This is a genomic window from Amycolatopsis sp. VC5-11, assembly GCF_037034185.1.
Classification (GTDB): domain Bacteria; phylum Actinomycetota; class Actinomycetes; order Mycobacteriales; family Pseudonocardiaceae; genus Amycolatopsis; species Amycolatopsis nivea.
The window spans coordinates 56,323-113,487 of record NZ_JBAGKF010000009.1 but is presented as its reverse complement, the minus strand read 5'-3'; the positions used below and the strand labels follow the sequence as shown (position 1 = coordinate 113,487).

Annotated in this window: 50 protein-coding genes (1 of these 50 only partly in view); 27 read left to right on the top strand and 23 right to left on the bottom strand. The window is 70.0% G+C overall.

All coding sequences use genetic code 11. The annotated features are described in order from the left end of the window. The first annotated feature begins 34 nt into the window (after positions 1-34). From WA670_RS25980 to WA670_RS25970, 3 genes are all read left to right on the top strand, one after another. Entirely contained in the window at positions 35-1,951 is a 1,917-nt protein-coding gene (locus tag WA670_RS25980; RefSeq protein WP_336159129.1) for a fumarate reductase/succinate dehydrogenase flavoprotein subunit, read from the top strand. Continuing rightward, complete coding sequence (locus WA670_RS25975) at positions 1,948-2,700, top strand: succinate dehydrogenase/fumarate reductase iron-sulfur subunit (RefSeq protein WP_037809745.1); 753 nt, start codon at positions 1,948-1,950, stop codon at positions 2,698-2,700. Before WA670_RS25980 ends, WA670_RS25975 begins: the two co-directional genes overlap by 4 nt. A gap of 1,155 nt (positions 2,701-3,855) precedes the next feature. Beyond that, positions 3,856-4,203 (top strand): VOC family protein, encoded by a 348-nt coding sequence (locus WA670_RS25970; RefSeq protein ID WP_336159128.1) that lies wholly within the window; start codon positions 3,856-3,858, stop codon positions 4,201-4,203. 66 nt (positions 4,204-4,269) lie between these two features. Here the strand turns inward: WA670_RS25970 and WA670_RS25965 are convergent, their stop codons facing one another. The 4 genes from WA670_RS25965 to WA670_RS25950 form a co-directional block, all read right to left on the bottom strand. After that, complete coding sequence (locus WA670_RS25965; protein WP_134730264.1) at positions 4,270-5,163, bottom strand: amino acid ABC transporter permease; 894 nt, start codon at positions 5,161-5,163, stop codon at positions 4,270-4,272. Continuing rightward, a complete protein-coding gene (locus WA670_RS25960; protein WP_037809751.1) occupies positions 5,160-5,807 on the bottom strand; it encodes an amino acid ABC transporter permease in 648 nt (215 codons plus the stop codon). The genes WA670_RS25965 and WA670_RS25960 overlap by 4 nt, the downstream gene beginning before the upstream one ends. Before the next feature lie 84 nt (positions 5,808-5,891). Continuing rightward, a complete protein-coding gene (locus tag WA670_RS25955; protein ID WP_037809752.1) occupies positions 5,892-6,797 on the bottom strand; it encodes a glutamate ABC transporter substrate-binding protein in 906 nt (301 codons plus the stop codon). Between the two features lie 117 nt (positions 6,798-6,914). Continuing rightward, positions 6,915-7,643: an amino acid ABC transporter ATP-binding protein gene (locus WA670_RS25950; protein ID WP_199817444.1), complete on the bottom strand. Its 729-nt coding sequence runs from the start codon at positions 7,641-7,643 to the stop codon at positions 6,915-6,917. A gap of 280 nt (positions 7,644-7,923) precedes the next feature. Here WA670_RS25950 and WA670_RS25945 point away from each other — a divergent pair, with 280 nt between their 5' ends. Both WA670_RS25945 and WA670_RS25940 read left to right on the top strand, forming a co-directional pair. Further along, positions 7,924-8,592, top strand: a complete 669-nt coding sequence (locus WA670_RS25945; RefSeq protein ID WP_037809755.1) for a response regulator transcription factor — start codon at positions 7,924-7,926, stop codon at positions 8,590-8,592. Between the two features lie 3 nt (positions 8,593-8,595). Next, a complete protein-coding gene (locus WA670_RS25940) occupies positions 8,596-9,981 on the top strand; it encodes a HAMP domain-containing sensor histidine kinase (protein WP_037809757.1) in 1,386 nt (461 codons plus the stop codon). Here WA670_RS25940 and WA670_RS25935 read toward each other — a convergent pair. Together WA670_RS25935 and WA670_RS25930 are read right to left on the bottom strand one after the other, a co-directional pair. After that, complete coding sequence (locus tag WA670_RS25935) at positions 9,978-10,895, bottom strand: TAXI family TRAP transporter solute-binding subunit (protein WP_238607612.1); 918 nt, start codon at positions 10,893-10,895, stop codon at positions 9,978-9,980. The two genes, WA670_RS25940 and WA670_RS25935, sit on opposite strands and share 4 nt — an antisense overlap. Positions 10,896-10,914: 19 nt before the next feature. Then, positions 10,915-11,628: a heparin lyase I family protein gene (locus WA670_RS25930; protein ID WP_336159125.1), complete on the bottom strand. Its 714-nt coding sequence runs from the start codon at positions 11,626-11,628 to the stop codon at positions 10,915-10,917. Positions 11,629-11,861: 233 nt separating this feature from the next. On the opposite strand from WA670_RS25930, the gene miaB reads away from it, so the two are divergent. Both miaB and WA670_RS25920 read left to right on the top strand, forming a co-directional pair. Next, on the top strand, positions 11,862-13,343 hold the full coding sequence (miaB, locus tag WA670_RS25925) for a tRNA (N6-isopentenyl adenosine(37)-C2)-methylthiotransferase MiaB (RefSeq protein ID WP_037809763.1): 1,482 nt from the start codon (positions 11,862-11,864) through the stop codon (positions 13,341-13,343). Then, positions 13,340-13,816 carry an Rv2732c family membrane protein gene (locus WA670_RS25920; protein WP_037809765.1) on the top strand — a complete coding sequence of 159 codons (477 nt, stop codon included), beginning with the start codon at positions 13,340-13,342 and terminating at the stop codon, positions 13,814-13,816. Before miaB ends, WA670_RS25920 begins: the two co-directional genes overlap by 4 nt. Before the next feature lie 60 nt (positions 13,817-13,876). Here the strand turns inward: WA670_RS25920 and WA670_RS25915 are convergent, their stop codons facing one another. Beyond that, positions 13,877-15,190, bottom strand: a complete 1,314-nt coding sequence (locus WA670_RS25915; protein WP_037809767.1) for a DUF349 domain-containing protein — start codon at positions 15,188-15,190, stop codon at positions 13,877-13,879. Between the two features lie 225 nt (positions 15,191-15,415). Between WA670_RS25915 and miaA the strand changes: the two genes are divergently transcribed. Continuing rightward, complete coding sequence (gene miaA / locus WA670_RS25910; protein WP_336159123.1) at positions 15,416-16,336, top strand: tRNA (adenosine(37)-N6)-dimethylallyltransferase MiaA; 921 nt, start codon at positions 15,416-15,418, stop codon at positions 16,334-16,336. Positions 16,337-16,345: 9 nt separating this feature from the next. After that, entirely contained in the window at positions 16,346-17,179 is an 834-nt protein-coding gene (gene dapF, locus WA670_RS25905; protein ID WP_336159122.1) for a diaminopimelate epimerase, read from the top strand. Positions 17,180-17,233: 54 nt separating this feature from the next. Here dapF and WA670_RS25900 read toward each other — a convergent pair whose 3' ends face one another. From WA670_RS25900 to WA670_RS25890, 3 genes are read right to left on the bottom strand one after another with little or no spacing between them, the layout of a single operon-like run. Further along, complete coding sequence (locus tag WA670_RS25900) at positions 17,234-17,548, bottom strand: putative quinol monooxygenase (RefSeq protein WP_043829343.1); 315 nt, start codon at positions 17,546-17,548, stop codon at positions 17,234-17,236. A 10-nt stretch (positions 17,549-17,558) separates the two neighbouring features. Further along, entirely contained in the window at positions 17,559-20,066 is a 2,508-nt protein-coding gene (gene valS, locus WA670_RS25895) for a valine--tRNA ligase (RefSeq protein WP_336159121.1), read from the bottom strand. A 9-nt stretch (positions 20,067-20,075) separates the two neighbouring features. Continuing rightward, positions 20,076-21,329 (bottom strand): MFS transporter, encoded by a 1,254-nt coding sequence (locus tag WA670_RS25890; RefSeq protein ID WP_134668637.1) that lies wholly within the window; start codon positions 21,327-21,329, stop codon positions 20,076-20,078. A gap of 58 nt (positions 21,330-21,387) precedes the next feature. Here WA670_RS25890 and WA670_RS25885 point away from each other — a divergent pair, with 58 nt between their 5' ends. Genes WA670_RS25885 through WA670_RS25875 form a run of 3 tightly spaced genes read left to right on the top strand, consistent with a single transcriptional unit; the run spans position 21,388 to position 24,438 of the window. Continuing rightward, the gene (locus WA670_RS25885) at positions 21,388-21,894 is read left to right on the top strand and encodes an ArsR/SmtB family transcription factor (protein ID WP_238607608.1); all 507 of its coding nucleotides are present in this window, start codon (positions 21,388-21,390) and stop codon (positions 21,892-21,894) included. A gap of 43 nt (positions 21,895-21,937) precedes the next feature. Then, positions 21,938-23,383 (top strand): GTPase HflX, encoded by a 1,446-nt coding sequence (hflX, locus tag WA670_RS25880; protein WP_275291441.1) that lies wholly within the window; start codon positions 21,938-21,940, stop codon positions 23,381-23,383. 53 nt (positions 23,384-23,436) lie between these two features. After that, entirely contained in the window at positions 23,437-24,438 is a 1,002-nt protein-coding gene (locus WA670_RS25875) for a hypothetical protein (RefSeq protein ID WP_275291440.1), read from the top strand. Positions 24,439-25,005: 567 nt separating this feature from the next. Here WA670_RS25875 and lexA read toward each other — a convergent pair. Further along, positions 25,006-25,665, bottom strand: coding sequence for a transcriptional repressor LexA (gene lexA, locus WA670_RS25870; RefSeq protein WP_037810096.1), 660 nt, complete (start codon positions 25,663-25,665; stop codon positions 25,006-25,008). Positions 25,666-26,800: 1,135 nt separating this feature from the next. Between lexA and WA670_RS25865 the strand changes: the two genes are divergently transcribed. The 3 genes from WA670_RS25865 (at position 26,801) to WA670_RS25855 (ending at position 31,009) form a co-directional block, all read left to right on the top strand. Continuing rightward, positions 26,801-27,355, top strand: a complete 555-nt coding sequence (locus WA670_RS25865; protein WP_336159120.1) for a LysM peptidoglycan-binding domain-containing protein — start codon at positions 26,801-26,803, stop codon at positions 27,353-27,355. A 307-nt stretch (positions 27,356-27,662) separates the two neighbouring features. Then, a complete protein-coding gene (gene nrdR / locus WA670_RS25860; RefSeq protein WP_037809784.1) occupies positions 27,663-28,154 on the top strand; it encodes a transcriptional regulator NrdR in 492 nt (163 codons plus the stop codon). 38 nt (positions 28,155-28,192) lie between these two features. Beyond that, entirely contained in the window at positions 28,193-31,009 is a 2,817-nt protein-coding gene (locus tag WA670_RS25855; RefSeq protein ID WP_037809785.1) for a vitamin B12-dependent ribonucleotide reductase, read from the top strand. Between the two features lie 129 nt (positions 31,010-31,138). Here the strand turns inward: WA670_RS25855 and WA670_RS25850 are convergent, their stop codons facing one another. Beyond that, a complete protein-coding gene (locus tag WA670_RS25850) occupies positions 31,139-31,762 on the bottom strand; it encodes a TetR/AcrR family transcriptional regulator (protein WP_442893130.1) in 624 nt (207 codons plus the stop codon). Between the two features lie 130 nt (positions 31,763-31,892). Here WA670_RS25850 and WA670_RS25845 point away from each other — a divergent pair, with 130 nt between their 5' ends. Next, positions 31,893-32,852 carry a quinone oxidoreductase family protein gene (locus tag WA670_RS25845; RefSeq protein ID WP_336159118.1) on the top strand — a complete coding sequence of 320 codons (960 nt, stop codon included), beginning with the start codon at positions 31,893-31,895 and terminating at the stop codon, positions 32,850-32,852. Positions 32,853-32,868: 16 nt separating this feature from the next. Here the strand turns inward: WA670_RS25845 and WA670_RS25840 are convergent, their stop codons facing one another. The 3 genes from WA670_RS25840 to WA670_RS25830 are packed head-to-tail and all read right to left on the bottom strand — an operon-like array spanning position 32,869 to position 34,346. Beyond that, positions 32,869-33,252: a tautomerase family protein gene (locus tag WA670_RS25840; RefSeq protein WP_336159117.1), complete on the bottom strand. Its 384-nt coding sequence runs from the start codon at positions 33,250-33,252 to the stop codon at positions 32,869-32,871. Between the two features lie 9 nt (positions 33,253-33,261). Then, on the bottom strand, positions 33,262-33,783 hold the full coding sequence (locus WA670_RS25835) for a DUF4865 family protein (protein WP_238607604.1): 522 nt from the start codon (positions 33,781-33,783) through the stop codon (positions 33,262-33,264). A 5-nt stretch (positions 33,784-33,788) separates the two neighbouring features. Then, the gene (locus WA670_RS25830) at positions 33,789-34,346 is read right to left on the bottom strand and encodes a TetR/AcrR family transcriptional regulator (RefSeq protein WP_037809788.1); all 558 of its coding nucleotides are present in this window, start codon (positions 34,344-34,346) and stop codon (positions 33,789-33,791) included. A 107-nt stretch (positions 34,347-34,453) separates the two neighbouring features. On the opposite strand from WA670_RS25830, the gene WA670_RS25825 reads away from it, so the two are divergent. After that, positions 34,454-35,014: a hypothetical protein gene (locus WA670_RS25825; RefSeq protein WP_238607603.1), complete on the top strand. Its 561-nt coding sequence runs from the start codon at positions 34,454-34,456 to the stop codon at positions 35,012-35,014. On the opposite strand, the gene WA670_RS25820 is transcribed toward WA670_RS25825, so the two are convergent. Further along, entirely contained in the window at positions 35,011-37,020 is a 2,010-nt protein-coding gene (locus WA670_RS25820) for a prolyl oligopeptidase family serine peptidase (RefSeq protein WP_336159116.1), read from the bottom strand. The genes WA670_RS25825 and WA670_RS25820 overlap by 4 nt on opposite strands. A gap of 107 nt (positions 37,021-37,127) precedes the next feature. On the opposite strand from WA670_RS25820, the gene WA670_RS25815 reads away from it, so the two are divergent. Beyond that, on the top strand, positions 37,128-38,030 hold the full coding sequence (locus tag WA670_RS25815) for a neutral zinc metallopeptidase (protein ID WP_134668620.1): 903 nt from the start codon (positions 37,128-37,130) through the stop codon (positions 38,028-38,030). Here WA670_RS25815 and WA670_RS25810 read toward each other — a convergent pair. Further along, positions 38,023-38,601, bottom strand: coding sequence for a TIGR03086 family metal-binding protein (locus tag WA670_RS25810; protein ID WP_336159114.1), 579 nt, complete (start codon positions 38,599-38,601; stop codon positions 38,023-38,025). The two genes, WA670_RS25815 and WA670_RS25810, sit on opposite strands and share 8 nt — an antisense overlap. A gap of 81 nt (positions 38,602-38,682) precedes the next feature. Between WA670_RS25810 and pdxR the strand changes: the two genes are divergently transcribed. Together pdxR and WA670_RS25800 are read left to right on the top strand one after the other, a co-directional pair. Further along, on the top strand, positions 38,683-40,092 hold the full coding sequence (pdxR, locus tag WA670_RS25805) for a MocR-like pyridoxine biosynthesis transcription factor PdxR (RefSeq protein WP_336159113.1): 1,410 nt from the start codon (positions 38,683-38,685) through the stop codon (positions 40,090-40,092). Between the two features lie 98 nt (positions 40,093-40,190). After that, complete coding sequence (locus tag WA670_RS25800) at positions 40,191-40,622, top strand: CBS domain-containing protein (protein WP_037809798.1); 432 nt, start codon at positions 40,191-40,193, stop codon at positions 40,620-40,622. A 4-nt stretch (positions 40,623-40,626) separates the two neighbouring features. On the opposite strand, the gene WA670_RS25795 is transcribed toward WA670_RS25800, so the two are convergent. Beyond that, complete coding sequence (locus WA670_RS25795) at positions 40,627-42,150, bottom strand: DUF4139 domain-containing protein (protein WP_336159112.1); 1,524 nt, start codon at positions 42,148-42,150, stop codon at positions 40,627-40,629. A gap of 124 nt (positions 42,151-42,274) precedes the next feature. Between WA670_RS25795 and WA670_RS25790 the strand changes: the two genes are divergently transcribed. Next, positions 42,275-44,005: a Xaa-Pro dipeptidyl-peptidase gene (locus WA670_RS25790; protein WP_442893132.1), complete on the top strand. Its 1,731-nt coding sequence runs from the start codon at positions 42,275-42,277 to the stop codon at positions 44,003-44,005. On the opposite strand, the gene WA670_RS25785 is transcribed toward WA670_RS25790, so the two are convergent. Both WA670_RS25785 and WA670_RS25780 read right to left on the bottom strand, forming a co-directional pair. Further along, a complete protein-coding gene (locus WA670_RS25785) occupies positions 43,981-44,622 on the bottom strand; it encodes a response regulator (protein ID WP_037810105.1) in 642 nt (213 codons plus the stop codon). The two genes, WA670_RS25790 and WA670_RS25785, sit on opposite strands and share 25 nt — an antisense overlap. Then, positions 44,619-45,755, bottom strand: coding sequence for a sensor histidine kinase (locus WA670_RS25780; RefSeq protein ID WP_336159110.1), 1,137 nt, complete (start codon positions 45,753-45,755; stop codon positions 44,619-44,621). Before WA670_RS25780 ends, WA670_RS25785 begins: the two co-directional genes overlap by 4 nt. 91 nt (positions 45,756-45,846) lie before the next feature. On the opposite strand from WA670_RS25780, the gene WA670_RS25775 reads away from it, so the two are divergent. Both WA670_RS25775 and WA670_RS25770 read left to right on the top strand, forming a co-directional pair. Further along, positions 45,847-46,698: a M23 family metallopeptidase gene (locus tag WA670_RS25775; protein ID WP_275291424.1), complete on the top strand. Its 852-nt coding sequence runs from the start codon at positions 45,847-45,849 to the stop codon at positions 46,696-46,698. A gap of 204 nt (positions 46,699-46,902) precedes the next feature. Next, positions 46,903-48,015 carry a DUF4192 domain-containing protein gene (locus WA670_RS25770; RefSeq protein ID WP_336159107.1) on the top strand — a complete coding sequence of 371 codons (1,113 nt, stop codon included), beginning with the start codon at positions 46,903-46,905 and terminating at the stop codon, positions 48,013-48,015. A 521-nt stretch (positions 48,016-48,536) separates the two neighbouring features. On the opposite strand, the gene galE is transcribed toward WA670_RS25770, so the two are convergent. The 3 genes from galE to WA670_RS25755 all read right to left on the bottom strand — a co-directional run bounded on the left by galE (position 48,537) and on the right by WA670_RS25755 (position 51,511). Continuing rightward, positions 48,537-49,517 (bottom strand): UDP-glucose 4-epimerase GalE, encoded by a 981-nt coding sequence (galE, locus tag WA670_RS25765; protein ID WP_238607595.1) that lies wholly within the window; start codon positions 49,515-49,517, stop codon positions 48,537-48,539. A gap of 90 nt (positions 49,518-49,607) precedes the next feature. Then, on the bottom strand, positions 49,608-50,792 hold the full coding sequence (gene galK, locus WA670_RS25760) for a galactokinase (RefSeq protein ID WP_134730214.1): 1,185 nt from the start codon (positions 50,790-50,792) through the stop codon (positions 49,608-49,610). Beyond that, entirely contained in the window at positions 50,789-51,511 is a 723-nt protein-coding gene (locus tag WA670_RS25755; RefSeq protein WP_078870312.1) for a metal-dependent transcriptional regulator, read from the bottom strand. The genes galK and WA670_RS25755 overlap by 4 nt, the downstream gene beginning before the upstream one ends. A 109-nt stretch (positions 51,512-51,620) precedes the next feature. Between WA670_RS25755 and WA670_RS25750 the strand changes: the two genes are divergently transcribed. The 4 genes from WA670_RS25750 to WA670_RS25735 all read left to right on the top strand — a co-directional run. After that, positions 51,621-52,460 (top strand): sulfurtransferase, encoded by an 840-nt coding sequence (locus tag WA670_RS25750; protein WP_134730212.1) that lies wholly within the window; start codon positions 51,621-51,623, stop codon positions 52,458-52,460. A 72-nt stretch (positions 52,461-52,532) separates the two neighbouring features. Beyond that, the gene (locus WA670_RS25745) at positions 52,533-53,246 is read left to right on the top strand and encodes a DJ-1/PfpI family protein (RefSeq protein ID WP_134730210.1); all 714 of its coding nucleotides are present in this window, start codon (positions 52,533-52,535) and stop codon (positions 53,244-53,246) included. Between the two features lie 156 nt (positions 53,247-53,402). Next, entirely contained in the window at positions 53,403-54,575 is a 1,173-nt protein-coding gene (locus WA670_RS25740) for an acetoin utilization protein AcuC (RefSeq protein WP_037809812.1), read from the top strand. A 308-nt stretch (positions 54,576-54,883) separates the two neighbouring features. Next, positions 54,884-57,165, top strand: partial view of a bifunctional acetate--CoA ligase family protein/GNAT family N-acetyltransferase gene (locus tag WA670_RS25735; RefSeq protein ID WP_442893129.1) — the 5' portion only. 751 nt of this gene lie beyond the right edge of the window; only the first 2,282 of its 3,033 coding nucleotides appear in the window; it begins with the start codon at positions 54,884-54,886; its stop codon lies off the right edge, out of view.

Sequence of the window (57,165 nt, the reverse complement as noted above, 5' to 3'; positions counted from 1 at the left end):
GCAGTTCTCCCCAGCTCGTGAGGTGGCTTATTCCATGACCGAGGTCGAACGGCACAGCTACGACGTGGTGGTGATCGGTGCCGGCGGCGCCGGTCTGCGCGCGGTGATCGAAGCGCGCGAACGCGGTTTCAGCGTCGCGGTGGTGTGCAAATCCCTTTTCGGCAAGGCGCACACGGTGATGGCCGAGGGCGGCTGCGCGGCGTCGATGGGCAACGCGAACTCGAACGACAACTGGCAGGTGCACTTCCGCGACACCATGCGCGGCGGGAAATTCCTCAACAACTGGCGGATGGCCGAACTGCACGCCCGGGAAGCGCCGGACCGCGTCTGGGAACTCGAGACGTACGGCGCGCTGTTCGACCGCACCGCGGACGGGCGGATCAGCCAGCGCAACTTCGGCGGGCACACGTATCCGCGGCTCGCGCACGTCGGCGACCGGACCGGGCTTGAGCTGATTCGCACTATGCAGCAGAAGATCGTTTCGCTGCAACAGGAAGACTTCAAGAAGTACGGCGACTACGAGGCGCGGATCAAGGTCTTCGCCGAATGCACGGTCACCGAACTGCTGCTGGACAACGGCGCGATCGCCGGTGCGTTCGGCTACTGGCGCGAGAGCGGCCGGTTCGTGCTGTTCGAGGCGCCCGCGGTGGTGCTCGCGACGGGCGGCATCGGCAAATCGTTCAAGGTGACGTCGAATTCGTGGGAGTACACCGGCGACGGGCACGCGCTGGCGCTGCGCGCCGGCGCGAAGCTGATCAACATGGAGTTCGTGCAGTTTCACCCGACCGGGATGGTCTGGCCGCCGAGCGTCAAGGGCATCCTCGTCACCGAGGGCGTGCGCGGCGACGGCGGGGTGCTCAAGAACTCCGAGGACAAGCGGTTCATGTTCGAGTACGTGCCCGAGGTGTTCAAGGGCCAGTACGCGGACAGCGAGGACGAGGCCGACCGCTGGTACACCGACCAGGAGAGCAACCGCCGCACGCCGGACCTGCTGCCGCGCGACGAGGTGGCGCGGGCGATCAACTCCGAGGTCAAGGAGGGGCGCGGATCCCCGCACGGCGGCGTGTTCCTCGACATCGCGAGCCGGTTGCCCGCCGAGGAGATCCAGCGGCGGCTGCCCTCGATGTACCACCAGTTCAAGGAACTCGCCGACGTCGACATCACCAAGGAGGCCATGGAGGTCGGCCCCACCTGCCACTACGTGATGGGCGGTGTGGAGGTCGACCCGGACACCGGTGCGGCGAGCGTCCCCGGCCTGTTCGCGGCGGGGGAGTGCTCCGGCGGCATGCACGGGTCGAACCGACTCGGCGGCAACTCGCTGTCCGACCTGCTCGTGTTCGGCCGGCGGGCCGGACTGGGCGCGGCGTCCTATGTGGACGGACTCAAGGATCGGCCCGCGGTCTCGCAGTCCGATGTGGACGCCGCGGCCGCGATGGCGCTCGAACCGTTCAACCCGCCCGCGGACGGCGCGCCGGAGAATCCGTACACGCTGCACACTGAGCTGCAGCAGTCGATGAACGATCTCGTCGGCATCATCCGCAAGGCTGGGGAAATCCGGCAGGCGCTGGACAAGCTCGCCGACATCCGCAGCCGGGTCGGTCAGGTGACGGTGGAGGGCCACCGGCAGTTCAACCCCGGCTGGCACCTCGCGCTCGACCTGCGGAACATGCTGCTGGTGAGCGAATGCGTCGCCCGCGCGGCGCTGACCCGCACCGAAAGCCGCGGCGGCCACACCCGCGACGACTATCCGTCCATGGACGCGGAATGGCGGCACCGGCTGCTCGTCTGCTCCGCGCGCCCGGGCGACAACCCGCTCGTGCCGGACGTCGACGTGTCCGTGGAGGAACAGGTGCCGATGCGGCCGGACTTGCTCGAACTGTTCGAACTCGACGAGCTGGGCAAGTACTTCACCGACGGCGAGCTGGAGACCCACCCCGGGAGGACCGCGTGAGCTACCAGGCGAAGTTCCGCGTGTGGCGAGGCGACGCGACCGGCGGCGACCTGCAGGACTTCACCGTGGAGGTGAACGAGGGCGAGGTCGTGCTCGACATCATCCACCGTCTGCAGGCGACCCAGGCCGCCGACCTCGCGGTGCGCTGGAACTGCAAGGCGGGCAAATGCGGCTCCTGCTCGGCGGAGATCAACGGCAGGCCGCGGCTGATGTGCATGACGCGCATGTCGACGTTCACCGAGGCCGAGATCGTGACGGTCACGCCGATGCGCACCTTCCCGGTGATCCGCGACCTCGTGACCGACGTGTCGTTCAACTACACGAAGGCGCGCGAGATCCCGTCCTTCACCCCGCCGGAGGGGCTCAAGCCCGGCGAGTACCGGATGCAGCAGGTGGACGTCGAGCGCTCGCAGGAATTCCGCAAGTGCATCGAGTGCTACCTGTGCCAGAACACCTGCCACGTCGTGCGCGACCACGAGGAGAACAAGGAGAGCTTCGCCGGGCCGCGCTACCTCATGCGGATCGCCGAACTGGAGATGCATCCGCTGGACGTCGCCGACCGCCGCGACGCCGCACAGGACGAGCACGGGCTCGGGTTCTGCAACATCACCAAATGCTGCACCGAGGTGTGCCCGGAAGGCATCCACATCACCGACAACGCGCTGATCCCGATGAAGGAACGCGTCGCCGACCGCAAGTACGACCCGATTGTCTGGCTGGGGGACAAGCTGTTCCGCCGCAATCGGTGACGTCCGCTGCCGCGGTGGCCGGGTTCGCGGGCGCGGGCCTGGTGGCGTGACGGCTGCAGGCTTGTCCTGTTCGCGGGAGGCAGGGCTGCTCTCGCGGGCGGCGGGTTTGTCGTCCGCGCGGGTCTGCTTGTCCGCGGGAGGCGGCTTGCTTGGGCACGGCAGCGGCCTTGCCTTATTGCGGACGGCGGCTCCGTGCCCTCGTCGACCGTGGGCGTATGCAGTTGCCGACGGCAGGCTTGCTCGTTCGCAGGCGTCGAGCGGGCGCGTGCGGCGAGCGGGCACACGCGGCGACAGCGGCGTGCTCTCTCGCGGGTGGTGAGCGGGCGCTGTTGGCGACAGCGGCGTGCTCTCTCGCGAGAGGCGGGCTTGCAACGTTGCCGACAGGGGGCGTGCTTCTCGCAGCGGCGAGCGGGCGCTGTTGGCGACAGCGAGCATGCTCTCTCGCGAGCGGTGGGCCTGCAACGTTGCCGACAGCAGCCTTGCTCTCCCGCGAACGGCGGGCATACGCAGTGCCGACAGTGGCCTTGCTCTCCCTCGGGCGGCGGGCTTGCCATGTTGGCGACGGCGCGTTTGCGTCTCACAAGCGGTGAACGGGCGCTGTTGGCGACACTGGGCGTGCTCGTTCGCAGGCGGCGGCCCTGCAACGTCGCCGACAGCAGCCTTGCTCTCCCGCAGGCGGCGGCCATACACAGTGCCGACAGTGGCCTTGCCCGTTCGGAGACCGCAGGCCGATGCCCTCGCAGGCGCGGTCCAATACGCGCATGCGCTACGGGCGTATTCAGTTGTGGGTCGGCAATAGGCAGTCCTCCTGGCGGCTGATGAGTCTGGTCGTGATGGCGGATCACCGGGGCGGTCCCAGCGGCCTGTCCCCGGCGGCTGGCTCCCGAGCGGAACGTCGCGATCCCCAGACAGCGTGAACTCACCGCGCGCAGGCAAGATCGCACCGACCAATGCGCTGGCCAACGCATTGGGAGAGAAAGGGAATCGCGACGGCCGCCACGAGAACGCTCGCGGGCTCACATCACATGCGATGTACTTACTTCAACAAAATCAACGTTAGCACCACCCGCGACCGGACGGCATCACTCGATCGGCTCGACCACGGCGGGGCCGATTTCCGTTGCGGTCAAAGGACTTCCCGGAAGGACAAGAACCATGATCACCGGCGCTCACGTCATCCTCTACAGCAAAGACGCAGCAGCAGACCGAGAGTTCCTCAGGGACGTACTGGACCTAGGAAACGTAGACGCAGGCGAAGGCTGGCTCATCTTCCGTTTGCCCCCAACAGAACTAGCCGTGCATCCAACCGAAGGAGCGCCGCAGCAAGAGTTCTACCTGATGTGCGACGACCTAGCCGAAACAGTCCGGCAGCTAACCGCGAAGGGAGCCGAAGTGGAGAGCGAGGCGACCACAGCATCCTGGGGCACGCGAGCATCGATCCGCCTCCCCAGCGGCAGCGTGCTGCCCCTGTATCAGCCGCGGCACCCGACAGCGCACGGCTGAAACAAGAAACCCCCGGCGCCGCGGGGAAAGCAGCGCCAGGGGTTTCAAGAGAGACGGAACGAACCGTCAGCCAGGTCCAGCGCCACCGATCACGTTGCTGCCCGCGGCAGCGGTGAGCCCCGCCTGCTCGATGCCGGCGTCCGTGTCGATGTGCTTCTTGCTGCGCCGGTTGCGCCGCTCCAGGTACGTCGCGAGCGCGGTCAGCAGCAGGCACATCGCGATGTAGATCGCGGCGGCCACGAGGGTCGACGGGACGATCGGGCGGCCGAAGGCGCCCTGGCTGCCGATGTAGCGGGCGTAGTACAGCAGCTCCGGGTACGTCACGAGGAAGCCGAGCGCGGTGTCCTTGAGCAGCACGACCAGCTGGCTGATGATCGTCGGCAGCATCGCGCGCAGCGCCTGCGGCAGCAGGACCGTGAACATCACCTGGGTCTTGCGCATGCCGAGCGCGTACGCGGCTTCGCTCTGGCCCTTCGGCAGGGACAGGATGCCCGCGCGGAAGACCTCCGCCAGCACCGAGCCGTTGTACAGCGTCAGGCCGAGCACCACCGCGAACAGCGGCGACGTGTCCACGCCGAGGGTCGGGAGGCCGTAGTAGAACAGGAACATCAGGATCAGCAGCGGGATCGCGCGGAAGAACTCCACGACGAACGTGCAGATCCCGCGCACCCACGCGTGATCGGACAGCCGTCCGGCGGCGAAGACCGCGCCGAACACGATGGCCAGCACCGCGCCCAGTGCGAAGGCCTTCACGGTCGCCAGCACGGCGTTCGCGAGGTCGCTCTGCACCTGGGAGTACTGCAGCCACTCCCATTTGCGTCCGGCGAACTGGCCGCTGTCGACGAAGCGGTAGACGATGAACGCGATCAGCGCCGCCACCACGACGATGCCCAGCACCGCGTAGATCCGGTGCCGCACCCGCGCTTTCGGGCCCGGGGTGTCGAAAAGAACCGTGCTCATCGGGCCACGCTCCAGCGCTTCTCCAGGCTGCGCTGCACCAGCGACAGCACCGACACGAGGATGATGAAGCCGAGTGCCACCCACAGCAGCGCGATCATCTGGTTGTCGCCGCGCTCGGACACGTACTGCCGGATCGCGCCGGCCTCGGCGACCGAGAACCCGCTGGCGATCGTCGTGTTCTTCAGCAGCGCGATGAGCATGCTGACGAGCGGCGGGACGACCGACCGCAGCGCCTGCGGGAGGACGATGCCGCCCAGGATCTGCCCGGACGACAGGCCCAGCGCCCGGCCCGCCTCGGCCTGGCCGATCGGCACCGTGTTGATGCCCGAGCGCACGACCTCGCAGATGAACGCCGACGTGTAGATCGTCAGCGCCACCGCGGCGGTCGGGAAGTAGTCGATCTTGACGATGTCGAGCAGCGGGTAGGCGAACACGAGGAACGCGAACACCAGCGTCAGCGGCGTGTTGCGCAGGACGGTGACGTAGGTCGTGCCGATCGCGCGCAGCACCGGGACCGGGCTCACCCGCAGCATCGCGAGGATCGTGCCCAGCACCAGGCTGCACGCCCCCGCGATCAGGAACAGTTCGATCGTGGTGAGAAAGAACGGACCGAAGAGGTCCAGATTGTCGAGCAGGACGTCCATGGAGCCTTCCCCGCGTCCGTGTGCCGATAGTGGGTGTACCGCGGCCGGTGGGCGAAAGCTTCGCCCACCGGCCGCCGGGTCAGATCAGTACCGCTCGATGGCAGGCGGCGTCGCGGGCGCGCCGGACTTGCCGAGGGTCGCGTCGTAGATCTTCTTCCAGGTGCCGTTGGTCTCGGCGGCCTGCAGCAGGTCGTCGATCTTGTCGCGCAGCACCTTGTCGTCCTTGTTCAGGCCGATGCCGTAGGGCTCCTTCGAGAACGGCTTGCCGACGACCTTGAAGGTGTCCGGGTCCTGTGCCGCGTAGCCCTTGAGGATCGCGTCGTCGGTGGTGACCGCGTCGACGTCCTTCGTCTGCAGCTTCTCGACGCACTGCGAGTACTTCTGGAACTCGACGATCTGGTCGGTCAGCTTCTGCTCGCGCACGCGCTGGATCGGGGTCGACCCGGTGACCGAGCAGACCTTCTTGCCCTTCAGCGTCTCCGGGCCGGTGATCGAGTTGTCGTCCTTGCGCACCAGCAGGTCCTGCCCGGCCTGGAAGTACGGGCCGGCGAACGACACGAGCTTCTTGCGCTTGTCGCTGATGGTGTAGGTGCCGACGTAGAGGTCGACCTGGCCGTTGGAGATGGCCTGCTCGCGGGCGCCCGAGTCGACCGTCGTGTACTTGATCTTGTCCTCGCTGAAGCCGAGGCCCGCCGCGACCATCCGGGCGATCTCGATGTCGAAGCCCTGGAACTTGCCGGTCTTCGGGTCCTTCTGGCCCAGCTCGGGCTGGTCGTCCTTGACGCCGATCGTGATCGTGCCCGCGTTCTTGATCTTCGTGAAGGTCGGCGAGCCGTCGAGCTTGACGTCCTTGGCCACCTCGTAGGTGGGCAGCGGCGCGGCGCTCGCGTTGTTGTCCCCGCCGGGGCCGGCCGGGGTGCCTTCCTTGCCGCAGGCCGTGAGCAGCAGCCCGCCGGCGAGCAGAGCGGCCGCGAGGGTGCGGATCCTCATGTCAGTCTCTCCAATATCTGTCCGGGAAACATCTGTCCGGGAACGTCGGGACCGGTCCGGGTACGGCCGATTACAGCCATCCCGGACGCGGGGCGCCGGGGGATTCCCCCGAACGGGTCAGTGGGTCAGGATCTTGCCGAGGAAGTCCTTCGCGCGGTCGGACTTCGGCTTGGTGAAGAACTCCTCCGGCGTCGTGTCCTCGACGATCTCGCCGTCGGCCATGAAGATGACCCGGTCGGCGGCGCGGCGGGCGAAGCCCATCTCGTGGGTGACCACGAGCATGGTCATGCCGTCCTTCGCCAGGCCGGTCATCACGTCCAGCACCTCCTGGACCATTTCCGGGTCCAGCGCCGAGGTCGGCTCGTCGAACAGCATCACCTTGGGCTTCATCGCGAGCGCGCGGGCGATCGCGACGCGCTGCTGCTGGCCGCCGGACAGCTGGGCGGGGTACTTGTCGGCCTGGTTCGCGATGCCGACGCGCTCGAGCAGTTCCATCGCGGTCTTGCGGGCCTCGGCCTGCGCGGTCTTGCGCACCTTCACCGGCGCGAGCATGACGTTCTCGAGGATCGTCTTGTGCGCGAACAGGTTGAACTGCTGGAAGACCATCCCGACGTCGGCGCGCAGCGAGGCGAGCGCCTTGCCCTCCTCGGGCAGCGGCACGCCGTCGACGGCGATCTCGCCGGAGTTGATCGGCTCGAGCCGGTTGATCGCGCGGCACAGCGTCGACTTGCCCGACCCGGACGGCCCGAGCACGACGACGACCTGGCCGCGCGGCACCTCGAGCGTGATCTCGCGCAGCACGTGCAGCTCGCCGAAGTACTTGTTCACGGCGGCCGCCTTGATCATCGGCGTCGCCACCTCGGTGGTCATCGTGGCCTCCAGAGCTCCGTTGGTCGTCGGCGTCCGCGGAACCGGGGTTCCGCAACGCTTGCGGAAACCTACTACCGGGACATCTCTTGTAAAGACGGCTTGAGCAATACTTAGGGTTTCAACTACGTATCGGATGCGGCCGTCGTGGCGGCGTTCAGCCTAGTCCGGACTGTGGCGGCCGCCACGCACCGTGTCCGCGGGGCGTGGCGCCCTAGAGTCCGGCTACCGTGGTCTGGATCACCGGGGAGGAGCAAGCGTGCGCGTGCTGCTGGTGGAAGACGACGACCGGGTCGCCGGGGCGCTCGTGCCCGCGCTGGTCCGCCGCGGGCTCACCATGCAGCGGCTGCCGTCCGGGGCCGGGGTGCTCGACCGGGTCCACGACGTCGACGTGATCCTGCTCGACCTGGGGCTTCCCGACGTCGACGGCGTGGTGCTGTGCCGGCAGATCCGCGCGGTCAGCGACGTCGCGGTGATCGTCGTGTCCGCGCGCGGCGAGGTGAACGACCGCGTGCACGGCCTGCGCGCCGGAGCCGACGACTACCTGGTCAAGCCGTACGACGTGGAGGAACTGCTCGCGCGTGTCGAAGCGGTGCGCCGGCGGCGGGTCGAACGGCCCGCGCCGTCCGTGCCGGTGGTGGAGGTCGGCGACGTCCGGATCGACCTCGCCCGGTACGAGGTGCTGGTGGCGGGCGAGCCGATCGCGTTGTCCCGCAAGGAGTTCCAGGTGCTCGCGCTGGTCGCGGCGGCGGGCGGCGCGGTGTGCTCGCGCGAACAGGTGCTGAACGAGGTGTGGGGGCACCGCGGCGCGGCCGAGAGCCGTTCGCTGGACGTCCATGTCGCCACCCTGCGCACCAAACTCGGCCGTCCGGCGCTGATCGAGACGGTGCGCGGCGTCGGCTACCGGCTGGGCAACGGACGGGACTGACCGGTGCGCGTCCGGCTGCAGGGCATCGTCGTCACGCTCGTCGCCCTGCTCGTGTTCGGGCTCGGCATCCCGCTCGCGCTCAGCATCGCGAGCAGCCTCCAGCAGAAGCTTTTCCTCGACCGGCTCACCGACACCTCGCGGTTCGCCTCGCTCGCCCAGCGTCCGCTGCTCGACAACGAGCTCGGGCTGCTGGAACCCAAACTGCGCCGGTACACCGAGGTGTACGGCGTGAAAGTGGTCGTGGTGAACCAGGACGGCGAGCCGGTGCTGAGCTCGGTGGGCGGAGCCGTCGACCGGACCGCGATCCGGGTGCCGGTGAACGAGGCGCTCGCCGCCCGTCCGCCTGAGGCCGGTCCGTTGCTGATGCCGTGGGCGAGCAAACCGCTGGTGCTGGCCGAGCCGATCCTCATCGACGGCGAGGTGCGCGGCGCGGTGGTGACGGAGTCCGCGACCGATCACGTCCGCACCCAGTTGCTGTGGCAGTGGCTGCTGCTGGCCGCGTGCGCGCTGGTCGCGTTCGGGCTCGCGCTGCTCGTCGCGCTGCCGGTGGTGCGCTGGACGCTGCGCCCGGTGCGGCGGCTGGACGAGGCGACCGGCGCGCTGGTCGCGTCCGTGGTCAGCGGCCGGGAAGCGGAGCCGGTGGGGGAGAGCGGCGGCCCGCCGGAGCTGCGGCAGCTGGGACGGTCGTTCGACCGGATGGCGGCGAGTGTGTCGGAAGCGCTGGCCGCGCAGCGCGCGTTCGTCGCCGACGCCTCGCATCAGCTGCGCAATCCGTTGACCGCGTTGAAGATCCGGCTGGGCAATCTCGATGGCCAGGTCACGGACGAAGCCGCGGCGGCCGATCTCGAAGCGGCGCAGGTGGACGCCAAGCGGCTGAACCAGATCCTCGACGAGCTGCTGTCCATGGCCCGCGCGGAATCCGCCGGCGGCGAGCTGGTTTCCGAAGACCTCGCCGAGGTGATCGCCGATCGCGTCGCCGACTGGTCGGTGGTCGGGGCGGCCCGCGAGGTCTCGCTGGAGAGCGCGGTGGACGTCGGCGGCGCGCGCGTGCTCGTGCCGCCGAGGGGGCTGGAGGTCGTGCTCGACGCGTTGCTGGACAACGCGCTCAAGTTCAGCCCTTCCGGTACTTCCGTCGAGGTGGCCGCGAGCGTTGCCGAGGACCGGGTGACGGTTTCGGTGCGCGACCACGGGCCCGGACTGCGCGAGGACGAGCTGGAGCGGGCGGTCGACCGGTTCTGGCGGAGCACAGCGCATCAGAACGTGCCCGGATCGGGGCTGGGGCTGGCGATCGTGACCGAGATCGTGCGGCATTCCGGCGGGGAGATCCAGCTGTCCTTGCCGGAAGGCGGCGGGTTGCGGATCGCGATGGACTTCCCGGTCGCGCGCTAGACCTTCTCCGCGCGGTAATACGCCAGCGCGCCGGGATGCAACGGCAGCGGTCCGGTCTCGATGCCCGGATGCACGTCGATCGACAGGGCCGCCCGGTTGACCGCCGCGAGCTGCGGGCGGGCGTCGTACAGGCCCTTCGTGAGCGCTTCGGCGACGTCGGCGGACATCGAGGTGGGCACGACCAGGAAGTTCGGCACCACGAGCGTCGTGACCGGGCCGGGCTGGTCGTAGGTGCTGCCGGGGATGGTCGCGGTGCCGTACACCGGGCTGAACCGCTGCATGCCCGGCATCAGGTTGGACATGTCGAGCAGCCGCAGCCCGACCTTGCGGTTGTACTCGGTGATCAGCGGCGTCGGCAGCCCGCCGGACCAGAACATCGCGTCGACCTTGCGGTTCTCCAGCGCGGTGAGCGAGTCCTCCAGGCTCAGCTGGTTGACCGTGACCGCGCCTTTCAGCCCGGCGACCTGCAGCACCCGGTCGGCGATGTACTCGACGCCCGACTCCGGGGAGCCGACCGCGATGTGGCGGCCGCGCAGCATGGAGACCGACGTGTAGGGCGAGTCCTTCCGGACGACGATGTGCAGGTAGTCGTCGTGGATGCGGGCCAGCGCGGCGAGCTTGCCGGGGTGCGCGGCCGCCGCGTCCGCGGCCAGGTCCGCGGCGACGAACGCGACGTCCGCGCCCCCGGAAAGCACTCGGTTGAGGTTGTCGCGCGACCCCTGGGTGGCGAGCACCTCGGGCGTCTCGATGCCGAGTTCGCCCGCCCACGCCGACGCCAGCGGCCCGGCCAGATCGTGGTAGACGCCGCCCACCGACCCGGCCGCGACGCGCAGGTGCAGGTTCGCGAAGCTCGGCCCGCACCCGCTCAGCAGCACCGTGAGCACTGCCAGCGCCGCCGTCAGCCTCCATCGCATGCAGCGATGGTGCCAGAGGTCAGCCGGTGACGTCGGCCAGGCTGTCGCCCATCCGGATCTTGCTGAACCACTGCGTCGCCGTCTCGTCGGCCTGGTGGTAGACGCCCCACTTCAGGTAGTTCCGCGTTCCGTCGATCGTGGTTCCGGTGTAGGTGGTGGACCCGTCGGCGAACGTCTGGCGTTTGCCGTCGAACCAGAACTGGATGGTGCCCTGGGTGCGGTCGGTCGAGATCCGGAACGCGATGTCGTGCCACTCGTCGTTCGAGACCGGCGCGTTCCACAGCTTGACGCTGGTGTGGTCGGTCGTCCACTCCTCGAGCTGGAGTTTGCCGCCGGAAATCTTGAGGACGATCGGATGGTTCGCGGTGCCGGTGCTCGGGCTGCATTTCAGCTGGAACACGTAGCGGCTGGTGGAGTCGGTGATCCGGTACTTCGACGACCAGCCGAGGTAGAACGTCTTGCCCGCGGCGAGATCCGGGCCGACCGCCTCGCAGCGCTCCTCCTGGGCGAGCTGCTCGGCGACCCACACCTTGCCCTTCGCGGCGTCGGTCGCGGTCTTGAAGTGGCCGTCGGCGCACTGGACCGAGTTGAACGCGCCAGGGCCGTCGGCGGGGTCGGCCGACCAGGTGACCGACTGCGGAACCGGTTCCGCGGCGACCGGGGCGGCCGCCAGCGCGGCGACGACGAGCGTGCTCGCGACAGCGGCCGCGGAGCAGGCGAAAACCTTGCGCACATTTCCTCCAGAGCGGCGGCGGTCCGATTCGGAACAATGGCGGTGATCTTATCTTCGGGCGGGCGCGGAAAACAATAGCGAAAATTGTTTGCCGACGACCGTTCCGGTGCATTTCCGTTCCCGGTCAACGGCACATTTCCCGATTAGCGGAATACGTGGCGGACCGCGTCGCATAACGTCCGCCGACCGGGTGCCGGGTCCGGCGCGGGACCCGGGGTTTAGGCTGGAGCGCGATGAACGCGAAAACGTACCAGATCCGCACGTTCGGCTGCCAGATGAACGTGCACGACTCCGAACGGCTCGCCGGGCAGCTCGAGGAAGCCGGCTACGTCCCCGCTCCCGGGCAGGCGAAGCCGGATCTGGTCGTGTTCAACACCTGCGCCGTGCGGGAGAACGCGGACAACAAGCTCTACGGCACCCTCGGGCACCTCCGCCCGGACAAGGTCGCCAATCCGGACATGCAGATCGCCGTCGGCGGGTGTCTCGCGCAGAAGGACCGCGGCGACATCGTCAAGCGCGCGCCGTGGGTCGACGTCGTCTTCGGGACGCACAACATCGGTTCGCTGCCGGCGCTGCTGGAGCGCGCGCGGCACAACGCCGAGGCCGAGGTCGAGATCCTCGAATCGCTCGAGACGTTCCCGTCCACGCTGCCCGCGCGCCGCGAATCGTCCTATGCGAGCTGGGTGTCGGTTTCGGTCGGCTGCAACAACACCTGCACTTTCTGCATCGTGCCGTCGCTGCGCGGCAAGGAGCGCGACCGCCGTCCCGGCGAGATCCTCGCCGAGGTCGAGGCGCTGGTCGCCGAGGGCGTGCTCGAGGTGACCCTGCTGGGCCAGAACGTGAACTCCTACGGCGTCGAGTTCGGCGACCGGCTCGCGTTCGGCAAGCTGCTGCGCGCGACCGGCGGGATCGACGGGCTGGAGCGCGTGCGGTTCACCTCGCCGCATCCGGCCGCGTTCACCTCGGACGTGATCGACGCGATGGCCGAGACCCCGAACGTCTGCCACCAGCTGCACATGCCGCTGCAGTCCGGTTCGGACCGGGTGCTGCGCGAGATGCGCCGGTCGTACCGGTCGACGCGGTTCCTGAACATCCTCGACGAGGTGCGCGCCAAGATGCCGGACGCCGCCATCACCACCGACATCATCGTCGGGTTCCCCGGCGAGACCGAGGAAGACTTCCAGGCGACGCTCGACGTCGTCCGCGCCGCGCGGTTCTCCAGCGCGTTCACCTTCCAGTACTCGAAGCGCCCCGGCACGCCCGCCGCGGAGATGGCGGACCAGCTGCCGAAGGAGGTCGTGCAGGAGCGCTACGACCGGCTGGTCGAGCTGCAGAACGAGATCTCCTGGGAAGAGAACCGCAAGCTGGTCGGCCGCCGGGTCGAGCTGCTGGTCGCCGCGGGCGAGGGGCGCAAGGACGCGGAGACGCACCGGATGAGCGGGCGCGCCCGCGACGGACGGCTGGTGCACTTCACGCCGTCCGGCCCGGCCGTCGACCGTTCGGTCCGCCCGGGCGACGTCGTGGAGACGGTGATCAGCTACGGCGCGCCGCACCACCTGGTCGCGGACGGCGACCTCCTGACCCATCGCCGCACGCGAGCGGGCGACAACGCCGAAGCCGGTCTTCGGCCCAAGACGAGCGGGGTCACCCTGGGACTGCCGGGCTTCGGAGCCCCGGCGGCGCAGCCGGCCCCGGTGAGTGGGTGTGCAGGATGAGCGAACCGGGAACGCCGGCCGAGGTCGACCGCAGGCTGAGCGACGAGATCGACGACGCGGGCCGCCGAGCCGCGCGCACGGTGGAGCTGGGCAGGCGCGGCTTCACCATCTCGGTGCTGATGTTCGTGCTGCTCGTGGCGCAGATCCTGCCGTGGGCGCAGGGCCGTGCCGGCTGGGAGACGCTGGCCGGCGAGGCGGGCGGGGTTCCGCAGCTGTTCGCCGTGACGTCCACCGGCGTCGGCGTGTTCATCGGCGCGGTCGCGCTTGTGTCGCGCCGCTGGTGGGTCGCGTGGTGCTGCGCCGCGGGCGGCTGGTTCGCCTCGGTCGACGGCCTGCTGGCGATCTGGTCGCAGCAGTCCGCGCACGCCAGCGGAGCGGCCGGCGACGGCCCGGGAATCGGCATGATCGTGGCCTGGATCGCGACGATCGTCCTGGCGACGCTCTGGATGCGCACCGCGTTCTCGCGCACTTGAGCCCAACTGCATAAAAAAGGGCCGGTACCCGCGGGTACCGGCCCTTTTCGTGTCGTCGGATCAGCGATCGGCGACCGCGGCTTCCGCGGCCTCCATCCATTCCCGCCACTGGGAGGCCTGCTCCTCGGCCTTCTTCGCCCGCCGTTCGTCCCCGGCGGCCCTGGCCTTGGCGGCTTGCGATTCGAACTGCTCGACGCGCTCGCGGAACTGCGCGGCCCGCGCCTGCGCCTCCGGGTCGGTGCGGCGCCAGCGGCTGTCCTCGGCGGACTTCACCGCGTCCTGCACCGCCTTGAGCCGCCCGTCCAGTTCGCGGATGCGCTCGCGCGGGACCTTGCCGATCTCGTCCCACTGCTCCTGGATCCGCCGCAGCGCCGACTTGGCCGCCTCGAGGTTGGCCGCCACGTCGATCTTCTCGGCCTCGACCAGCAGTTCTTCCTTGCGCTGAGCGTTGCCGGCGAACTCCGCGTCGCGCTCGGAGAACACGGCCGAGCGGCGGGCGAAGAACGCGTCCTGCGCCGCGCGGAACCGCTGCCACAGCGCCTCGTCGCTGTCCTTCGGCGCGCGTCCGGCGGCCTTCCACTCGGCCATCAGGTCCTTGTACCGGCCCGCGGTGGCGCCCCAGTCGTCCGAGTCGGACAGCGCCTCGGCCTCGGCGATCAGCTCTTCCTTGCGCTGCTTCGCGCTCGCCCGCTGCTTGTCCAGCTCGGCGAAGTGCGAGCCGCGGCGGCGGTTGAACGCCTCGCGCGCCTTCGAGAAGCGCTTCCACAGCTCGTCGTCGGTCTTGCGGTCGACGCCCTTGACCGTCTTCCACTCGTCGAGGATCGCGCGCAGCCGGTCGCCCGCGGCCTTCCACTGGGTGGACTCGGCGGCGATCTTCTCCGCCTCGTCGGCCAGCGCCTGCTTGCGCGCCACGGCCGCCGCCCGGGCTTCCTCTCGCTCGTGCTTGACGTTGACCAGCGCCTTCTCCGCCAGCCCGATCACGAACTCGAGCCGCGCGGCGAGCGCCTTCAGGTCGCCGACCACGGCCGCCTCGCCGAGCCCGTCGCGGATCTGGGTGGCGCTGGAGAGGGCGTGCTTCGGGTCGCCCGCTCCGGAGTTCAGCCGCGTTTCGAGCAGTTCGACCTCGGTGCGCACGTCGTCGAAGCGGCGCGCGTAGTGCAGCAGGCCTTCCTCGGGCGTGCCTGCCTGCCAGACCCCGACCTCGCGTTCGCCGTCGGCGGTGAAGACGTAAACGGTGCCTTCCCCGTCGACCCGGCCCCAGGTGGCGGGGGCGGGCTCGGCGGGCGGCACCGGAGGCGCGGCATGGCCGGCGCCCTGCGCGTGCGGCACCGGGTGCGGTGCCGGGGTGCCGGGGGACGTGTTCTCCTGGGCCATCGCAGGCTCCTTATCGCCTGTACGCCCGCGGCTGCGGGCGCCCCGCCGCGTGAGCGGGGCCGGGTTACGCTGTTGTCGTGCTCTGCCGGGGGCATGGGGCCCCAGCGGCATTCAAGCAGCTCAGCGCGCGCCGTGGTACTGGATGAGCCGCCTGAAAGCGTTGATCCTACTTCTCCTTGACGCTCCGTGCCCGCGTCCCGCCCCGGCCGGGTACCGTTCTGCGGCGTGATCAGCCCAGCTCAACGGCCCCGTCCGGTGGCCGTCGTCGGCCCCACCGCCACCGGGAAGACGGCACTGGCCGTCGAACTCGCGCTGGCGCTGGACGGCGAGGTGGTGAACGCCGACGCGCTCCAGCTCTACCGGGGCATGGACATCGGCACCGCCAAAGCGACCGCGGAGGAACGGCGAGGGGTCCCGCACCACCTGCTGGACGTACTCGACGTGACCGAGACCGCGTCGGTCGCCGCCTATCAGCGTGACGCCCGCAGCACGATCGAGCGGATTCTCGACGCGGGCCGGGTCCCGGTGCTGACGGGCGGCTCGGGGCTGTACGTGCAAGCGGTGCTGGACGATCTCCGTTTCCCCGGCACCGACCCCGCGGTGCGCGCGCGGCTCGACGAAGAGGCCGCCGAACTCGGCACCGCCGCGCTCTACACCCGGCTGGAGGAGCGCGACCCGGTCGCGGCGGCGGCGATCCTGCCCACGAACACCCGCCGCATCGTGCGGGCGCTGGAGGTCATCGAGATCACCGGCGAGCCGTTCTCCGCGAACCTGCCGAAACCGGGTCCGGCGCGCTGGGACACCGTGCTGATCGGGATCGACCGCGAGATCGCCGAGCTGGACGAGCGCGTCGACCTGCGGGTGGAGCGGATGTTCGAGGCCGGTCTCGTGGACGAGGTGCGCGCGTTGCTCGGCCGCGGGCTGCGGGAGGGGAAAACCGCTTCGCGGGCGCTCGGCTACCAGCAGGTGCTGGCCGAACTGGACGGCGAAGGCGACTTCGCGGCAGCCGCGGCGGCGACCGCGCAGGCCACCCGCCGGTTCGTGCGGCGGCAGCGTTCGTGGTTCCGCCGGGACAAGCGGATCCGGTGGTTCGACGGCGGATCGGCGGACCTGGCCGCGCGGGTCCGCGCCGCGCTCGACCAGTAACCTGGATGCATGGGCGGCATCGAATTCCTCAAGGGCCACGGCACGCAGAACGACTTCGTGCTGCTGCCTGACGCGGCCGGCCGCCTCGACCTCACGGCGGAGCGCGTCGCGGCGCTGTGCGACCGGCAGCGGGGACTCGGCGCGGACGGCGTGCTGCGCGTCGTGCGCGCGAAGGCGATCGGCGAAGAATCGGCCGGCGAGTGGTTCATGGACTACCGCAACGCCGACGGTTCGATCGCCGAGATGTGCGGCAACGGCACCCGCGTTTTCGCGCGCTACCTGGTGGACGCCGGTCTGGAATCGGACGGCGAGTTCGTCATCGGCACCCGGGCGGGCGACCGGCCGGTCGTCGTGCACCCGGACCGTTCGGTCACCGTGCAGATGGGCCCGGCGGCGATCACCGGCACGTCGGTCACCATGGTCGCCGGGCAGGCGTTCTCCGGCGTCGCGGTGAACGTCGGCAACCCGCACCTCGTGTCGGTCACCGACACCGACATCGCCGGGCTCGACCTGCGCGACCAGCCCGATTTCGACCACGACGTCTTCCCGACCGGCGTCAACCTGGAGTTCGTCAACGTGCTCGGCGAGGGCGCGCTGCGGATGCGCGTCCACGAGCGCGGCGTGGGGGAGACGCGCGCCTGCGGCACCGGCACGGTCGCGGCGGTGGCCGCCTCGCTGCACCTCGCGGGCAAGGACACCGGCGAGTCCACAGTGGACATCCCGGGCGGCCGCGTGTCGGTGACGATCTCGCGCGGGGACTCGACGCTGTCCGGCCCCGCGGAGATCGTGGCCCGCGGCGAGATCGACGAGGCTTGGTGGGCTGCCGCCGGTTCGCCGCCGTGAGCGGCAAGCCGGGGTCGTAACCCGGCTCGCCGCCCACGGCCAGCCGCGGCAGAGTCAGTTCGCCGGCGGGATTTCCCGCGGCCGGTCGTACATCCGCACATCGCGGTCGACGGTCAGCGGCAGCACACGGCCCAGGCCGATCTCCCGGAAGTGGTCCGACTCGCGATGCGCCTTGAACGCCGCGTCGTCGGCGTACTTCTCGATGCTCACGTACCGCCCCGGCGTTTCGTCGGAGCGGAACACTTCGTACGACAGGCAGCCCGGTTCTTCGCGGCACGCGGCCGCGAACTCGTGCAGCGCCCGGCCGAACTCCTCGGAGTTCTCGGGGCTGCTGGACACATCGGCGACGACGAGCACGTAGGAATCCACGAAAACCACCCTACGGGGTTACGATCTTGGCATCGAGCGAAAAGTCGCCGTCGCGCGTGGTGATCTCGCCGATCGCCCCGGCGAGCCGGACGTCCGCGGCCACCGCGGCGAACCGGGCCAGCGTCTCCGCCGGGCCGCCCACGGTCAGCGTCTCGACCGGCGAGCGCATCGACACCTTCGCGTCCGACTTCGCCCGACGCACCGCCGCGATCACCTCGCCCGCCAGCGTCAGCAGCGACGGGTCACCGTCGACCACCGGCACCGACGGCCACGCCGCCTGGTGCACGGAACCTTCCCGCCACCACGACCAGATCTCCTCGGTCGCGAACGGCAGCACCGGGGCGAACATGCGCACCAGCGCCGACAGCACCGTCCGCAGCGCCACCTGGGCCGATTCGGCCGCCTCGGCGCCGAGATCGCCGTACGCGCGGCCCTTCACCAGCTCCACGTAGTCGTCGCAGAACGTCCAGAAGAACGTCTCGGTCACCTGTAGCGCACGCGCCTGGTCGAGCGCCTCGAACGCGGCCGTCGCTTCCTCGACCACCTTCGTCAGCGTGGCGAGCACAGACCGGTCCAGCGGCTGCGTGACGACCGATTCCGGCTTGGGGATCCCGAGCCCGAGCACGAACCGGCTCACGTTCAACAGCTTCGTCGCCAGTCGTCGCCCGACCTTCATCTGGCCTTCGTCGACCGCCGTGTCGACGCCCGGCCGCGCGCTCGCCGCCCAGTAGCGCACCGCGTCGGAACCGTGCCGGTCCAGCAGATCCGCCGGCGTGACGACGTTGCCGACGGACTTCGACATCTTCTTCCGGTCCGGATCGAGCACCCAGCCGGAGATCACCGCGTCCCGCCACGGCAGCACGCCTTCCTCCAGTTCGGCGCGGACCGCGGTGGAGAACAGCCAGGTGCGGATGATCTCGTGCGCCTGCGGCCGCAACGAGAACGGGAACACGCGGCGGAACAGGTCGTCGTCGAGGCTCCAGCGGCCGGCGATCTGCGGCGTCAGCGACGACGTCGCCCAGGTGTCCATCACGTCCGCCTCGGCGACGAAGCCGCCCGGGACGCCGCGCTGGTCCTCGGTGTAGCCCGGCGGGACATCGGTGCTCGGGTCCACCGGCAGGTTCGCGTCGTCGGGGGTCAGCACCGCGTCGTGGTCCGGCTCGCCGTCGGCGTCCAGCGGGTACCAGACCGGGATCGGCACTCCGAAGAACCGCTGGCGGCTCACCAGCCAGTCGCTGGTCAGGCCCTCGACCCAGCTGCGGTAGCGGACCTGCATGTGCGGCGGGACCCAGTTCAGCTCCTCGCCGCGCTCGAGCAGTTTCGCGCGCAGCGCGTCGTCGCGGCCGCCGTTGCGCAGGTACCACTGGCGGCTCGTGACGATTTCCAGTGGCTTGTCGCCCTTTTCGTAGAACTTCACCGGATGCGTGATCGGCCTCGGCTCGCCGCGCAGCGCGCCCGCCTCGCGCAGGAGGTCCACCAGAATTTGGCGTCCAGTGTGGACAGTCTTGCCCGCCAGCGGTTCGTATTCGTCGGCCGGGACGCCGTGCGGCGGTTCTGCGCGGAATCGGCCGTCGCGGCCCAGCACCGGACGCGTTTCGAGCTGCAGCGCACGCCACCAGGTGACGTCGGTGGTGTCGCCGAAGGTGCAGACCATCGCGATACCGGTGCCCTTTTCCGGATCCGCGAGGTGATGCGCGTGCACCGGCACCTCGACGCCGAACACCGGCGTGTGCACGGTCTTCCCGAAAAGGCCTTGGTAGCGCTCGTCATCCGGATGCGCGACGAGCGCGACGCACGCGGGCAGCAATTCGGGCCGCGTGGTGGAGATGAGCACTTCCGCGCCGTCTTCCGCGGTGAACACGAGGTCGTGATACGCGCCGGGCCGTTCGCGGTCTTCCAGCTCAGCCTGCGCGACAGCGGTGCGGAAGGTGACGTCCCACAGCGTCGGGGCTTCGGATTGGTACGCCTCGCCGCGCGCGAGGTTGCGCAGGAACGCGCGCTGCGAGATTTCCGTGGTCGCCGGGTCGATCGTCTGGTACGCCAGCGTCCAGTCCACCGAAAGCCCGATGCTCCGCCAGACCTCCTCGAACACCTTCTCGTCGGTTTCGGTCAGCTGGCGGCACAGTTCCACGAAATTGCGCCGGGACACCGGAATCGCGTTCTTGCCGGGCTTTTCCGGCGGGGTGAAAGCCGGGTCGTAGGGCAGCGACGGCTCGCAGCGCACGCCGAAATGGTTCTGCACGCGGCGTTCGGTGGGCAGGCCGTTGTCGTCCCAGCCGACCGGGTAGAAGACCGAACGGCCGCGCATCCGTTGGTAGCGCGCGAGAACGTCGGTGTGCGTGTAGGAGAAGACATGCCCGATGTGCAGCGAGCCGCTCGCGGTCAGCGGCGGCGTGTCGATCGAGTAGACGTCCGGGCGCGTCCGGTCGAACCGGTATACGCCTTCGCGTTCCCACACCGGCACCCATTTGGCGGTCAGGCCGTCGACGCCGGCTTTGTGCGGGATCTTCTCGTCCATGCCCGCACTTTACGGGGCGGGTACAGCGATTTCCCCGCCCGTCGGCAGGTCCCGCATGCGCCGCAGCGGCGAGCAGATCACCCACAGCGCGCCCGCGATCGGCCCGGCGGTGCCGATCCACAGCGCGCCGGCGAGCCCGAGCCATTCGCCGAGCCCGCCGCCCAGCAGCCCGCCGAGCGGCAGGGCTCCCCAGACGACGAACCGGACGCTCGCGTTCATCCGGCCCAGCAGCCGGTCCGGCGTGATCGCCTGGCGGTAGGAGACCTGCGCGATGTTGTAGAGGATCACGCCGAACCCGAACGCGGCCATCCCGAGCCCGGCGAGCGCGATCCGCCAGTCCGGCGCGGCCGCCAGGACCAGGATCTCGCCCGGCCAGAACAGCACCGGGACCAGCCAGATCGACCGGGCCTGCCCGATCTTCCGGATGATCGGCCCGGCGCAGAGCGCGGCCGCGATGCCGCCGATGCCGCTCACCGCGAGCAGGCCGCCGACCTCGGCCGGTTTCAGCCCGGCCGTGCGCGTCAGGAACAGCACCTGGACGGCTTGGACCACTCCGCCGAAGAAGTTCGACGTGGCGGTGCAGGCGACGATCGCGCGCAGCGGCCGGTCGGCGACGACGAACCGCAGGCCTTCGAGCATTTGCGGCACCAGGCGGTCGTGCTCGGTGCGTTCCGGGAGGGTTTCGACGGTGCGGATGCGCCACAGGCACAGCGCGGAAGTGAGGTAGCCGAGCCCGGTGACCAGGACCGTGCTGGCCGCGCCGATGAACTGCACGAGCACGCCGGCGAGGCTCGGCCCGGCGATCTGCGCCGACGACTGCACGCCCTGCAGCTTCGCGTTGCCCTCCAGCAGCTTCTCGCGGCCGACCAGCGCGGGCAGATACGCCTGGTAGGAGACGTCGAAGAAGACCGTCGCGAACCCGACGAAGAGCACGACCACCAGGACCTGCGCCATCGTGAGCACGCCGGCCCACCAGGCGAACGGGACGCTGAGCAGCAGCACCCCGCGGACCAGGTCGGCGGCGAGCATGAGCGGCCGTTTGCGCATCCGGTCCACCCACACGCCCGCGGGAAGGCCGAGGACCAGGAAGCCGAGCGTCTCGGCCATGGTCAGCAGGCCCATCTCGAACGGCGTGGCGGCCAGCGTGACGGCGGCGAGCAGCGGAATGGCCGTGACGCCGACGAACATCCCCAGCTGGCTCGCCGTGTCCCCGGCCCACAGCCTGCGGAAATCGGCGTGGAAGAAGAGTGAGTCGCGACGCACCCGATCGAGTGTTGCCGAGTGATTGGAAAGTGTCAATCACTTTGTCTAGGCTGCGGGGATGCCGTTCCACCGACGTCCCTCCACCGAAGCCGAGGCGGCCGCGCTCGCGTCCGGAATACGGCTGCGCATCATCCGGTTGACCTCTTTCGAAGCGATGACGAACAAGGAGTTGGCAGCCCGGCTCGGCCGCGACCCGGCGACGACGCTGCACCACGTGCGGCGCCTGGTCGACACCGGTTTTCTCGTGGCACAGGAACCTCGGCGCGGTGCGCGCGGGGCGAAGGAGATCCCGTACCTGTCCACCGGGCTTTCGTGGCAGCTGGACAACGCCGAAGCCGAAGCGGTCGCGGTCAACCAGGCCATGCTCGAGGCCTATCTGGCCGAAATGGCGGAGGCCGACCTGGCGGAGACGGAGACGACCCGGCTCGTGGTCCAGGTGGGCGCCGAGGACGTCGCGGAGTTCAAGCGGCGGCTCGAGGGGCTGCTCGAAGAATTCAAGGCCAGGCCCCGCGATCCGGCCTCGGAACGCACGGCCGTGTACGTCTCGGTTTATCCCAGCAGGTAATCCGTTCGGTTCCCGCGCCGAAACGTGGGACCATGGAGGCACGATGACAGAACAGACACACGAAGACTTTTACGACGACAACGACCCCTACGACCCCTCGGTCGGGGAGATGGAGCTCGAGGACCGCGCGTCGCTGCGCCGGGTCGCGGGCCTGTCCACCGAGCTCGAGGACATCACCGAGGTCGAGTACCGGCAGCTTCGGCTGGAGCGCGTTGTGCTGGTCGGCGTGTGGACTGAAGGCACCGCCCAGCAGTCCGAGGCGTCGCTGGCCGAACTGGCGCGACTGGCCGAGACGGCGGGCTCGGAGGTGCTCGAAGGCCTCGTCCAGCGGCGGCAGAAGCCCGATCCGGCGACGTACGTCGGGTCCGGCAAGGTCCGCGAGCTGCGCGACGTGGTCGTGGCGACCGGCGCCGACACGGTGATCTGCGACGGCGAGCTCTCGCCCGGCCAGCTGCGCCAGCTGGAGGAGAAGGTCAAGGTCAAGGTGATCGACCGGACCGCCTTGATCCTCGACATCTTCGCCCAGCACGCCCGGTCCAAGGAGGGCAAGGCACAGGTCGAGCTGGCCCAGCTGCAGTACCTCGTCCCGCGGCTGCGCGGGTGGGGTTCGGCGCTGTCCCGGCAGGCCGGTGGCCGCGCGGGCGGCGCGAACGGCGGCGTGGGCCTGCGCGGGCCTGGTGAAACGAAGCTGGAGACGGACCGGCGGCGGATCAGCAAGCGCGTGGCGAAGCTCCGCCGGGAGATCGCCGCGATGGACACCATCCGCGAGACCAAGCGCGGCAAGCGCGTGGCCAACGAGGTGCCGAGCGTGGCGATCGTCGGCTACACCAACGCCGGCAAGTCGAGCCTGCTCAACGCCCTGACCGGGGCCGGGGTGCTGGTGGAGGACGCGCTGTTCGCCACCCTCGACCCGACCACGCGCCGGGCGCAGACGGCCGACGGGCGCACCTTCACGCTCACCGACACCGTCGGGTTCGTGCGGCACCTGCCGCACCAGCTGGTGGACGCGTTCCGCTCGACGCTGGAGGAGGCGGCCGACGCCGACCTGCTCGTGCACGTCGTGGACGGTTCCGACGCGGCCCCGGAGGACCAGGTCAACGCGGTGCGCGAGGTGCTCGCCGAGATCACCCGCAGCCGCAAGGAGCCGCTCCCGCCGGAGCTGCTGGTGATCAACAAGGCCGACGCGGCCGACGACGTCACCCTGGCCCGGCTGCGCCACGCGCTGCCCGGCTCGGTGCAGATCTCCGCGCGCACCGGCTCGGGCGTGGCCGACCTGGCCGAGGTGCTGGCCGAACGGCTGCCGCGCGCGGAAACGGTGATCGACGTGCTGGTCCCGTACGCGCGGGGCGAGCTCGTGTCCCGGGCGCACGCGGAAGGCGAGGTGCTGGAAGAAGAGCACGTCGCCGACGGCACGCGCCTGAAGGCGCGAGTCCGGCCGGATCTCGCCGCGGCTCTCCGGGCGTTCGAGACCAACGCCTCGGCGCTCTGAACGTCTTCCGTAGTGCACGGTCCGAGCGGGCCGTGCACTACGGAGGTGAACTGGTGCGGGTCGTCCTGGCACTGACGGCTGTCCTGATGCTCGCGGGAGCTGTCCCCGCTGCGGCTGCTCCCGCTCCGGAGACGCTGTGCCAGGTCAAGGACAAGCGCCTCAACGAACTGTCCGGCCTTGCCTCCGACGGTGAGCATTGGTACGCGATCAACGACGGCGGCACCAAAGTGCAGGTCTTCGTCCTGGACCGGAAATGCCAGGTGACGGACGTCCTGACCGACTCGACGGACCCGTACGACGTCGAGGACCTGGCCCGCGGCAAAGACGGCACCCTCTGGCTTTCCGATACCGGCGACAACCGCGCTAAACGCGAAACGATCGCCCTGCTGGAACTGAAACCGACTGGCGGCCCGGCCGTCGTGCATCGCCTGACCTACCCGGACGGCCCGCACGACACGGAGACCCTGGTTCTGGACCAGTCCGGCACGCCGTTCCTGGTGACCAAGGATCTGCTGGGCACCTCGAAGGTCTATCGGCCGTCAGCCCCGCTGGCGACTCCCGGCCCGACGAAGCTGGAGCAGGTCGGCACCCTGCGCGTCCACAGCACCGACACCCCAGGCGGCCCGGTGGGCTCGTTCGGGTCGGCGCTGATCACTGGAGGCGCGACGAGCGCGGACGGGAAAGTCATCGCACTGCGGACCTACACGGACGCGTACTTGTACGCGGCCCCGGACGGCGACGTCGCGGCGGCCCTGCAACGAGAACCGGTCCGGATTCCGCTGCCGAATGAAAAGCAGGGCGAGGCTATTGCTTTCGATCCGGACGGCACGTTGCTGTCCGCGAGCGAAGGCGTCGGCGAACCGGTGCGGGCGATCAAGAACGCGACTTCTTTGGTCACGCCGCAAGCACCTGCGCCTAAGCCCGGTGGTGCTGCTACTCCTCAGCCAGCCGAGCAGGAGTCAGGTGGGTTTCCGCTGATTCCCGCTGCAGCCATTGCCGCGGTTGTCGTTCTCGGTGCCTGGTTCCTGCTGGCCAGGAAACGTCGCCGCGCCTGACTCGCCGCCGTACTCGCCACGACTCGCTGCGCGTTCTTCCGCGCCACTCCCGCCGTGACGCACCGTCCCTGACACGCCGTTCTTGCCGTGGCGCGGTTCCTGACATGCCGCTCTTGCGCGCGCCACCGTTCCAGAGGTGCTACCCCCGCGCGCGGCACCGTTCCTCACGCGCCGCCGCCGCGCGCTGCCGCTCCCGCCGCAGCACCGTTCCTGACGGCAGGCCCCTGCCGCGGCAACGCTCTCGCCGCACCGCTCCTGCCGCGGCACCGCACTCACCGCACCGCTTTTGTGCGGCACCACTCTCGCCGCACCGTTTTTGCGCGCCGCCGTTCCTGCCGAAACACCGAACCGGAACACCGCGCATGCGCACTGCTCCTGCGTACCGCCCGCTGCTGCGCCACCACTCCCGCCGCGCCACCGCTCCGCACGAACCCGCGCCAGAGCTGCCGCCGTTCCTGCCGTAGCACTGCTTCCGGCCTCGCGCAGCCTCACGACCGTCGGCGGCGAGCCCCAACCCCAGCGCGCTCCCCTCGCCCCGGCCTCGGGGAAGGGGGAGCGCGCCACAGCTCAGAGCCGCCGCAGTACCGCCACGACCTTGCCCAGGATCGAAGCGTCGTCACCGGGAATGGGCTCGTACGCCTCGTTGTGCGGCATCAGCCACACGTGTCCGTCCTTGCGCTTGAACGTCTTCACCGTGGCCTCGCCGTCGATCATCGCGGCGACGATGTCCCCGTTCTCCGCGGCGGGCTGCTGCCGGACGACGACCCAGTCGCCGTCGGTGATGGCGGCGTCGACCATCGAATCGCCGGTGACGCTCAGCAGGAACAGTTCGCCCTCGCCGACGATTTCGCGCGGCAGCGGGAAGACGTCCTCGACGGCCTGCTCGGCGAGCACCGGACCGCCTGCCGCGATCCGGCCGACCAGCGGCACGTACGCCGCCTTCGGCACGGACGGCTGCTGGTCCATGTCGATGCCCATCGGGTTGTCGTCGGTGGACGCGAGCACGCCCACCGCGCGCGGCCGGTTCGCGTCACGGCGCAGGTAGCCCTTGCGCTGCAGCGCGCGCAGCTGATGCGACACCGACGACGTGGACGTGAGCCCCACCGCCTCGCCGATCTCGCGCACGCTCGGCGGGTAGCCGAAGCGGCTCACCCACGTGCGGATGACGTCGAGCACCTGTTGCTGGCGGACGGTCAGCGTCTCGTCCACGTCGTACACCTCCGGCATGGCGCTCACCTTCCCCGTGCTCTCGTGGCCGGACTCGCGCGCGGATTGTGCGGACGCCTTGCCTCGCGAGGCCGTCTTGGCCCCCTTCGCCGCGGTGCCCTTCACCGTGTCCTTCTCCAACGCTGCGTCGCCTCCAGCCGTCCCGCGGTCGCCGTGTCGGCGTCCCGCGCGTGTCCGCGTGCGCCGGTCCGGGATCCGCGTTTTCCGCGAACGCCCGTCCGGCGGCACCCGCCGGAGCCGGTCCGGCAGATGTCCTGGTCACCGACGTTAGCCACCGCGCGCGACGATTTCAAACATCTGTTCGATCGACACGCCGTGTCCTCTCGATTTTGTCGGTGCGGGGTGGTAGACCTTCGCACGGACGTTCGATAGAACGCCTGTTCGATCTGGACCGCTGCGGCGCAGGTGTACGGCCCGGACCGGACGGATTCGCAGGTCACGAGGAGGTTCCGGAATGTCGATCCTGGCAGATCGCGGGCTGGTCCGCCCGCTTCGGCCCGTCCCTGCCGTCCGCCCTGTCGAGGGCGGCGCCGCGTCGGACGGGACGGTCCCCGTCCGGAGGGAACCCGGGCGGGGCGGCCCGACGCGCCGTTCGCGGCGACGCGCGGAGCGGATAGACGCCACCCGAAAGGATGGTGTTCCTTCGGGCTCCGAAGCCGAATCCGGCGAGGTTCCGGGCCCCGCGGCCGGTTCCGCCGAGGTGGTCGACCTTCACGGCCGGACCGGCGCGCGGCGCGGCCCTGGCGCGGATCGGCCCGGCGAGGCTGCGCGCGGCGAGTCCGTCCGGGGCGACGCACGGCGCGGCCGCGGCGCGGGCGAGCCCCGGGAAGGCGCACGCGGCGCAGCCGGGCGGCGGCGTGCCTGGCTGGCAGCGGAGGAAGCCGGACTCGGAGGCGGCGAGCGAGCTGATCTCCAACGTTCGGCGCCGAGCGATGACGCTGAACTGCGCTCTGCCGCCGCCGTTCGATCCGTCGAGCGAGCCGGGTTCCAGACCTTGGCTCCCTCCGCTGTCGGAACTGAAGAGCGTGCGCCGCGTGGCCGTGCTGCGGTGCGGTCCGCCGAGCGAGCCGGGTTCCAGACCTCGGCTCCCTCCACCGTCGGAACTGAAGAACGTGCGCCGCGCCGCCGCGCTGCGGTGCGATCCGTCGAGCGAGCCGGATTCCAGACCTCCGCCCCCTCGGCCGTCGAAACCGAAGAGGCCCCTCCTCGCGAGGCCCGTCGCGCGGTCCGGCACATCCCCGCCGCCGTTCCGGCCAACCCTGGGCGCACCGCGCGCGAGCGGCGTGGCGAGCCGTTGCGGCCGCCGTCCCGGGAGCGGGTCGTCGCCGGGCGGCGCGGTGGGGTGGCCTGCCGTACCGAGGCCCGGCCGTCGGTGCGGTGGCCGTGGCTGTTCGCGATCGCCTTCGCGGCCTGCCTCATCGTCACTGGGCTCGGCGTGTTCGGCGCCGGCGTGTCCAGCGGCCCGGTGCCGTCGCGGACCGCGTCCGTTTCCGTGCAGCCCGGCGATTCGCTCGGGACGCTCGCCGCCCGGTTCGCGCCGAACGCCGACCAGAGCGCGGTCGTCGAACGGATCAAGGAGCTCAACAACCTCGACGACACCGCGCTGCTGCCCGGCATGCCGCTCACCGTGCCGGTCGCCTGGTCCGGGGCCGGTTCGGGCGGAGAAACAGGAGGCGCGTCAGGGTCATGACTCTCGGAAACCACCCGGTCGCATCTTGCGCAACCGCTCTTTCACCCTCTCGGGTTTCTTGCGCCCGCCCCGGAGGCGATCTATGGTCTACCCCTATATCTAGTAGTTACACCGCTGTAGTTGGTCCACAGGTAGGGGTAGACTGGCGGCAGTTGTCCACAGCTGGTCGGCAGTTGCCCACCGGATGTCCACAAGTCGATCACCAGGCGCGGGGTCGCGCGCGGTGACCGCGGTCCAGGCCGTAGCGTGGCGGCAGGGGCCGGTCGGGACAGGAATCGACCGGCGCGGAGGGGAAGGTGATCGGCGGATGAGGTGCCCGTTCTGCCGGCATGCGGACTCTCGGGTCGTCGACTCCCGAGAGGTGGACGAGGGACAGGCGATCCGGCGGCGGCGTTCGTGCGCCGAGTGCGGACGACGTTTCACCACGTCGGAGACGATGGTGCTGGCCGTGGTCAAACGGTCCGGCGCCACCGAGCAGTTCAGCCGGGACAAGGTGGTCAACGGAGTGCGGCGGGCCTGCCAGGGCCGCCCGGTCGACGACGACGCGCTGCAGAAGCTCGCGCAGCGCGTGGAGGAGTCGATCCGGTCCGCCGGGCTCGCCGAGATCCCCAGCCACGAGGTCGGCCTCGCCATCCTCGGCCCGCTGCGGGAACTGGACGGCGTCGCGTATCTCCGGTTCGCCAGCGTCTACCGCTCCTTCTCCTCGGTCGAGGACTTCGAGAAGGAGATCTCCGACCTGCGGAAAGCCATGGCGGGAACTGCGGAGGACCAGGAAGGCGAGCGCGCCGGCGACGACTGAGCCGTCACCGGGTCGCGGGGAGCGAGGGACAGGACCGCATGACCGAAACCGTGGGAACCGGCGCCGCGGCCGGACAGAACAAGAAGCCGAACAAGGGCCTCACCGTCCGGCGGGTCTTCACCACCGAGGGGACCCACCCCTACGACGAGGTCGCGTGGGAGACCCGCGACGTCGTCATGACCAACTGGCGCGACGGCAGCGTCAACTTCGAGCAGCGCGGGGTCGAATTCCCCGAGTTCTGGTCGGTCAACGCGACCAACATCGTCACCAGCAAGTACTTCCGCGGCGCGGTCGGCAGCCCGCAGCGCGAGAGCAGCCTCAAGCAGCTCATCGACCGCGTGGTGCGCACCTACGTGAAGGCCGCCGCCGAGCACGACTACTTCGCCGGTCCGTCCGACCTCGAGATCTTCGAGCACGAGCTCACCTGGATGCTGCTGCACCAGGTCTTCAGCTTCAACTCCCCGGTGTGGTTCAACGTCGGCACGTCCTCGAAGCAGCAGGTGTCCGCCTGCTTCATCCTCGCCGTCGACGACACGATGGAGTCGATCCTCAACTGGTACCGCGAGGAAGGCCTGATCTTCAAGGGCGGTTCCGGCGCGGGCCTCAACCTCTCGCGCATCCGGTCCTCGAAGGAACTGCTCACCTCCGGCGGCACCGCGTCCGGCCCGGTCTCTTTCATGCGCGGAGCCGACGCGTCCGCGGGCACCATCAAGTCCGGCGGGGCGACCCGGCGCGCGGCGAAGATGGTCGTGCTCGACGTCGACCACCCGGACATCGAGGAATTCATCCAGACCAAGGCCCGCGAAGAGGAAAAGATCAAGGTCCTCCGCGACGCCGGGTTCGACATGGACCTCTCCGGCTCCGACATTTCCTCGGTGCAGTACCAGAACGCGAACAACTCGGTCCGCGTGTCCGACGAGTTCATGCACGCCGTCGAGAACGGCACCGACTTCGGCCTGCGCGCCCGCCTCACCGGCGAGGTCATCGACCGCACCGACGCGAAGAAGCTGTTCCGCAGCATGGCGCAGGCGGCGTGGGAATGCGCCGACCCGGGCGTCCAGTACGACAGCACGATCAACGACTGGCACACCTGCCCCGAATCGGGCCGGATCACCGCGTCGAACCCGTGCAGCGAGTACATGCACCTCGACAACTCGAGCTGCAACCTCGCGTCGCTCAACCTGCTGAAGTTCGTGTCCGAGGAGGGCACGTTCGACGCGCCGCTGTTCGCGAAGGCCGTCGAGTTCGTCATCACCGCGATGGACATCTCGATCTGCTTCGCCGACTTCCCGACCGAGCCGATCGCCGACACCACGCGCAAGTTCCGCCAGCTCGGCATCGGCTACGCCAACCTCGGCGCGCTGCTGATGGCGCTGGGCCACGCGTACGACTCCGAGGGCGGCCGCGCGCTCGCTGCCGCGATTACGTCCCTGATGACCGGCGTGTCCTACCGTCGTTCGGCCGAGCTGGCCGGCGTCGTCGGGCCGTACGAGGGCTACGCGCGCAACGCCGAAGCGCACCAGCGCGTCATGCGCAAGCACGCCGCGGCCAACGAGCTCGTCCGCACCTATCACAGCAACGACGCCGCGGTCCGCGCGCTCGCGTCGGAGGAGTGGCAGAAGGGCATCGAGCTCGGCACCCGCAACGGCTGGCGCAACGCGCAGGCCTCGGTGCTCGCGCCCACCGGCACCATCGGCTTCATGATGGACTGCGACACCACGGGCATCGAGCCGGACTTTTCGCTGGTGAAGTTCAAGAAGCTCGTCGGCGGCGGGTCGATGCAGATCGTGAACCAGACCGTGCCGCGCGCGCTGCAGGTGCTGGGCTACCAGGCCGAGCAGGTCGAGGCGATCGTCGAGTACGTCGCGCAGCATGGCCACGTGGTCGACGCGCCGGGCCTGCGTCCCGAGCACTACGAGGTGTTCGACTGCGCGGTCGGCGACCGGTCCATCGCGCCGATGGGCCACGTGCGGATGATGGCCGCGGTGCAGCCGTTCATCTCGGGCGCGATCTCGAAGACGGTCAACATGCCGGAGTCGGCGACCGTCGAGGACGTCGAGGAGATCTACTTCCAGGGCTGGAAACTCGGCCTCAAGGCGCTCGCGATCTACCGCGACAACTGCAAGGTCGGCCAGCCGCTGTCGACGGGGAAGAAGAAGGAAGCCGCGGCGGAGACCGAGCCGGAGAAGGTTGTCGAATACCGCCCGGTGCGCCGCCGCCTGCCGAAGAAGCGCCCGAGCCAGACGGTGTCGTTCACCGTTGGCGGCGCCGAGGGCTACCTGCACGCGGGCTCGTATCCGGACGACGGCCTCGGCGAGATCTTCGTGAAGCTCGGCAAGCAGGGTTCCACGCTGTCCGGCGTGATGGACGCCTTCTCGATGTCCATCTCGGTCGGCCTGCAGCACGGCATCCCGCTCGAGTTCTACGTCTCGAAGTTCTCGAACCTGCGCTTCGAACCGGCAGGCATGACCGACGACCCGGACATCCGGATCGCCACGAGCGTCATGGACTACCTGTTCCGCCGCCTGGCGCTCGACTACCTGCCGTACGAAAAGCGCGCGCAGCTGGGCATTTTCACCGCGGACGAGCGCTCGGCCGAGGTCGAGGCGAACTACGGCGGCCAGAGCCTCGACATCGACGCGCTGCGCAGCAGTGTCGACGCGTCGCCAGCCCGCACCGAAGAGTCCACAACGGACACTTCGGGACGTGACGCGCACAGCACCGCCGAGCTGATGGAACTGCACCTCGGCAAGGCCGCGGACGCACCGCTCTGCATGACCTGCGGCACGAAGATGCGGCCTGCGGGATCGTGCTACGCCTGCGAGGGCTGCGGGGCGACGTCCGGCTGCAGCTGATCGGTCGTTGAGAAAGGGGGGCGCGGCAATGCCGCGCCCCCCTTTCTCGATTGAAGGTCCGCCTCGGTAAACGCGAGCGCCTCGCTCAGTGCGCACAAAAGGCGTCAGCGCAGAACGGGGGAGTGCCGTTCAGAGTTCTGCTTGCGTGTCATGGGGATTCAGGCCGAGCAGCGGCAGCCACACCCGGTCCACGATCTCGACGATCGTCGCGTCCGGCACCGCGCCCATGGTCATCAGCATGTCGTGGCGCACCAGGTCGAAGGGCAGGTTCACCACGCGTTCGGACCGCGGCGCCTCGGTCAGCTCACCGCGCTCGACAGCGCGGTCGACAAGCGTCGCGAAGGGCGGTTGGTCCGCGAGCCGGAGACGGCTGCGCAGGTCGCCGAAGCTGGTGCCGGTTTCGCGGAAGTAGTCCGCCAGCTGAATGCGCAGGAGGATCACCAGGCGGGACCGCTCGGCGTTGACCGCGCGCAGGACGGCGAGGGCGTCCTGGCGGAGGCTGCCGGTGTCGGGAAGGTCGAGGGGACGCCAGTGCCGGGCGAGAGTGGCGATGAGAAGGTCTTCGCGCTGCGGCCAGCGCCGGTAGAGCACCGGTTTGCTGGTTCCCGCCCGCGCGGCGACGGTCTCGTAGGTGAAGCCGTGGTAGCCCTGCTCGACCAGCACCTCCCAGGCGGCGTCGAGGAGCGCGTTTTCCAGGGCAGCGCCCCTGCGCCGGGTGGGAGTGCCCTCCGTGCGCCGTTGCTCGCTCACCACTGCCCTCCGGACGGTCGCGTTCAGCCGGTCGGTTAGACCCGCTTGCGTATCTTAACGGGCGGTCGTACGCTCGAGCTATAAGATACGAGACCGTTTCTAAACGGTGGTCGACCGCGCAAGGGGAGTCCGCATGTCCATGATCAACGCCGCACTGGTGGAGTCCTTCGACGAACCGCCGCGTTTCCGTTCCATCCCCGCTCCCGAGGCTGCTTCCGGCCAGGAGACGGTGGACGTCCTCGCCGTCGGCGTGCACCCCGCCACCCGCGGCATCGCTGCTGGCAAGCACTACACGAGTCCCGAGACTCTGCCCGCGCTGGCCGGTGCGGACGCCGTCGTCCGCCGGCCTGACGGCAGTCTCGGCTACGTCATGCTCATGGGCGCCGGCACGCTGGCCGAGCGGATCGCCATCGATCCGGCCTCCGCCATCCCCGTCCCGGACGGCACTGATCCCGCACTCCTCGCTGCCACCATGAACCCCGCGCTGTCCTCGTGGGGTGCGCTGCGCACCCGCGTTCCGTTCGAGGCCGGGCAGTCGGTTCTCGTGCACGGCGCGACCGGCAACGCGGGCTCGACGGCCGTCAAGGTCGCCAAGCACCTCGGCGCGGGGCGAGTGGTCGCCGCCGGACGCAACCGCGCTCGTCTCGACGAACTCGCGGACCAGGGTGCGGACGCAGTGGTTCAGCTCGTGCCCGACGAGGACGCCACGGCGGCCGCGCTAGCCGAGGCCGCCGCGGAGGTCGACGTGGTCCTGGACTACGTGTGGGGGCCGCCGACCGAACTCGCCATGCGTGCCGTCCTCGGAGCGCGTACCCAGCACACCCGCCTGCTCGACTGGGTGCAGATCGGGGGCATGGGCGGAGACTCGATCATCCTGTCCGGGCACGCCTTGCGCTCCAACGCGTGCCGGATCCTGGGCAGCGGCTTCGGCGCGGTGGACCCGCAGGTCATGCACCGGGAGTTCACCGAACTCGTCGCCGCGATCGCCGCGGGCGGCATGGCGGTGCGCCCGCGGGTGTTCCCGCTCGACCAGGTCGAAGCTGCCTGGGCGCACCGGGACGAGCCGGGCGAGCGCACCGTCATCCTGTTGTGACCCGCGCTGGGCGGCCTCAAGACAGCATCTGTGCGACACCCTCGCCGAACGACCAGTCCATCTCGTGGTTTTCCGTGAGGCTGAAAAACACGTTCCGCGGTTCGATCCCCGTCGCTTCGGCGATGAGTTCGGTCGCTCGCCGGTACAACGCGGTTTTCTGTTCGTTGGTGCGGCCGGCGCGCATTGTGATGGCGATGTACACGATGTCGTCGTCGCGCTGGACGCCGAAATAGCCTGGGTCGTAACGCAATCGGCCCGGGGCGTGGCTGTTCAGGATCTGGAACCGGTCGTCGGCGGGGACGTCGATGGTTTCGGTCATCGCCTGGTGCACGGCTTCGCCGATGGCGGGGAGACGGTCGGCGTTCGGTTCGGACAGCACGTCGATGCGGACGAGCGGCATGGGGACCTCTCAGCTCAGCTGGTCGATTTCGGGGCGGGACAGGTGAAGCACCCGGTACTGGACGTCGCTGTCCTCGTCCGGGATGGTGGTCCAGAGGGTGAAGCGCACGGTTTCCCAGCGCTGCGGGTCGATGGCCAGTGCGGTGGTGTGCACGGCTGGGTTTTGGGACAGCTGCGCGAGTTCGACTAATTCGCGGTCGATGTCTTCCGAAAACTGCCCTACGCGTTTAGTCGCGAACTCCGGGGCGGTCGCGCGCGCTGGGCCGGGAAGACAGCGCGCGCCGGTCCAATGGTGCACTGGCGGTCGGCCGAAGTCTTGGACTATGCCGTCGAATCCGCCGCCTCCCCAAAGGAATCGGCTCATTCCGGCGGTGTCGGCCCACAGGTAGAACGGCGCGTACTGGTTGTCGCGCACCAGATACGCCTTGAGTCCCAAGCCGGGGAACGCGTCAGTGCGGTGGCCTCGGGTCGCGACTCGGTGCTCGATGTCGTATCCAGCGGGCAAATCGATCTCGTACTGCATGGCGTACATCGACGTCACCGCCGCTCGAGGAGTGCGAGCGCGCCGCGGATCGCTTGGTCGAACGGCTCGACCGTCCCGGACGACCGGGCGAGGACGTACCCGCCCTGCAGCACCGCGACCAGCGTGGTTGCCGTTGCCGCTGGGTCGAGGTCGCTCGGCAGTTCGCCGTTCGCGATGCCCTCGGCGAGCACTTCGGCGAGACGACCGCGCAGCCAGTCGAACGTTTCCTCCAGCGGCGCACGCAATTCCGGGTTCGTGACGATCTCGGGGTCCAGCGCCAGCCGTCCGACCGGGCAGCCGCGCAGGACGTCCCGTTCGCGCAGCAGGTAAGCCGAAACGCGTTCGACCGCCGTCGTGCCCTGGGCGAACGCTGCCTCGGCGGAGGCGCGCAGGTCGTCGGCGTTCTGCCGGATCGCGGCGAGCGCCAGGTCGGCCTTGCCGGTGAAGTGGTGGTACATGCTGCCCTGCCCGGCCCCGGCGCGCTGCTGGATCGCCTTCGGGCTGGTGCCGACGTACCCCCGCTCCCACAGCAGGTCCTGAGTGCTCGCGATGAGCTGGTCTCTCGTGGACATAAGCTCACCGTACATACTAGTAGGTACAGAGACAAGACCGGGTGCGAGCTCTCCCCCCACTGAATCTCCACATTCTCCCCGCGGCACCGGCACATCCGGGCGGCAGCATGGCCGCCGTGGACTGGAGTGCGGTGTTCGAGGCGGAGGCGCGGCGACGGAAGGTCCGGCCGCGGCCGGTGTGGGGGAGCGTGGTTCCGCTGGATCCGGTGGTGGCGCGCAGCGTCCGGAGGTTCCGGCACCCGCCGGACGAGCTGAGGCTTCTCGAAACCGCAAGCCAGTCAGCGAAAAGCGACGTGATGAGCCAGCTGATCTCCGACGTGCTCGCGCTCGGCTACTACAGCGCGTTGCGGGACGGCACCCGCGACCCGGTCACCGTGGAGGTCGCCGCCCGGGTGTTCGCCGGGGTGGAACGGCGGCTCAGCTATCACGTGGACCTGTTGCGGCGGCAAAGAATCTCAGCGAGTGCGAGATGGCGAGCCAAAGCGATTCTGGAAACCGGCGGCGTGTTAGTCGGCCACGGGCGCGCGCTGCGGCGGCTCGGCGTGCCGTGGCTGGCGTTCGTCACCGACGCCTGGGCGCGGTTCGAGCGGGCGCTCGCGGAAGTCCGCAGAGGACCGTCGATCCGCCCGGGGCCGCGCGTGCGGGCGCGGCCCCGGGGGCTGGTCTAGGAAAGCTTCGACCAGAGGAATTCGTACGCGACCGCTGAACGGAACGCGAGTTGTTCGTTGTCCGCCGCCGCTCCGTGGCCGCCTTCGATGTTCTCGAAGTACTCCACGTCGTGGCCCTGTTCTTGCATCCGCGCGAACATCTTGCGCGCGTGCCCAGGGTGCACGCGGTCGTCGCGGGTAGAGGTGACGAAGAGGATCGGCGGATACTGGCCGTCCGCGGAAACGTTCTGGTACGGCGAGTATTTCGAGATGTACTCCCACTCCTCCGGGACGTCCGGGTCGCCCCATTCAGCCATCCACGACGCACCGGCCAGCAGCAGGTGGTAGCGCTTCAGGTCGAGCAGCGGCACCTGGCACACGATCGCGCCGAACAGTTCCGGGTAACGGGTGAGCATGACGCCCATGAGCAGCCCGCCGTTGCTGCCGCCCTGGATGCCGAGCCGTTCCTTCGTCGTGATGCCCCGCGAGACGAGATCGCGCGCGACCGCGGCGAAGTCCTGGAATGCCTTGTACCGGTTCTCCTTCACCGCCTGCATGTGCCATTCCGGGCCGTATTCGCCGCCGCCGCGGATGTTCGCGACCACGTACGTTCCGCCGCGCGACAGCCAGGACCGGCCGACGACCCCGCCGTACGAAGGGGTCAGCGAAACCTCGAAACCGCCGTACCCGTACAGCAGCGTCGGGCCGTTTTCCGCGCCCGGCGGGCGGACGACGAAGTACGGGATCTTCGTGCCGTCGTCCGAGGTCGCGAAGTACTGGCTGACCTCGATCCCGGCCGCGTCGAAGAACGCGGGCGCCTGCTTCAGCACCTCGACGTCGCCGCCGACGACGCCGCGGGTGAGCGTGGACGGCTGGACGTAGCTGGAGGAATCCACCAGGTACTCGTCGTCGACGTCCGGTTCGGTGTCGACGATCTGCGCGCTGCCGAATTCCGGCGCGCCGCCCAGTTCCGCTTCGGCCCAGCCGTCCGGGCCGGGCGTCAGCACGCGCAGCTCCGACTTGACGTCGTGCAGCGTCGCGAGCAGCAGGTGGTTGCGGGTCCACGTGTAGTAGTCCAGCGACGTGTGCGCGTCCGGGGTGAACAATGCGGTGAACTCGCGGTCGCCCGATTTGAACGCCTCGTAGCCGATCGCGAGCAGCGTGCCCGCGGGGTGTTCGGCGCCGCCGACGGTCCACGCGCTGCGCGGGTGCACGAGCAGCCATTCGCGGTGCGTGGACACCTCGACGTCCTCGGGCAGGTCCAGTTTGGCCAGCCCGGACGGGGTCCGCTCGAAGTACTCGGTGCGGTAGAAATCGATCGCCCGGCGCACGAAATCGCGTTCGAAACCCTCGGTCGGGTCGTGGTACGCCATCACCGCGACGTCGTCCGGCTTGCCCTCGGCGACGAGCACCGCGTCCTCGATCGGGGTGCCGCGCCGCCATTCCTTCACCAGCCGCGGATAGCCGGACGTGGTGAGCGAGCCCGGGCCGAAGTCCGTCCCGATGTACACCCGGTCGGCGTCGATCCACCCGATCCGGTGCTTCGCCTCGGGCAGGGTGTAGCCGTTCTCCACGAACTCGTGCGCGTCGAGGTCGAACTCGCGGACGACGGTCGCGTCCGCGCCGCCCCTCGACAGCTGGACCAGGCCGAGCCGGTGCCCGGGACGCAGCACCGCGGCGCCCTTCCAGACCCAGTTCTCGTCCTCGGCCGCGGCGAGCGCGTCGACGTCGAGCAGGATCTCCCAGTCCGGTTCGGCCGTGCGGTACTGCTCCAGCGTGGTGCGCCGCCACAGCCCGCGCGGGTGGTCGGCGTCCTGCCAGAAGTTGTAATAGTGCGTCCCCCGGCGCGCGACGTACGGGATCCGCCCGCCCGCGTCGAGCACCTCGCGGATCGAGTCCCGCAGCTGCCCGAACCTCTCGCTCGCGGTGAGCGCGTCGAGCGTCTCCGCGTTGCGCGAACGGACCCATTCGAGCGCCTCGTCGCCCGTCACGTCTTCAAGCCACAGGTACGGATCTTCGACAGTCATAGCGTCCAGTCTCGCTGCCGCTCGCGGATCCGGCCAGGATCCCGGCGTTCCCGTTTCGTGATCCAGGCCCGCGCGCGGTCTCCGTATGCTGGTCGGGAGGGGGAGGAATGACGTACTACGCCGGAGGCCCGTGGCCTCCCGCAGCACCGCAGCCGCCGCCGCGCCGGAAGGCGGGCAAAGCGCTGGGCGCCGTGGCGGCGGTGGCCATCGTCGCGGTCACGCTCGCGCTCATGGCCGTGGTGCCGCACGAGGTGTCCGGGCACGCGATCGCGGCCCCGGACGCCGATGCGATGCCGGACCGCCAGGACGCCAAACCGGTGCGCAAGCTCAGCGGCAACCCGCTGCTGGCCGAGGGCGTCGCGCTCGGCCCGGTGTCGTGCGACCTGCCGGACCTGAGCCGGGACCCGGAGCAGCTCAAGACGTTCTACACCGCGCTCGTGGGCTGCCTGAAGCAGGCGTGGCAGCCCGCGCTGGACAAAGCGGACGAGCCGAACCTGCCGGTCAAGGTGTCGGTCACCCTGCCGAAGACCAGTGCGTGCGGCAGCGCGCCGTCCCGGGACGAGGCGGTCGCGTACTACTGCGGCGGCGACGCCACGATCTACGCGCCCACCGAGTGGATGCTGTCGGACGCCGGGCTGAGCCGAGCCCGCCATCTGGCGACGCTCGCGCACGAGTACGGCCATCACGTGCAGCGAGAGAGCGGCATCCTCGACGCGGCGAGCACGGAGATGGGTTCGCCCGAACCGAGCAGCGACGCGGACAAGGCGGTCGTGCGCCGGATCGAGCTCCAGGCGAACTGTTTCGGCGCGTTGTTCCTCAACGCCGCGGCGGACCGCGGGTCGATCAGCCGGGCCACCGCGAACGCCGCCGTCGCCGACTACGGCCGCGCCGACGACAGCGGCGACCACGGCACCCGCGCGAACCAGCTGGCCTGGGCGAAGGCCGGCTACACCGGAGCCGGCCCTGCTGCCTGCGACACCTGGTCGGCCCCGGCGGACAAGGTCAGCTGACGCGCCACTGCGGGTCGCGGCCCAGCCGGCCCAGGAACTGGTTCAGTTCGCTTTCGCCGGTGTCGACGGGCACCACCGGCGCGAAGGCTCCGCGTTCGACGCGTTCCTTCGGGTCGGTCGGGATCATGAGCGCGGATTTCCACACGGCGTGCACTGCGTCCGGCACCGGGTGGTACGCGACGCCGAGGGTCTTGGCGAGGTCCCAGCCGTGCGCGACGGTGTCGACGAGGTGCATACCCATCGCGACTGTGCCCGGGAAGGTGCCGAAGGTGTTGATGGCGATCTCTCGTTCCGCGACGTCGGCTTCTCCGTACGCAGCGAGGTAGTCGGTCACCGAAGCTGCGTACGCGGCGTACGGGTCTTCGCCGAGCTGACCGCTGTCCCAGTCCTTCGCGGAGCCGTTGCGCGCTGCTTCGGCGAAGGCGTGGTTTTCGCTGATTTGGTGGCGCAGCAGGTCGGCGAGCGTCCAGCCGGCGCACGGGGTAGGCCGGTCGAGGTCCGCCGCGGTGATCTTCGAGACGATCGGGTCGAGAACGAGCAGGGACTGCCGGTCGAGGTCGAACGTGGTCATAGGCTCACGCTAACCGCCAGATCGGTCCAGGAAGAGAGCCAAAACCGGGCCAACTGCGGTGGACCAATCTAGGCTGGACGCGTGGACCTGCACCTGGACCTGTCCGGCGCTCGCGGCCATCGCGACGAGATCTACCGCCAGATCCGCGAAGCGGTGCTCGACGGGCGGCTGCGCGACGGCGACGTGCTGCCGCCGACCCGGGAACTGGCACGCCAGCTGGCGGTTTCGCGCACCACCGTCACCGCGGCGTACGAACGCCTCACCGCGGAAGGATTCCTCGCCGGCCGAGTCGGCGCAGGTACCTACGTGCGCGCCGGTGCCGCGCCGCGGCCCGCCGAACCGACCGGGTTCGCCGAGGGCGTCCAACCGCGTCCAGAGTGGACAGACGTGCCCGCGCCGCCGAAAGCGTTCACGAACCCGCCGGAGTTCGATTTCCGTGCCGGAGTACCGGATGTGCGGCTGTTTCCGTTCGACACCTGGCGTCGGCTGACGACCCAGGCGTTGCGCAGCTCCCACGCCGAACTGATGACTTACGGCGAACCCCAGGGCGATCCCCGGCTGCGCACCGAACTCGCGCGGCACCTCGCGGTGTCCCGGAACGTTCGCGTGCGCCCGGAGCACCTGGTGATCACTTCGGGCGCGCAACAGACGATCGACCTCGTCGCCCGCGTCCTCTTGCGACCCGGCGACCTGGCTGCCGTCGAGGATCCCGGCTACCCGCCGCCGCGCCTGCTGCTGGGCACGCTCGGAGTGCGTGTCGCGCCGGTTCCGGTGGACGACGAGGGCCTCGTGGTCGACGCGATCCCGCGGGGCACTCGACTGGTGCACGTGACGCCGTCGCACCAGTACCCGCTCGGTGTCGCGATGTCGCCGTCTCGCCGACGAGAGCTGCTCGATTGGGCCGAGGACAACAGCGCAGTCGTGGTCGAGGACGACTACGACACCGAGTTCCGCTACTCCGGGCGACCGCTGGAACCGTTGCACAGCTTGGATTCTCACGGCCGGGTGGTTTACGTCGGCTCGTTCTCGAAAGTCCTGTCGCCCGCGCTGCGACTGGGTTTTCTCGCCGCGCCGCCCGCTCTGGCGGAAGCGATCGTGAAGGCGAAATACCTCGCCGACTGGCATTCCCCGGGCATCGAACAAGCGGTGGTCGCGGCGTTCATCGCGGAAGGCGGGTTCGCCCGGCACGTCCGCCGGATGCGCGGCATCTACCGCGCCCGCCACGACCTCCTCGTCGACCGCCTCCGGGCGGAATTCGCCGACGTGCTGGAGCCGGTTCCCGCGTCAGCGGGTCTGCACCTGAGCGCGTCGGCGGACCGGGATCTGCGCGGCTTCGCGCGGAAGGCGTCCGGGGCGGGCGTGCGGCTGTTTTCGCTCGGCGATTTCTCCGTGGCGTCGCGGCGGCACGGGCTGCTGTTCGGCTACGGCGCGATCGCGGCGGAGGAGATCGGACCCGGTCTCGCCCGGTTGCGCCGGGTGTTCGACGGCTGAGCCCGTTACCACGAACGGACGCGTCCCGCTGGACTTTCGCAGTCGGCACCGGGGCCCTAACCTGATGTGACCCGACTCACCGAGGAGAGGGCATCGCCATGCGGATTGCGGATGTGCTTCAGCGCAAGGGCGCGACGGTCGCCACTGTGTCGCCGGGGACGACGGTCGCCGAGCTGCTGGCGGGACTCGCCCGGCACAACGTCGGCGCGATGGTCGTCGTGGACGCCGAGGGCGGGATCGCCGGGATCGTGTCCGAACGCGACGTCGTGCGCAAGCTCAACGACCACGGGCCGGCCGTCCTGCAAGGGCCGGTCGCGGACATCATGACCACCATGGTCGCCAGCTGCACCCCGGACGATCCGGTGGACCAGCTCAGCGTCGTGATGACCGAACGGCGGATCCGGCACGTGCCGGTGCTCGACGGCGGGCGCCTCGCCGGCATCGTGAGCATCGGCGACGTGGTGAAGATCCGGATGGAGCAGCTGGAACAGAGCCAGGAACAGCTGGAGGCCTACATCTCGCAGGGCTGAGCGCTCACTCGCGCCAGCCGCTGAGTTCGACGCCCTTCGCGACGTCCACCCGGTAGCCGAGCGAGACCGTCGCGGACGCCCCGGGCGCGATCGTGAGCCGCCAGGTGAACTGGCCCAGCTCGGTGCGCTCGACCGGCTCCGGGCTGAGCCGCAGGTCCCGCACAGTGATCGCGTCGTCCCGCGAGACCGGGGCCTGGTCCAGCACGGCCACCACGGCTTCGCGGGGGCTGTGGTTGGTCACCGTCGTCTGGTAATCGGCTTCGCGGCGGCGTTGCGCGGAGAACGTCGCCTTGCTGGCGCTGCGCTTCACCAGTTCGCGTTCGACGCGGATCCGGTCGTCGACGCCCAGCGCGAGTTCGCGTTCCTCGCCAGGAGCCCACAGTTCCAGCTGCGTGCTGCCGACGAATTCGGCTTCGTGGAACACCGCGGCGCGACCGGCGCGGAGCGTGTGCTCGCCGGTGTTGACCACCTTCGCGCGCAGATAAGCCTCCTCGGCCTGCGTCGGCGCGGTGACATAGTCCAGTTCCGCGGTGAAGTCCAGCTGCGCGAGCGTCGTCCGGTGACCTTGCGCGCCGGACGGGATCGCGACCGGACGGGCGGGCCGGAAGGTGACCGCGGTGGCGCCTTGCTCGACTTCGGAGAGGTGCGCGGCGAAGCCGTCCCGACCAGCGGGTGCGGCACCGCCGTAGGCCGCCATCGCGGCGGGTGCGGGCGGCACCATCGAGCGCCGTTCCGGCTGCTGCCGATCCAGGTACCAGGGCTGGAGTTCCGGGATCACGACGGTGTTCGCCGGGCGCGCGGTGGACAGCGTCAGCTCGCACTCCGGCCAGTCCTCGCCGGTGTGCTGGCTGACCAGCCCGTACGAGGTGACGGTGACGTCGGTGCCGCGCACCCGCACGTCGTACCCGGGTTCCCAGCGTGCGCCGGGGACCACATAGGACAGTTCGATTTCCGCGGTGGCAGGGGATTCCAGCTCCACCACGATGGTCGAACTGTCCTGTTCGGACTGTGCGCTGCGAGTTTCGATCTGGCGGTCTAGCGCGGCGAGGTCTTCGCGCAGCCGTTCCAGCCTCGTGGCGAGCGCGCGACGTTCCTTGAGCGCTGCGGCTAATTGCGTGCTGAGCGCTTCGCTCACTTCCTGGACACGCCCCGGTTCCGCGTCGCCGCCAGCCAACGCCTTCGCGAAGCTTGCTCCGCTGCGTCGCGAGACGCCCGTCAACAGGTCGACGCGCGTCGCCGCTGCGCTTTCGTCGTCCGCAACCTCGTCGACAGTCGCTTGGTCTGCGCGACGCTGCTCCACGAGCGCGCGCAGCGTTGGGTCTGCAGGCGCGGCGTGTTGCGCGTACGCGACATCGACGCCCGTGACCAACGCGTCGCCCGCGCCGCTGACGCGCACTGAAGCAGCGTCGAGCGACAGGGGGAGACCCGTGATCTCTACGCGGGGCCCGTCGGCCGGAGTGACTTGACAGCGGCGGGTGACGCGCGCGTGCTGCGGATAGACCGTGACCGTGACTATCGGTGCGTCCATGGCTCCGACGTTAGTCGGTTGACGCGAGTTGCGGTTGACGGAACTCTCAACTTGCTCGCCTGCTTCGTCCAGCTTGGGGGTTCTGGTGGGAGTTGCCGCTCGGGTCGCTGCCGTTTTCGTCGCAGTGGCCACGTTGTCCGTGCCCGCGGTCGCTGAAGCTGCTTCGCCGCCAGCGCCGGTTTTCACCGACGGCCAGGCGCAGCCGGTCTTCGATCCGGCTGACGTCATCCGCGAAGACGTCTGGGTCACCGCGCCCGTCGACAGTGACCACGACGGCAAGCCTGACCTCGTACACGCGCAAGTGGTGCGTCCGCGCGCCACGGAGCGGGGCATGAAGGTGCCGGTCGTGTACGAAGCGAGCCCGTACTTCGCGGGCGGCAACGACGTACCCAACCACAACGTCGACACCGAGCTGTACGTGCCGGGTCCGCACGTCGCGGCACCGATCGGCTGGAGCTACCAGAACTACTTCACCGCGCGCGGATTCGCTGTCGTGTACGGCGAATCCCTCGGCACCGGGCTGTCCACCGGCTGCCCGACGACGGGCGACGTGAACGAGACGATCGGCGCGCGTTCGGTGGTCGACTGGCTGAACGGCCGCGCTGCCGCGCACAACCAGGCCGGAGCGCCCGTCGCGGCGAACTGGAGCACCGGGAAGACCGGCATGATGGGCGTGTCGTACAACGGCACGCTGCCCAACGCGGTGGCCAGCACCGGCGTCGAAGGGCTCGAGACGATCGTGCCGATCGCCGCCATTTCGAGCTGGTACGGCTATTACCGCAACGCCGGCGCGGTCGTGGCCCCCGGCGGCTACCAGGGCGAGGACACGGACGTGCTCGCCGGCTACGTCTACTCGCGCGCTGACCAGCAGGTCTGCCGTCCGGTGCTCGACGGGCTCACCGCCGCGCAGGACCGGCTGACGGGGGACTACAGCAAGTTCTGGGACGTCCGGAACTACCGCAACGACGTCGGCAAGGTGCACGCGTCGGTGCTCGCGGTGCACGGGCTGAACGACTGGAACGTGAAGACCGAACAGGTCGCCACCTGGTACGAAGCGTTGAAGAAGCACGGCGTCGAGCACAAGATCTGGCTGCACCAGTCCGGCCACGCGGACCCGATTTCGCTGCGCCGCGACGTCTGGCTCACGACGCTGAACAAGTGGATGTCGCACTACCTCTACGGGGTCGACAACGGCATCGAACGCGAGCCGAAGGCGACCATTCAGCGCGAGGACAAGTCGTGGGTCGACGAGGCCGATTGGCCCGCGCCGGGCACTTCCGACGTCGAGCTGCACCCGTGGCCGGGCGGACGTTCGACCGGGGCACTCGACCGGCAGCCTGTGCCCGGCCGTCCGACCGTCGAAACGCTGGCCGACGACGCGAGCAAGAAGATCGAACAGCTCGCCGACGCGGCGTCGTCCGCGAACCGCTTGCGCTACCGCACTTCCGCGACCACGGAGCCGGTCCGGTTGTCCGGCACCGCGAAGGCCGAGCTTCGGCTGTCGTTCGATCGTCCGGCCGCGAATGTCACCGCGGTGCTGCTGGACCGCGCGCCGGACGGCACCTCCCACGTGATCAGCCGCGGCTGGACGGATCCGCAGAACCGGATCAGTCCGTCGGTCACCTCGCCGATCACCCCCGGACAGCGGTACCGCATCGAGGTTTCGCTGATGCCGAAGGACTACATCGTGGCTGCCGGACACCGTCTGGAGTTCGTGCTGGCGTCCAGCGATCACGACTTCACGCTGCGGCCGCAGCCGGGTGCCGGGCTGTCGCTGGATCTGACCGGGACGACGGTGACGTTGCCGATCGTCGGCGGGAAGAAGGCGTTCTACTCGGCGATCCCGGCGCGGTAGGCGAAGGCGACGGCCTGCGCGCGGTCGCGCAGGCCTGCCTTGGAGAACAGGTGGTTGACGTGCGTCTTCACCGTCGCCTCGCTGACCACGAGGGTGCGCGCGATCTCCGTGTTCGACAGGCCGGCCGCGATCAGCCGCAACACCTCGACCTCGCGCGCGGTGAGGCCTTCCAGCTCCTTCGTGCGCACCGGCGCGCGGCTCGTCGCGGCGGCTACCAGCCGTTGCTGGAGCGCGCCGTCCACAGTGGACTGACCAGCCGCCGCTGAGCGGAGAGCGCGGGCGATCGCTTCGGCGTCGGCGTCTTTGGTGAGGAACCCGCGCGCGCCGGCTTTGAGCGCGGCGAGCAGGGAGTCGTCGTCGGCGTACGTGGTGAGGACGACGACTTCGGTCTTCGGATGCTGCGCGCGCACCAGTTCAGTCGTCTCGACGCCGTCGCGGTGCGGCATGCGCAGGTCGACGAGCAGTACGTCCGGCTGATGCTCGGCGACCAGCTCGAGAGCCTGTACGCCGTCTACGGCCGCGCCTACCACCTCGATGCCGGGCAGCAGCCCGAGGAGCGTGACGAGGCCTTCGCGCACTACAGCCTGATCGTCGGCCAGCACTACGCGCAGCGTCACGCTGGCACCGTCAGCTGAATCCGCCATCCGTCCTCCCCAGGGCCGCATTCGAGCTTCCCGTTCAACAGCGCGACCCGTTCGCCCATGCCTCGCAAACCGTATCCCGGCGACGGCGGCTCCGGCGGACGGCGGCCCTGGTGGTCGATGATCGTTAAGTCGACTTCTTCGTTCTTGAAGACCACCGTGACGTCTACAGCGGGACCTGCGGCATGTTTGCGCGAGTTGGCGAGGGCTTCCTGTACGGCGCGTACGAGCGTCGTGCCGACAGCTGCGTCCAGCTCGCGGGGCTCGCCTTCGACCACGAGGTCGGCGCGAGAGCCGGTGTCGAGCCTGTACGCGGCGACAAGGTCCGAGACCGAGCGCTCGACGGGTACGGCGTCTTCGCGCAGCGCAGCGACAGCCTTGCGTGCTTCGGCGAGACCGTCGGTTGCCAGCTTCTGCGCGCGTTCTATCTGCGCGAGAGACTCTTCGCTCGCACCGTCGCGAACCATCATCAGGCGTGCGCCCTGGAGGTTGAGCGCGAGACCGGCGAGCGAGTGCGCGAGGACGTCGTGCAACTCGCGAGCGATGCGCGTGCGTTCGGCGAGGGCGGCCGCGCGGGCGTGCTCCTCGCTGGCGGTCTGGGCCCTGGCGAGGGCGAGCTCGGTCTGTTCCAGCCGTTCCGCGCGACTCCGGCGGTTGGCGGCGAGCAGCACCATCACGACGAGGATCGCGAAGAGCGCGACAGCGTTCAGCCAGTCGAGGTCGTAGACGATCGACCAGGTGAGGATCGTCGCCGAAGCCGCGGCGAGCGAGATCGCCGCCGCGATCCGGCCGGAGACGCGCAGGGCGTAGAAGGTCGCGCCGAACATCGTCGTCGAGGTCCAGCTGCCCGGCTGCAGGATCCAGAGCGCGCCCGCCCCCGCGACGACGGCGATCATGGTCGCGGGCATCAGCCAGCGCGGCCGCGACTCGCGGGTGAGCCAGAGCGCCGGGACGGACAGGACGAGGACCAGCCCGATCAGCGGCCACGACCAGGGGCGCGCGTTCGGGATCGCGAACAGGGCCGGCACGGCGAGCACGCCCCAGCGCACCCAGTCGGCGCCCTCGAACCGCCGCCGCGCCTTCGCGAGCGAGGCCGCCGGTGTGCCCATGGGCCCTCCCGAGTCGTCTTGTACGGAAAATGTACTGGCTCGGGCTTGGCTGGAGGCGCTCGGACATTTCCCCCACCAGGAGGTACGCCCCATGTCCAGATTGAGACGGTTCGCGGCGGTCGCGGCCGCGGTGGCCTTGCCCGCGTGCGGCCTGACGCTCGCCGCCCAGTCGACGGCGTCCGCGGCCCCCAACTTCCAGGTGCCGTTCAAATGCGGCGTCACGGTCACCGCGGCGACCTTCAGCGGCCACAACCCGGCCAACTCGGTCGACTTCCAGAAGTCCGGCATCACCGGCATGCCGGTCCTCGCGGCCGCGCCGGGGACGGTCACCCGCGTCGCGAACGAGGGCAGCACCAGTTACGGCCGCTGGATCGAACTGGACCACGGCGGCGGCTGGCGGACCCGGTACGCGCACCTGTCCGAGCAGGAAGTCTCGGTGGGCCAGAGGGTCGGGCAGGGCAAGGAGATCGGCAAAGCGGGCGCGACCGGCGGCGTGACCGGCCCGCACTTGCATTTCGAGGAGAACTTGAACGGCGTGACGCAGAAGGCCGTGCTGAACGGCGTCGCGGTGCCGTACTACGGCAAGAAGGACTTCACGAGCAAGAACGGCTGCGGCGGCAACCCGTACTCGGCGACGCAGGTGTGCGGGTCGGGCTTCTCGGTGATCGACCAGCAGGCGCTGGGGACGGCGGGCACCGCGTACCTGCTGTACAACTCGTCCTCCAAAGAGAACTGCGTGACGACCCTGAAGGCGGTCTCCCTCGGGACGGCCAGCCCGGTTTCGGCGTTCCTGGAGGTGAAGGGCTCGACCAGGGCGACGGATTCCGGGAACTTCACCTACTACGCGGGCCCGGTGAAGAAGAGCGCCGGTTCGACCTGCGTCAGGTGGGGCGGTTCGGTCGGCTCGTCCGCGTACGAGAGCCCGTTCGAACACTGCGGCTGAGTTTCCTCTGCCGATGCTGCCGGAGCCCTGATCGGCTCCGGCAGCATTTTTGTCTATTGTGGACAGTGCCTGGCTATGCACACAGCACCGACAATTTCCCTCGGTCCTCTTCACTCGGGACCTGGTTGTCCACAACTGCCTGCTGTGGTCCACAGATTTGCCTTGCCGGCCCCGATTCGCTTGTGCGCGGCGCAGAGTGGAGGCGTGACCACCTCGACGCCGCCCGGCATCTCCCGGGCCACCCTCAGCAACCCGGCCGACCTCATCGCCTCGCTCCCGTACCTCCTCGGATTCCGTCCGGCTGATTCCCTTGTGCTGCTGGGCCACCGCGTCCCCGGCACGACGATCGGCCTGATGGTGCGCGCCGACCTCCCGCCGCGAGAACTCCAAGCACAGCAGGCGGATGCGCTGATCCCGCGCTTCGACGACCCCGAGCACAACGGCGTCACCGCCGTCATCGTCGGCGGTTCAGCAGATGAAAACGGCCCACCCCACCAGACGCTCGCGGCCGAACTGGAACGCGGCCTGGCGCGGCACAACCTCCGCCTGTTCCACGCACTGTGGACCCCCGAGATCGAACCCGGCGCGCCATGGTTGTGCTACCGGGACCCGGACTGCGGCGGTGTGCTGCCAGATCCGCAAGAAACCGTCCTCGCCGCCGCGACCACCGAGGCTGGTTTCGTCATCTTCCGCAGCCGCGAAGAACTGGCCGCGGTGCTGGAACCCCGCTTCCCGGAAGCGATCGCCCGCCGCGCCGACTTGCTGGCGGCGTCCCCAGAACCGTTGTGCGGCCAAGACATGTCAGCGAGCGATGTCCTGGACGCCGCGGTAACCGAACTCCGCGCCGCATTCCTCCGCCAACGTCACGGCGAAGGACCTCCCGACGACGACCAAGCCGTCCGGCTCGCCCACGCGCTGATGCTCATCCCGATCCGCGACGCCTGCATGGCCCTCGCGGTCCCGCCGCACACGTCGCTGACCCGCGAGGCGGAGGAGGTATGGCTGACCCTGGTCCGCGAACTGCCCCCGCCGCACCGAGCCGAAGCCGCACTGCATCTCGGCTATACCGCCTTGATGCGCGGGGAAGGCGCACTAGCCGGGATGGCACTGGCGAACGCCGTGGAAGCCGACCCGGAACATCTGGTGGCGCAGCTGCTGCAGACTGCCTGGAACATCGGCACGGACCCAGCGAAACTGACCGGCCTAGCCGACTTCAGCACGGTGGCCGATCTCGGTCTGACCCCGCCGCCGGAGCCGGGGAGCGCTGAGGATCCTGGCCAGGGGCGAAGATCGGGGCCGCCACGGGGGATGAGATGACGGATGCCGGAGCTGTATTTCCTCGCCAGAGAGGGGTGAGTCATGGTTTCACCGCCACGGTGACGGGATGAGGCTTCCTGGCAGTGCGCCGGAATGGCTTCGGGTGAGCCGGACTGCGTGGTGTTCGCTGCGTGTGGTGCGGGGCGGCGGTCGGATGCAGGCGAAACCTCACCATGCCCGGTGAAAGCGCTTGAGTCGTCTTCCGTTTGGCGTTCCATCGCGCGGACCAGCGGTCGCATGGGATCCGAACTCCGCCATCCGTGGTGGGTGCCCGCGGCGGATTCCGCCTGGCCCCGTTACGCGGTGCGGAACCTTGCTGCTCGTGATGGAAGCGGGCGAGCCGAATTCCGTCCGCGTCGCTCACCGTTGCCGTCGCGCCGATAAGTCCTAAGTGGACTTTCGGCGTCCGGCGTCAGTGTGCCCGAACAACACTCGCCGCAACGATGCCGGGGCGGGGATCCATCCGAATCCCCGACCCGCACCGAAAAGCACACCCGGCCCGCAGCGGCCGGAAACCGCCGTCAGGACTGACGCGACCGGGTGAACTGCCAAGCGTCCGACACGATCCCGTCGAGATCCGTCAGCTTGGGCGTCCACCCGAGTTCGCCGTTGGCCTTGTCGCTCGACGCGACCAGCACCGACGGGTCGCCGGCGCGGCGCGGGGCCACCACGGCGGGGATCGCGTGCCCGGTGACCCGGCGGCAGGCTTCCACGACCTCCAGCACCGAGAACCCGGTGCCGCTGCCGAGGTTGTAGATGCGGTGCTCGCCGGCGGCGGCGTGGCGCAGGGCGAGGAGGTGGGCGTCGGCGAGGTCGACCACGTGGATGTAGTCGCGGACGGCCGTTTTGTCCGGCGTCGGGTAGTCGTCGCCGTAGATGGAGATGTGCTCGCGGTCGCCGGTCGCGACCTGGAGGACGAGAGGGATGAGATGGGTTTCGGTGGTGTGCCGTTCGCCGAACGCGCCGTACGCGCCGGCGACGTTGAAGTAGCGCAGGCTGACCGCGGCGAGGCCGTGTGCGCGGGCGAAGCTGGTGATCGCGTGGTCGATGGCGAGCTTCGACGCGCCGTAGGTGTTGGTCGGCTGCGTCGGGGCCGTTTCCGGGATCGGCGAGACGTCAGGCTCGCCGTAGGTCGCCGCGGTGGAGGAGAACACCAGTCGCGGCGTGCCGTGCTTCTTCATCGCCTCCAGCAGTCGCAGCGACGTCACCACGTTGCCTTCCCAGTACTTCGCCGGGTCGGCCATAGACTCGCCCACCAGCGACTTCGCGGCGAAGTGCAGGACGCCGTCGAAACCTTCGCCGAGCAGGTCGGCGGCGACCTCGGCGGCGTCGCCCTCGACGAAGCGCGCCTGCGGGTGCACCGCGTCCGCGTGCCCGGTCGACAGGTCGTCCACGACGGTGACCTGGTGACCCGCTTCGATGAGGCGGGCGGCGCACACGCTGCCCACGTACCCCGCGCCGCCCGTCACGATGAGCTTCAGGGGGCTTTGCTGGTCCGTCACGTCAAGGCCTTTCTGCTGAGGGGTGGCGACTCTGCGGCACAGTCTCCCCTCAGAGCGACGCGACGGACCCTCCGGGGGTTGCTCCGGAAATCAGGTTTCGTCGCGGCCCGCGCCGCGCGACGGCACCGCCGTGAACATCCGCGGGCGGCGGAACCCGGCCTGCTCGCAGGCGGTTTCGACCGCGGTGCGCACTCCGTCCAGATCCTCGTCGCGGACCAGCGCGATCGCCGAGCCGCCGAACCCGCCCCCGGTCATCCGTGCGCCCAGCGCACCGGCCGAGCGGGCCGAATCGACCACGAGGTCCAGTTCCGGCGTCGAGATGCGGTAGTCGTCGCGCATGCTCACGTGCGAGGCGTCGAGGTGCGGCCCGATCTCGGCGAGCTTCTTCTCGCGCAGCAACGCGACCACGTCGAGCACCCGCTGATTCTCGGTGACCACGTGGCGCACCAGCGGAACCAGGTCCTCGGGAAGCTGCGCGAGGGCCTCGTCGAGCCCGTCGAGCGCGACGTCGCGCAGGGCCTTCACGCCGAGCAGTTCCGCCGCGCGCTCGGTTCCGCTCCGCCGTGCGCCGTAGCCGCCGTCGGTGTGGGAGTGCTTGGTGCGGGTGTCCATGATCAGCACCCGGAGCCCGGCCTCGCCGAGCGGGAACGGCACCTGCTCCATCTCGCCCGAGCGGACGTCGAGGAACAGCACCCGCGACTCCTCGCAGCACAGCGACGCCGTCTGGTCGAGCAGCCCGGTGGGCGCGCCGACGAAGTCGTTTTCCGACCGCTGCACCCAGCGCGCGATCTCGGGTCGTGCGGGAGTGCCCGCTCCGCCGTCTTCGAGTTCCACCCCGGCCACGCCCAGCAGGGCCAGCGAAACCGCGCATTCCAGCGCGTGAGAGGAGGAAAGCCCCGCCCCGGACGGCACGTCGCCCGCGATGACCAGGTCGGCGCCGCCCGCGTAGCCCTGGTCGCGCAGCACCCACGCCACCCCGGCGGGGTACGCGGCCCATCCGTCGACCGAACCCGGTTCGAGCGCGGCGATGTCGTGCGGCCCGGAGTGCTGCAGCTGCCCGTCGTCGCCGAGGGTGGCGACCCGGAGCTTGCCGTCCTCGCGCGGGGCCGCGGCCGCGGCCAGCCGGTGCGGGAGGGCGAAGGGCAGCACGAAACCGTCGTTGTAGTCGGTGTGCTCGCCGATCAGGTTCACCCGGCCGGGCGCGGACCACACGCCTGCCGGGGCCCGCCCGTGGACTTCCTGGAACGCGCGCGCCGCGTCGGCAGCCGGGGTCACTTGGCGAGCGCCAGCACGGCGTGCAGCGCCGCGGTGGACACCTGAGCCGTGGTTTCGGTGCCCTTGACCTCGACGGTGACGCTGCCGCCGACGGCCTTGCCGACCGTGACGAGGCCGCCGGGCACGATCCCGACCGTCCGCAGCTCGGTGAGCAGCGACTCGTCCAGCTGCACGTGCTCGGCGATGCGGCGGATCTCCACCTCGCCGCCGCCGGTGCGGGCGAACTCGTCGAGGCGCACCAGGCCGTCCTCGGCGCGCGGCGCGGGATCGCCGTCGCCGAGCTTGTCGAGGCCGGGGATCGGGTTGCCGTACGGCGACGTGGTCGGGTGGTCGAGCAGCTTCACCAGCTTGCGCTCGACGGCCTCGCTCATCACGTGCTCCCAGCGGCACGCCTCGTTGTGCACGTGCTCCCACTCGAGCCCGATGACGTCGACGAGGAGGCGCTCGGCGAGCCGGTGCTTGCGCATGACCGCGACGGCGAGGTCGTGGCCGTGGTCGGTGAGCTGCAGGTGCCGGTCGTCCGCGACGACGACCAGCCCGTCGCGCTCCATCCTGGCCACGGTCTGGCTCACGGTGGGCCCGCTCTGCTGCAGGCGCTCCGCGATCCGGGCCCGCAGCGGGACGACACCTTCCTCTTCGAGCTCGTAGATGGTACGCAGGTACATCTCGGTGGTGTCGATGAGATCGTTCACGCTGTCCCCTTCGTCCGCGTAGCTCATCGTAGTCGTTGGCCCCGACAGCGACGGCCCGCCTCGGCGTAACGGCCCGGCCCCGGCGAAAAGTCCTGCCCTGATGCGCGAACCGCGTCCGGACCAGCAGGATGGGGGCATGCGACCGTTGATTTCGCCCGCTGAGCTCGCCGCGTTCCCCGACCGAGACCGTCCTGTCGTGCTGGACGTCCGCTGGCGGCTCGGCGGACCGCCGGGAGCCGAGTCTTACCAGGAGGGACACGTGCCCGGGGCGGTGTTCGCCGACCTCGACACGGCGCTGGCCGCGCCGCCCGGCGAGGGCGGCCGCCACCCGCTGCCCGATCCGGCGGTGCTGCAGCGTGAGCTGCGGAAAGCCGGGGTCCGGGCCGGGCGTCCGGTGGTCGTCTACGACGACGCCGACGGTTCGGTCGCCGCGCGCGCCTGGTGGCTGCTGCGCTGGGTCGGCCATCCGGAGGTCGCGGTGCTCGACGGCGGTTACGCAGCGTGGCTGGCCGAGGGGCGGGAAGTGACGACCGAAGTGCCTTCGCCGGAGCCGGGCGACATCGAGGTCCGGCCGGGCGCGATGCCGGTCCTGTCGGCGGACGACGCGGCGGCGCTCGCTCGCGAAGGCGTGCTGTTCGACGCGCGGGCGCACGTCCGCTACACCGGCGATACCGAGCCCGTCGACCCGCGTGCCGGGCACATCCCCGGTGCGGTCAGCGCGCCGTCGTCCGAGCACGCCGGTGCGGACGGGCGTTGGAAGTCGCCGTCCGAGCTTGCCGAGCGGTTCGCGTCGCTGGGCTTGGCCGACGGGGTCCCGGTCGGCGCCTACTGCGGTTCGGGCGTCACGGCGTCGTCGGTGGTGCTCGCGCTGGAGGTCGCCGGGCATCCGGAGCCGGCCGCGCTGTACGCGGGGTCGTGGTCGCACTGGTCGCGCGATCCGGAGCGTCCCGCGGCCACCGGTCCAGAACGCGGCTGACTCCGCCGGAACTTTCCGCGCCGTGCACCGACTTCTCGTCCGGAAGGCTTTTCCAGGCGAGAGGCGGCGTTCATGGAGCGGAGAACATTCCTGCGCGGGTCGGCGGCAGCCGGAGCGGCGATGGCTGCGTTGCCGGCCGAGGCTGCGGCGACGACCGGGGCAACGGCCGAGCGTCGACCGTTGCGGGTCCAGGTCGTGCTGTTCGACGGCGTCGAGGAGCAGGACTTCGCCGGTCCGTACGAGGTGTTCTCCGCAGCGGGCATGCACGCGAAGCGCGGCACGGACGTGTCATACGTGCGCGTGGACGGGCCGGGCGTCGTGCGCGCGGCGTACGGGACGAAGGTCGAGGTCGAGCGCGGCTGGTCACCGCAGGACGCCGACGTCATCGTCGTGCCGGGCGGCGGTTACGGGAAGCGGAAAGGCCCGGGCATCTGGGCGGAGATCGACCGCAAGGTGCTGCCAGACGCGCTCGCGGCCGCGCCGCGCAAAGGGCTGACGCTCGCGTCGCTCTGCACTGGCACCCTGCTGCTCGGCGCGGCCGGACTGGTGCGCGGCCGCCCGTGCACGACACACCACGGCGCGGTCGACACGCTCGTTCAGCAGGGCGGCGTGCTCAAGAAAGCCCGCGTGGTCGACGACGGAGACGTGGTCACCTCGGGTGGCATCACGAGCGGGCTGGACCTGGCCCTGTGGCTGGTGAAACGAGAACTCGGCTCCGACGCGGCGGCCGGGCTGGAGGAGATGCTCGAATACGAAGCACGCGGCGTCGTCTGGACGCGCGGCTGAAACCTGCCTGGCCGCGAAATCCGGCTTAGGGCATGACGCGCAGCCGAGGCTGTCTTGCTGCGTAACTCGGGGAGGCGATGCGGAGTGACGCGCGGGTGAGTCCTGCCCCGCCGCGAAACCCGGCTCGGGGCGTGGCGGGGAAGTACAGTGCGAAGCATGTCGTCGCCTGCAGTTGTCTGGGATCCGTCGCTGCTGAAGTACGACCTGGGCGGGCAGCATCCGTTCAACCCCGTCCGGCTCGACCTCACCGTGCGGCTCGCTACTGAGCTGGGCGTGCTCGACGGCGTCGAACTGCTCGTGCCCACCGCCGCGGGCGACGAGGAACTGCTCCGCGTGCACGCACCCGAGTACCTGGCCGCCGTGCGGGAAGCGCCGGATGTCGGGTGGGACGTCGGGCACGGGCTCGGCACCGACGACAATCCCGTGTTCCCCGGGATGCACGACGCGACCGCGCTGGTCGTCGGCTCGACGCTGCTCGCCGCGCGCAAGATCGCCGACGGCGAGGTGCGGCGGGCGGTCAACATCGCGGGCGGGCTGCACCATGCGATGCGCGATCACGCGTCCGGTTTCTGCATTTACAACGACTGCGCGATCGCCATCTCGTGGCTGCTCGACCACGGCTTCGACCGCATCGCGTACGTCGACACCGACGTGCACCACGGCGACGGTGTCCAGGCCGCGTTTTACGACGACCCGCGCGTCCTCACCGTTTCGATGCACCAACACCCGTTCACGCTCTGGCCCGGCACCGGCTACTCCGCCGAGGTCGGCAAGGGCAAGGCAGCGGGCACCGCGGTGAACGTCCCGCTGCCGCCGCATACGCAGGATCCCGGGTGGCTGCGGGCGTTCGACGCGGTGGTTCCGGCTGTGCTGCAGGAGTTCCAGCCGCAGCTGCTGGTCACCCAGTGCGGGGTGGACTCGCACGAGGAAGACCCGATGGCCGACATGTCCCTGTCGGTAGACGGCCACCGCACCATCTACTCCACGCTGCGCGACCTGGCCGAACGCTATGCGAACGGCCGCTGGCTCGCCGTCGGCGGCGGGGGATACCAGCTGATCCGCGTCGTGCCGCGCTCGTGGACGCACCTGATGGCGACCGTGCTGGACCGCGACGTCCCGCCGGAAACGCCACTGCCGCCCGGCTGGGTCTCGACGGTCCGCCGCGCCGCCCCGGCCGCCGACCTCCCCGCCGCGATGACCGACGGCAAGGACACCGCCTTCAAACCGTGGGGCGACGACGCGGACGACCCGGTGGACATCGCGATCCGCGACACCCGCCGCGCGATCTTCCCGCTGCACGGCCTCGACCCGGACGATCCGAGGGACTGACCATGCCCGACCAACCTCGCCGCCCCGGCCCCGGCAACCCCGGCCCGGGCGACCCCGCCCCCGGCACTCACCCGACGAGCGGTCCCAGCGGAACCGATGCCCCGAACCCCGGGAGCGACGCCCGTTACGCGGCGGGCGGGCCCAGCGCGGTGGGAACGCCGGAGTCCGGCGGAACTGATGCTGCGACGCCTGGGGGCTCTTCCGGGAGCGACGCTCGTTACGCGGCGGGCGGGTCCGGCGGAACCGATGCTCCGACTCCCGGGGACTCTTCCGGACGCGACGCCCGTTATGCGGCAGGTGGGGCCAACGTGGCCGGGGAGCCGGGCGGAACTGGTGCGCCCTCTTCCGGACGCGAAATCCGTTACGCCGCGGGCGGGACCAGTGCAGCCGGGACGCCGACCGGAGCTGCTGCATCGGCTGCGGAGGGCGGGCACGGAGGAAGCGGCTCGCCGGGCGGACCTGCCCGGGGCGAGTCCGGCGCGGACTCGGCTGCGGGTGGCGTGGCATCGGAACGGCCTGATTCCGTTGCGGCAGAAGGCAAGGCAGCAGCTGGAGAGTCTGCGGCAGCGAGGCCGGGCGCGAGCAGCGCGTCGGGAGAGCCAGCGAAGCCGGGCGCGGCGGGCGGGAGCGGCCCGTCGGGAGAGACACCAAGCCCCGCCGCGGATGGGAAGCGTGACCCCTACGACTACCCCCGCGATTGGGAAGCCGACGTAGTCCTCTCCGACGGTGGCACTGTCCACTTGCGACCCGTCGTGCCCAGCGACGCTGACGGGCTCGTGGCCCTGCACAGCAGGCTCTCCGACCGCACCCGGTATTTCCGGTATTTCGGTGCCTATCCTCGCATCCCGCCGCGGGATCTGGAGCGGTTTTCCACTGTGGACCACCACGATCGGGTCGCGTTTGTGGCCTTGCTCGGGGACGACGTGGTCGCGGTGGGGCGTTACGAGCGGCTCGATCACGGGCCTTCGGCGGAGGTCGCGTTCGTTGTCGATGACAAGCATCAGGGGCGCGGGCTCGGGTCGATTCTTCTCGAGCATCTCGCCGCCGCGGCGTCGGAGTGCGGGTTGCGGCGGTTTGTCGCCGAGGTGTTGAGCGAGAACGCGGCGATGGTGCGCGTGTTCCGCGACGCGGGTTACCAGGTCAGCCGTGCGATCGAGGAAGGCGTGCTGCATCTCGAGTTCGACATCGATCCGACGGAGGAGTCGCTCGCCGTTGCGCGGTCGCGGGAGCAGGCCGCGGAGGCGCGGAGTGTGCACAATCTGCTTCATCCAAATACGGTTGCGGTGATCGGGGCGTCCGCCGATCCCACCAAGGTCGGGCATGTCGCGTTCGCGAACATGCTCGCGGCCGATTTCGCGGGGGCGGTGTATCCGGTCAATCCGGAGCATCGGTCGGTGCGCGGGGTGCGGGCGTATCCGTCGGTGCTGGACATTCCGGATCCGGTGGATCTGGCGTTGGTGGCGGTTCCGGCGGAGGCCGTCGAGTCCGTGCTGGACGCTTGTTTGGCCAAGGGCGTCAAGACGCTGGTGATCGTGTCCGGCGGGTTCGCGGAGTCGGGGCCGCTGGGGTTGCACGCGGAGTTGCGGCTGGTCGGCGAGGCTCGGGCGCACGGGATGCGCGTGGTCGGGCCGAATGCGCTGGGCGTGCTGAATACCGCGAAGGACGTTCGGCTCAATGCGACCCTTGCGCCGCGGTTGCCGAAGCGGGGGCGGACCGGGTTCTTCTGCCAGTCGGGGGCGTTGGGGACGGCGATTCTGGCCGACGCGGGGTCGCGTGGGCTGGGGTTGTCGACGTTCGTGTCGGCGGGCAACCGGGCGGATGTGTCCGGCAACGACTTGCTGCAGTACTGGGAAACCGATCCGGATACCGACCTGGTGTTGCTGTATCTGGAATCGTTCGGCAACCCGCGCAAGTTTGCGCGGCTGGCGCGCCGGTTGGCGCGGTCGAAGCCGATCGTCGCGGTCAAGTCGGGGCGGCATGCGGTGCGGCCGCAGCTCGCGGCGACGTCGGCGGAGGTCGACGAGGCCAGTGTGCAGGCCTTGTTCGAGCAGGCTGGCGTCGTGCGCGTGGAGTCGTTGGCGCAGCTGTTCGACACGGCGCTCGTGTTCGCGCATCAGCCGTTGCCGGCGGGGCCGCGGATCGGGATTGTCGGGAACTCCAGTGCGATCGGGTTGCTGGCCGCCGACACCGCCCGTGCGGAGGGGTTGCGGCTCGCGTTCGATCCGGTGGACATCGGGCCGCAGGCTGGGCCGGACGAGTTCGCGACGGCGGTGCGGGAGGCGTTGGATTCGCCGGATACCGACGCGTTGATCGCCGTGTTCGCGCCGCCCGTGGCGATTCCTGGGGCCGCGTACGCGCGAGCGTTGCGTGAAGCGGTGTCGGAGGTGAAGCAGTCGAAGCCGATCGTCTCGACGTTCCTCGCCGCGGAAGGCGTGCCGCACGAGTTGGCGGTGCTTTCGGACGACGGGGTGCCGACGCGTGGGTCGATTCCGTCGTACTCGAGTCCGGAGCGTGCGGTGAACGCGTTGGCGCGCGTCGTGCGGTACGCCGCGTGGCGGCAGCGGCCGCAGGGGACGTTGGTGCGGCCTAG

Excerpts from the sequence above, each read along its gene's own strand:
- lexA (WP_037810096.1), bottom strand. The coding sequence starts at position 25,665 with ATGCCGGAGGTGTACGACGTGGACGAGACGCTGACCGTCCGCCAGCAA.
- WA670_RS25795 (WP_336159112.1), bottom strand. The coding sequence starts at position 42,150 with ATGGACGCACCGATAGTCACGGTCACGGTCTATCCGCAGCACGCGCGC.
- WA670_RS25885 (WP_238607608.1), top strand. The coding sequence starts at position 21,388 with ATGCCGTTCCACCGACGTCCCTCCACCGAAGCCGAGGCGGCCGCGCTC.
- WA670_RS25955 (WP_037809752.1), bottom strand. The coding sequence starts at position 6,797 with ATGAGGATCCGCACCCTCGCGGCCGCTCTGCTCGCCGGCGGGCTGCTG.
- WA670_RS25920 (WP_037809765.1), top strand. The coding sequence starts at position 13,340 with ATGAGCGAACCGGGAACGCCGGCCGAGGTCGACCGCAGGCTGAGCGAC.
- WA670_RS25780 (WP_336159110.1), bottom strand. The coding sequence starts at position 45,755 with ATGGGCACACCGGCGGCCTCGCTCGCGAAGGCGCGGCGGCGGTTCGAG.
- WA670_RS25950 (WP_199817444.1), bottom strand. The coding sequence starts at position 7,643 with ATGATCAAGGCGGCCGCCGTGAACAAGTACTTCGGCGAGCTGCACGTG.
- WA670_RS25830 (WP_037809788.1), bottom strand. The coding sequence starts at position 34,346 with ATGTCCACGAGAGACCAGCTCATCGCGAGCACTCAGGACCTGCTGTGG.
- WA670_RS25745 (WP_134730210.1), top strand. The coding sequence starts at position 52,533 with ATGGAGCGGAGAACATTCCTGCGCGGGTCGGCGGCAGCCGGAGCGGCG.
- WA670_RS25935 (WP_238607612.1), bottom strand. The coding sequence starts at position 10,895 with ATGCGATGGAGGCTGACGGCGGCGCTGGCAGTGCTCACGGTGCTGCTG.
- valS (WP_336159121.1), bottom strand. The coding sequence starts at position 20,066 with ATGGACGAGAAGATCCCGCACAAAGCCGGCGTCGACGGCCTGACCGCC.
- dapF (WP_336159122.1), top strand. The coding sequence starts at position 16,346 with ATGGGCGGCATCGAATTCCTCAAGGGCCACGGCACGCAGAACGACTTC.
- WA670_RS25840 (WP_336159117.1), bottom strand. The coding sequence starts at position 33,252 with ATGCCGCTCGTCCGCATCGACGTGCTGTCCGAACCGAACGCCGACCGT.
- WA670_RS25815 (WP_134668620.1), top strand. The coding sequence starts at position 37,128 with ATGACGTACTACGCCGGAGGCCCGTGGCCTCCCGCAGCACCGCAGCCG.
- WA670_RS25750 (WP_134730212.1), top strand. The coding sequence starts at position 51,621 with ATGCGACCGTTGATTTCGCCCGCTGAGCTCGCCGCGTTCCCCGACCGA.
- WA670_RS25855 (WP_037809785.1), top strand. The coding sequence starts at position 28,193 with ATGACCGAAACCGTGGGAACCGGCGCCGCGGCCGGACAGAACAAGAAG.
- WA670_RS25970 (WP_336159128.1), top strand. The coding sequence starts at position 3,856 with ATGATCACCGGCGCTCACGTCATCCTCTACAGCAAAGACGCAGCAGCA.
- WA670_RS25915 (WP_037809767.1), bottom strand. The coding sequence starts at position 15,190 with ATGGCCCAGGAGAACACGTCCCCCGGCACCCCGGCACCGCACCCGGTG.
- WA670_RS25800 (WP_037809798.1), top strand. The coding sequence starts at position 40,191 with ATGCGGATTGCGGATGTGCTTCAGCGCAAGGGCGCGACGGTCGCCACT.
- WA670_RS25775 (WP_275291424.1), top strand. The coding sequence starts at position 45,847 with ATGTCCAGATTGAGACGGTTCGCGGCGGTCGCGGCCGCGGTGGCCTTG.
- WA670_RS25965 (WP_134730264.1), bottom strand. The coding sequence starts at position 5,163 with ATGAGCACGGTTCTTTTCGACACCCCGGGCCCGAAAGCGCGGGTGCGG.
- WA670_RS25755 (WP_078870312.1), bottom strand. The coding sequence starts at position 51,511 with ATGAGCTACGCGGACGAAGGGGACAGCGTGAACGATCTCATCGACACC.
- WA670_RS25825 (WP_238607603.1), top strand. The coding sequence starts at position 34,454 with ATGGCCGCCGTGGACTGGAGTGCGGTGTTCGAGGCGGAGGCGCGGCGA.
- nrdR (WP_037809784.1), top strand. The coding sequence starts at position 27,663 with ATGAGGTGCCCGTTCTGCCGGCATGCGGACTCTCGGGTCGTCGACTCC.
- WA670_RS25980 (WP_336159129.1), top strand. The coding sequence starts at position 35 with ATGACCGAGGTCGAACGGCACAGCTACGACGTGGTGGTGATCGGTGCC.
- WA670_RS25740 (WP_037809812.1), top strand. The coding sequence starts at position 53,403 with ATGTCGTCGCCTGCAGTTGTCTGGGATCCGTCGCTGCTGAAGTACGAC.
- hflX (WP_275291441.1), top strand. The coding sequence starts at position 21,938 with ATGACAGAACAGACACACGAAGACTTTTACGACGACAACGACCCCTAC.
- WA670_RS25845 (WP_336159118.1), top strand. The coding sequence starts at position 31,893 with ATGTCCATGATCAACGCCGCACTGGTGGAGTCCTTCGACGAACCGCCG.
- WA670_RS25960 (WP_037809751.1), bottom strand. The coding sequence starts at position 5,807 with ATGGACGTCCTGCTCGACAATCTGGACCTCTTCGGTCCGTTCTTTCTC.
- WA670_RS25810 (WP_336159114.1), bottom strand. The coding sequence starts at position 38,601 with ATGACCACGTTCGACCTCGACCGGCAGTCCCTGCTCGTTCTCGACCCG.
- WA670_RS25820 (WP_336159116.1), bottom strand. The coding sequence starts at position 37,020 with ATGACTGTCGAAGATCCGTACCTGTGGCTTGAAGACGTGACGGGCGAC.
- WA670_RS25835 (WP_238607604.1), bottom strand. The coding sequence starts at position 33,783 with ATGTACGCCATGCAGTACGAGATCGATTTGCCCGCTGGATACGACATC.
- miaB (WP_037809763.1), top strand. The coding sequence starts at position 11,862 with ATGAACGCGAAAACGTACCAGATCCGCACGTTCGGCTGCCAGATGAAC.